This window comes from Streptomyces sp. NPDC091287 (genome assembly GCF_044768525.1).
GTDB lineage: Bacteria > Actinomycetota > Actinomycetes > Streptomycetales > Streptomycetaceae > Streptomyces.
Map to the genome: position 1 here is coordinate 388,042 of NZ_JBIVUV010000005.1, position 52,699 is coordinate 440,740.

The 52,699-nt window shown below is 71.1% G+C and carries 65 protein-coding genes (2 of these 65 running past the window's edge); 53 read left to right on the top strand and 12 right to left on the bottom strand.

Features of this window, described 5'->3' with window-relative positions; all coding sequences use genetic code 11:
- The 25 genes from rplV to truA form a co-directional block, all read left to right on the top strand.
- A protein-coding gene (rplV, locus tag ACIQRW_RS10725) for a 50S ribosomal protein L22 (protein ID WP_026290933.1) crosses the window boundary here: on the top strand, positions 1 to 214 show its 3' portion. The gene continues 134 nt to the left of window position 1, outside the view; only the last 214 of its 348 coding nucleotides appear in the window; the start codon falls outside the window, past its left edge; the stop codon is at positions 212 to 214.
- Positions 214 to 1,053 (top strand): 30S ribosomal protein S3, encoded by an 840-nt coding sequence (gene rpsC / locus ACIQRW_RS10730; protein ID WP_018510593.1) that lies wholly within the window; start codon positions 214 to 216, stop codon positions 1,051 to 1,053. The genes rplV and rpsC overlap by 1 nt, the downstream gene beginning before the upstream one ends.
- 5 nt (positions 1,054 to 1,058) lie before the next feature.
- A complete protein-coding gene (rplP, locus tag ACIQRW_RS10735) occupies positions 1,059 to 1,478 on the top strand; it encodes a 50S ribosomal protein L16 (protein ID WP_003966953.1) in 420 nt (139 codons plus the stop codon).
- A complete protein-coding gene (gene rpmC, locus ACIQRW_RS10740; RefSeq protein ID WP_003966952.1) occupies positions 1,478 to 1,702 on the top strand; it encodes a 50S ribosomal protein L29 in 225 nt (74 codons plus the stop codon). The genes rplP and rpmC overlap by 1 nt, the downstream gene beginning before the upstream one ends.
- Positions 1,702 to 1,986 (top strand): 30S ribosomal protein S17, encoded by a 285-nt coding sequence (gene rpsQ / locus ACIQRW_RS10745; protein WP_073718385.1) that lies wholly within the window; start codon positions 1,702 to 1,704, stop codon positions 1,984 to 1,986. The genes rpmC and rpsQ overlap by 1 nt, the downstream gene beginning before the upstream one ends.
- Before the next feature lie 107 nt (positions 1,987 to 2,093).
- The gene (rplN, locus tag ACIQRW_RS10750; RefSeq protein WP_003966950.1) at positions 2,094 to 2,462 is read left to right on the top strand and encodes a 50S ribosomal protein L14; all 369 of its coding nucleotides are present in this window, start codon (positions 2,094 to 2,096) and stop codon (positions 2,460 to 2,462) included.
- Between the two features lie 2 nt (positions 2,463 to 2,464).
- Entirely contained in the window at positions 2,465 to 2,788 is a 324-nt protein-coding gene (gene rplX, locus ACIQRW_RS10755; protein WP_018960205.1) for a 50S ribosomal protein L24, read from the top strand.
- Positions 2,788 to 3,345 (top strand): 50S ribosomal protein L5, encoded by a 558-nt coding sequence (rplE, locus tag ACIQRW_RS10760; RefSeq protein WP_003966948.1) that lies wholly within the window; start codon positions 2,788 to 2,790, stop codon positions 3,343 to 3,345. Before rplX ends, rplE begins: the two co-directional genes overlap by 1 nt.
- Before the next feature lie 2 nt (positions 3,346 to 3,347).
- Positions 3,348 to 3,533, top strand: coding sequence for a type Z 30S ribosomal protein S14 (locus ACIQRW_RS10765; protein WP_003948630.1), 186 nt, complete (start codon positions 3,348 to 3,350; stop codon positions 3,531 to 3,533).
- Between the two features lie 224 nt (positions 3,534 to 3,757).
- Positions 3,758 to 4,156, top strand: a complete 399-nt coding sequence (rpsH, locus tag ACIQRW_RS10770) for a 30S ribosomal protein S8 (protein ID WP_007446728.1) — start codon at positions 3,758 to 3,760, stop codon at positions 4,154 to 4,156.
- A gap of 21 nt (positions 4,157 to 4,177) precedes the next feature.
- Entirely contained in the window at positions 4,178 to 4,717 is a 540-nt protein-coding gene (gene rplF, locus ACIQRW_RS10775) for a 50S ribosomal protein L6 (protein ID WP_018960206.1), read from the top strand.
- Positions 4,718 to 4,719: 2 nt separating this feature from the next.
- On the top strand, positions 4,720 to 5,103 hold the full coding sequence (rplR, locus tag ACIQRW_RS10780) for a 50S ribosomal protein L18 (protein WP_015610732.1): 384 nt from the start codon (positions 4,720 to 4,722) through the stop codon (positions 5,101 to 5,103).
- Between the two features lie 47 nt (positions 5,104 to 5,150).
- Positions 5,151 to 5,756: a 30S ribosomal protein S5 gene (gene rpsE / locus ACIQRW_RS10785; protein WP_003966944.1), complete on the top strand. Its 606-nt coding sequence runs from the start codon at positions 5,151 to 5,153 to the stop codon at positions 5,754 to 5,756.
- Positions 5,756 to 5,938 carry a 50S ribosomal protein L30 gene (rpmD, locus tag ACIQRW_RS10790; RefSeq protein WP_003966943.1) on the top strand — a complete coding sequence of 61 codons (183 nt, stop codon included), beginning with the start codon at positions 5,756 to 5,758 and terminating at the stop codon, positions 5,936 to 5,938. The genes rpsE and rpmD overlap by 1 nt, the downstream gene beginning before the upstream one ends.
- Before the next feature lies 1 nt (position 5,939).
- Positions 5,940 to 6,395 carry a 50S ribosomal protein L15 gene (gene rplO, locus ACIQRW_RS10795; protein ID WP_003966942.1) on the top strand — a complete coding sequence of 152 codons (456 nt, stop codon included), beginning with the start codon at positions 5,940 to 5,942 and terminating at the stop codon, positions 6,393 to 6,395.
- A gap of 380 nt (positions 6,396 to 6,775) precedes the next feature.
- Positions 6,776 to 8,089 (top strand): preprotein translocase subunit SecY, encoded by a 1,314-nt coding sequence (gene secY / locus ACIQRW_RS10800; RefSeq protein WP_361873354.1) that lies wholly within the window; start codon positions 6,776 to 6,778, stop codon positions 8,087 to 8,089.
- Complete coding sequence (locus tag ACIQRW_RS10805) at positions 8,089 to 8,748, top strand: adenylate kinase (protein WP_403757270.1); 660 nt, start codon at positions 8,089 to 8,091, stop codon at positions 8,746 to 8,748. Before secY ends, ACIQRW_RS10805 begins: the two co-directional genes overlap by 1 nt.
- Before the next feature lie 132 nt (positions 8,749 to 8,880).
- Positions 8,881 to 9,717, top strand: a complete 837-nt coding sequence (gene map, locus ACIQRW_RS10810; protein WP_403757273.1) for a type I methionyl aminopeptidase — start codon at positions 8,881 to 8,883, stop codon at positions 9,715 to 9,717.
- Between the two features lie 173 nt (positions 9,718 to 9,890).
- The gene (gene infA, locus ACIQRW_RS10815) at positions 9,891 to 10,112 is read left to right on the top strand and encodes a translation initiation factor IF-1 (protein ID WP_003956442.1); all 222 of its coding nucleotides are present in this window, start codon (positions 9,891 to 9,893) and stop codon (positions 10,110 to 10,112) included.
- Between the two features lie 59 nt (positions 10,113 to 10,171).
- Complete coding sequence (rpmJ, locus tag ACIQRW_RS10820) at positions 10,172 to 10,285, top strand: 50S ribosomal protein L36 (protein ID WP_003956441.1); 114 nt, start codon at positions 10,172 to 10,174, stop codon at positions 10,283 to 10,285.
- Positions 10,286 to 10,479: 194 nt separating this feature from the next.
- Positions 10,480 to 10,860 (top strand): 30S ribosomal protein S13, encoded by a 381-nt coding sequence (gene rpsM, locus ACIQRW_RS10825; RefSeq protein WP_007446719.1) that lies wholly within the window; start codon positions 10,480 to 10,482, stop codon positions 10,858 to 10,860.
- 104 nt (positions 10,861 to 10,964) lie between these two features.
- On the top strand, positions 10,965 to 11,369 hold the full coding sequence (gene rpsK / locus ACIQRW_RS10830; protein WP_003956432.1) for a 30S ribosomal protein S11: 405 nt from the start codon (positions 10,965 to 10,967) through the stop codon (positions 11,367 to 11,369).
- Positions 11,370 to 11,506: 137 nt separating this feature from the next.
- A complete protein-coding gene (locus ACIQRW_RS10835; protein ID WP_003966937.1) occupies positions 11,507 to 12,529 on the top strand; it encodes a DNA-directed RNA polymerase subunit alpha in 1,023 nt (340 codons plus the stop codon).
- Positions 12,530 to 12,717: 188 nt separating this feature from the next.
- Positions 12,718 to 13,221, top strand: a complete 504-nt coding sequence (gene rplQ, locus ACIQRW_RS10840) for a 50S ribosomal protein L17 (RefSeq protein WP_403757275.1) — start codon at positions 12,718 to 12,720, stop codon at positions 13,219 to 13,221.
- Between the two features lie 93 nt (positions 13,222 to 13,314).
- Positions 13,315 to 14,169, top strand: a complete 855-nt coding sequence (gene truA / locus ACIQRW_RS10845; protein WP_403757278.1) for a tRNA pseudouridine(38-40) synthase TruA — start codon at positions 13,315 to 13,317, stop codon at positions 14,167 to 14,169.
- Positions 14,170 to 14,232: 63 nt separating this feature from the next.
- Here the strand turns inward: truA and ACIQRW_RS10850 are convergent, their stop codons facing one another.
- Positions 14,233 to 15,084: a hypothetical protein gene (locus ACIQRW_RS10850; RefSeq protein ID WP_403757281.1), complete on the bottom strand. Its 852-nt coding sequence runs from the start codon at positions 15,082 to 15,084 to the stop codon at positions 14,233 to 14,235.
- 67 nt (positions 15,085 to 15,151) lie between these two features.
- Between ACIQRW_RS10850 and ACIQRW_RS10855 the strand changes: the two genes are divergently transcribed.
- The 4 genes from ACIQRW_RS10855 (at position 15,152) to glmM (ending at position 19,857) form a co-directional block, all read left to right on the top strand.
- The gene (locus tag ACIQRW_RS10855; protein ID WP_403757284.1) at positions 15,152 to 16,771 is read left to right on the top strand and encodes an ABC-F family ATP-binding cassette domain-containing protein; all 1,620 of its coding nucleotides are present in this window, start codon (positions 15,152 to 15,154) and stop codon (positions 16,769 to 16,771) included.
- A gap of 420 nt (positions 16,772 to 17,191) precedes the next feature.
- Positions 17,192 to 17,635 (top strand): 50S ribosomal protein L13, encoded by a 444-nt coding sequence (rplM, locus tag ACIQRW_RS10860; protein WP_003966932.1) that lies wholly within the window; start codon positions 17,192 to 17,194, stop codon positions 17,633 to 17,635.
- Positions 17,636 to 17,679: 44 nt separating this feature from the next.
- Positions 17,680 to 18,216 carry a 30S ribosomal protein S9 gene (rpsI, locus tag ACIQRW_RS10865; RefSeq protein WP_397919916.1) on the top strand — a complete coding sequence of 179 codons (537 nt, stop codon included), beginning with the start codon at positions 17,680 to 17,682 and terminating at the stop codon, positions 18,214 to 18,216.
- 282 nt (positions 18,217 to 18,498) lie between these two features.
- Positions 18,499 to 19,857 carry a phosphoglucosamine mutase gene (gene glmM / locus ACIQRW_RS10870; protein WP_365551135.1) on the top strand — a complete coding sequence of 453 codons (1,359 nt, stop codon included), beginning with the start codon at positions 18,499 to 18,501 and terminating at the stop codon, positions 19,855 to 19,857.
- Between the two features lie 143 nt (positions 19,858 to 20,000).
- Here glmM and ACIQRW_RS10875 read toward each other — a convergent pair whose 3' ends face one another.
- The 4 genes from ACIQRW_RS10875 to ACIQRW_RS10890 all read right to left on the bottom strand — a co-directional run bounded on the left by ACIQRW_RS10875 (position 20,001) and on the right by ACIQRW_RS10890 (position 22,639).
- Positions 20,001 to 20,966 (bottom strand): DUF389 domain-containing protein, encoded by a 966-nt coding sequence (locus ACIQRW_RS10875; protein WP_403757289.1) that lies wholly within the window; start codon positions 20,964 to 20,966, stop codon positions 20,001 to 20,003.
- Between the two features lie 29 nt (positions 20,967 to 20,995).
- Positions 20,996 to 21,991 (bottom strand): type I pantothenate kinase, encoded by a 996-nt coding sequence (gene coaA / locus ACIQRW_RS10880; RefSeq protein WP_403757292.1) that lies wholly within the window; start codon positions 21,989 to 21,991, stop codon positions 20,996 to 20,998.
- A 120-nt stretch (positions 21,992 to 22,111) separates the two neighbouring features.
- Entirely contained in the window at positions 22,112 to 22,510 is a 399-nt protein-coding gene (locus ACIQRW_RS10885) for a VOC family protein (RefSeq protein WP_007453133.1), read from the bottom strand.
- A 3-nt stretch (positions 22,511 to 22,513) separates the two neighbouring features.
- Positions 22,514 to 22,639 (bottom strand): hypothetical protein, encoded by a 126-nt coding sequence (locus ACIQRW_RS10890; RefSeq protein WP_403757295.1) that lies wholly within the window; start codon positions 22,637 to 22,639, stop codon positions 22,514 to 22,516.
- A gap of 189 nt (positions 22,640 to 22,828) precedes the next feature.
- Between ACIQRW_RS10890 and ACIQRW_RS10895 the strand changes: the two genes are divergently transcribed.
- Both ACIQRW_RS10895 and ACIQRW_RS10900 read left to right on the top strand, forming a co-directional pair.
- Positions 22,829 to 24,292, top strand: a complete 1,464-nt coding sequence (locus ACIQRW_RS10895) for an FAD-dependent oxidoreductase (RefSeq protein ID WP_403757298.1) — start codon at positions 22,829 to 22,831, stop codon at positions 24,290 to 24,292.
- A 388-nt stretch (positions 24,293 to 24,680) separates the two neighbouring features.
- Positions 24,681 to 25,709, top strand: a complete 1,029-nt coding sequence (locus ACIQRW_RS10900) for a hypothetical protein (RefSeq protein WP_403757301.1) — start codon at positions 24,681 to 24,683, stop codon at positions 25,707 to 25,709.
- On the opposite strand, the gene ACIQRW_RS10905 is transcribed toward ACIQRW_RS10900, so the two are convergent.
- Positions 25,710 to 26,246 carry a hypothetical protein gene (locus ACIQRW_RS10905; protein WP_403757304.1) on the bottom strand — a complete coding sequence of 179 codons (537 nt, stop codon included), beginning with the start codon at positions 26,244 to 26,246 and terminating at the stop codon, positions 25,710 to 25,712. It abuts the gene before it with no gap.
- Positions 26,247 to 26,534: 288 nt separating this feature from the next.
- On the opposite strand from ACIQRW_RS10905, the gene ACIQRW_RS10910 reads away from it, so the two are divergent.
- The 4 genes from ACIQRW_RS10910 (at position 26,535) to ACIQRW_RS10925 (ending at position 31,209) form a co-directional block, all read left to right on the top strand.
- The gene (locus ACIQRW_RS10910; RefSeq protein WP_403757307.1) at positions 26,535 to 27,893 is read left to right on the top strand and encodes a BTAD domain-containing putative transcriptional regulator; all 1,359 of its coding nucleotides are present in this window, start codon (positions 26,535 to 26,537) and stop codon (positions 27,891 to 27,893) included.
- Positions 27,894 to 27,992: 99 nt separating this feature from the next.
- Positions 27,993 to 28,343, top strand: coding sequence for a YciI family protein (locus ACIQRW_RS10915; RefSeq protein ID WP_030084361.1), 351 nt, complete (start codon positions 27,993 to 27,995; stop codon positions 28,341 to 28,343).
- 5 nt (positions 28,344 to 28,348) lie between these two features.
- The gene (locus tag ACIQRW_RS10920; protein ID WP_403757310.1) at positions 28,349 to 29,620 is read left to right on the top strand and encodes an RNA polymerase sigma factor; all 1,272 of its coding nucleotides are present in this window, start codon (positions 28,349 to 28,351) and stop codon (positions 29,618 to 29,620) included.
- 233 nt (positions 29,621 to 29,853) lie between these two features.
- On the top strand, positions 29,854 to 31,209 hold the full coding sequence (locus tag ACIQRW_RS10925) for a M14 family metallopeptidase (RefSeq protein WP_403757313.1): 1,356 nt from the start codon (positions 29,854 to 29,856) through the stop codon (positions 31,207 to 31,209).
- 61 nt (positions 31,210 to 31,270) lie between these two features.
- Here ACIQRW_RS10925 and ACIQRW_RS10930 read toward each other — a convergent pair whose 3' ends face one another.
- Both ACIQRW_RS10930 and ACIQRW_RS10935 read right to left on the bottom strand, forming a co-directional pair.
- Entirely contained in the window at positions 31,271 to 31,681 is a 411-nt protein-coding gene (locus tag ACIQRW_RS10930) for a PIN domain-containing protein (protein ID WP_403757315.1), read from the bottom strand.
- A complete protein-coding gene (locus ACIQRW_RS10935; RefSeq protein ID WP_403757318.1) occupies positions 31,678 to 31,899 on the bottom strand; it encodes a type II toxin-antitoxin system VapB family antitoxin in 222 nt (73 codons plus the stop codon). Before ACIQRW_RS10935 ends, ACIQRW_RS10930 begins: the two co-directional genes overlap by 4 nt.
- 90 nt (positions 31,900 to 31,989) lie before the next feature.
- Here ACIQRW_RS10935 and glmS point away from each other — a divergent pair, with 90 nt between their 5' ends.
- From glmS to ACIQRW_RS10975, 8 genes are all read left to right on the top strand, one after another.
- Positions 31,990 to 33,837 carry a glutamine--fructose-6-phosphate transaminase (isomerizing) gene (gene glmS / locus ACIQRW_RS10940; RefSeq protein ID WP_403757321.1) on the top strand — a complete coding sequence of 616 codons (1,848 nt, stop codon included), beginning with the start codon at positions 31,990 to 31,992 and terminating at the stop codon, positions 33,835 to 33,837.
- A gap of 41 nt (positions 33,838 to 33,878) precedes the next feature.
- Entirely contained in the window at positions 33,879 to 34,247 is a 369-nt protein-coding gene (locus tag ACIQRW_RS10945; protein ID WP_030084374.1) for a holo-ACP synthase, read from the top strand.
- Between the two features lie 354 nt (positions 34,248 to 34,601).
- Positions 34,602 to 36,050, top strand: a complete 1,449-nt coding sequence (locus ACIQRW_RS10950) for an NAD(P)H-hydrate dehydratase (protein ID WP_403757324.1) — start codon at positions 34,602 to 34,604, stop codon at positions 36,048 to 36,050.
- 44 nt (positions 36,051 to 36,094) lie between these two features.
- Entirely contained in the window at positions 36,095 to 36,484 is a 390-nt protein-coding gene (locus tag ACIQRW_RS10955; protein ID WP_403757327.1) for a DUF488 domain-containing protein, read from the top strand.
- Between the two features lie 69 nt (positions 36,485 to 36,553).
- The gene (gene alr, locus ACIQRW_RS10960) at positions 36,554 to 37,726 is read left to right on the top strand and encodes an alanine racemase (RefSeq protein ID WP_403757330.1); all 1,173 of its coding nucleotides are present in this window, start codon (positions 36,554 to 36,556) and stop codon (positions 37,724 to 37,726) included.
- Complete coding sequence (locus ACIQRW_RS10965) at positions 37,723 to 38,973, top strand: alpha/beta fold hydrolase (RefSeq protein WP_403757332.1); 1,251 nt, start codon at positions 37,723 to 37,725, stop codon at positions 38,971 to 38,973. The genes alr and ACIQRW_RS10965 overlap by 4 nt, the downstream gene beginning before the upstream one ends.
- Complete coding sequence (gene tsaE / locus ACIQRW_RS10970; RefSeq protein WP_403757335.1) at positions 38,942 to 39,511, top strand: tRNA (adenosine(37)-N6)-threonylcarbamoyltransferase complex ATPase subunit type 1 TsaE; 570 nt, start codon at positions 38,942 to 38,944, stop codon at positions 39,509 to 39,511. Before ACIQRW_RS10965 ends, tsaE begins: the two co-directional genes overlap by 32 nt.
- Positions 39,512 to 39,757: 246 nt before the next feature.
- Positions 39,758 to 39,949, top strand: coding sequence for a hypothetical protein (locus tag ACIQRW_RS10975; protein ID WP_403757338.1), 192 nt, complete (start codon positions 39,758 to 39,760; stop codon positions 39,947 to 39,949).
- A gap of 32 nt (positions 39,950 to 39,981) precedes the next feature.
- On the opposite strand, the gene ACIQRW_RS10980 is transcribed toward ACIQRW_RS10975, so the two are convergent.
- Positions 39,982 to 40,581, bottom strand: a complete 600-nt coding sequence (locus ACIQRW_RS10980; protein WP_403757341.1) for a hypothetical protein — start codon at positions 40,579 to 40,581, stop codon at positions 39,982 to 39,984.
- A gap of 134 nt (positions 40,582 to 40,715) precedes the next feature.
- Between ACIQRW_RS10980 and tsaB the strand changes: the two genes are divergently transcribed.
- Genes tsaB through ACIQRW_RS11000 form a run of 4 tightly spaced genes read left to right on the top strand, consistent with a single transcriptional unit; the run spans position 40,716 to position 43,253 of the window.
- Positions 40,716 to 41,363 (top strand): tRNA (adenosine(37)-N6)-threonylcarbamoyltransferase complex dimerization subunit type 1 TsaB, encoded by a 648-nt coding sequence (gene tsaB / locus ACIQRW_RS10985; RefSeq protein WP_403757469.1) that lies wholly within the window; start codon positions 40,716 to 40,718, stop codon positions 41,361 to 41,363.
- 29 nt (positions 41,364 to 41,392) lie between these two features.
- Positions 41,393 to 41,881 (top strand): ribosomal protein S18-alanine N-acetyltransferase, encoded by a 489-nt coding sequence (gene rimI, locus ACIQRW_RS10990; protein ID WP_403757472.1) that lies wholly within the window; start codon positions 41,393 to 41,395, stop codon positions 41,879 to 41,881.
- Complete coding sequence (gene tsaD, locus ACIQRW_RS10995; RefSeq protein WP_403757475.1) at positions 41,881 to 42,987, top strand: tRNA (adenosine(37)-N6)-threonylcarbamoyltransferase complex transferase subunit TsaD; 1,107 nt, start codon at positions 41,881 to 41,883, stop codon at positions 42,985 to 42,987. Before rimI ends, tsaD begins: the two co-directional genes overlap by 1 nt.
- On the top strand, positions 42,984 to 43,253 hold the full coding sequence (locus ACIQRW_RS11000; protein WP_361334589.1) for a hypothetical protein: 270 nt from the start codon (positions 42,984 to 42,986) through the stop codon (positions 43,251 to 43,253). The genes tsaD and ACIQRW_RS11000 overlap by 4 nt, the downstream gene beginning before the upstream one ends.
- A 52-nt stretch (positions 43,254 to 43,305) precedes the next feature.
- Here the strand turns inward: ACIQRW_RS11000 and ACIQRW_RS11005 are convergent, their stop codons facing one another.
- Complete coding sequence (locus tag ACIQRW_RS11005) at positions 43,306 to 44,067, bottom strand: TetR/AcrR family transcriptional regulator (protein ID WP_403757344.1); 762 nt, start codon at positions 44,065 to 44,067, stop codon at positions 43,306 to 43,308.
- 127 nt (positions 44,068 to 44,194) lie between these two features.
- Here ACIQRW_RS11005 and ACIQRW_RS11010 point away from each other — a divergent pair, with 127 nt between their 5' ends.
- From ACIQRW_RS11010 to ACIQRW_RS11020, 3 genes are all read left to right on the top strand, one after another.
- Positions 44,195 to 45,772, top strand: coding sequence for an MFS transporter (locus tag ACIQRW_RS11010; RefSeq protein ID WP_403757347.1), 1,578 nt, complete (start codon positions 44,195 to 44,197; stop codon positions 45,770 to 45,772).
- 154 nt (positions 45,773 to 45,926) lie between these two features.
- Positions 45,927 to 46,391, top strand: coding sequence for a VOC family protein (locus tag ACIQRW_RS11015; protein WP_403757350.1), 465 nt, complete (start codon positions 45,927 to 45,929; stop codon positions 46,389 to 46,391).
- Between the two features lie 50 nt (positions 46,392 to 46,441).
- Entirely contained in the window at positions 46,442 to 47,092 is a 651-nt protein-coding gene (locus ACIQRW_RS11020; RefSeq protein WP_403757353.1) for a hypothetical protein, read from the top strand.
- Positions 47,093 to 47,101: 9 nt separating this feature from the next.
- Here the strand turns inward: ACIQRW_RS11020 and ACIQRW_RS11025 are convergent, their stop codons facing one another.
- Positions 47,102 to 48,325 carry a methyltransferase domain-containing protein gene (locus ACIQRW_RS11025; RefSeq protein ID WP_403757356.1) on the bottom strand — a complete coding sequence of 408 codons (1,224 nt, stop codon included), beginning with the start codon at positions 48,323 to 48,325 and terminating at the stop codon, positions 47,102 to 47,104.
- 135 nt (positions 48,326 to 48,460) lie between these two features.
- Between ACIQRW_RS11025 and ACIQRW_RS11030 the strand changes: the two genes are divergently transcribed.
- The 3 genes from ACIQRW_RS11030 (at position 48,461) to groL (ending at position 51,698) form a co-directional block, all read left to right on the top strand.
- The gene (locus ACIQRW_RS11030; RefSeq protein WP_403757359.1) at positions 48,461 to 49,384 is read left to right on the top strand and encodes a polysaccharide deacetylase family protein; all 924 of its coding nucleotides are present in this window, start codon (positions 48,461 to 48,463) and stop codon (positions 49,382 to 49,384) included.
- A gap of 281 nt (positions 49,385 to 49,665) precedes the next feature.
- Complete coding sequence (gene groES, locus ACIQRW_RS11035) at positions 49,666 to 49,974, top strand: co-chaperone GroES (protein WP_003966899.1); 309 nt, start codon at positions 49,666 to 49,668, stop codon at positions 49,972 to 49,974.
- Positions 49,975 to 50,072: 98 nt separating this feature from the next.
- A complete protein-coding gene (gene groL, locus ACIQRW_RS11040; RefSeq protein WP_356754836.1) occupies positions 50,073 to 51,698 on the top strand; it encodes a chaperonin GroEL in 1,626 nt (541 codons plus the stop codon).
- 91 nt (positions 51,699 to 51,789) lie between these two features.
- On the opposite strand, the gene ACIQRW_RS11045 is transcribed toward groL, so the two are convergent.
- Positions 51,790 to 52,699: the 3' portion of a hydroxyacid dehydrogenase gene (locus tag ACIQRW_RS11045; RefSeq protein ID WP_403757362.1), read on the bottom strand. 104 nt of this gene lie beyond the right edge of the window; the window shows 910 of its 1,014 coding nt (coding positions 105-1,014); its start codon lies beyond the right edge, outside the window — the gene reads right to left on this strand; the stop codon is at positions 51,790 to 51,792.

A 52,699-nucleotide genomic window follows, 5' to 3' on the forward strand; every position in this document is an offset into this window, starting at 1 on the left:
GCCGGTTGGCAAGGTGCTGGACAGCGCCATCGCCAACGCTGCACACAACTACGACCACCCTGACGCCTCTTCGCTGGTCATCAGCGAGGCGTACGTGGACGAGGGTCCGACCCTGAAGCGGTTCCGTCCGCGTGCTCAGGGCCGTGCCTACCGGATCCGTAAGCGGACCAGCCACATCACCGTGGTCGTCAGCAGCAAGGAAGGAACCCGGTAATGGGCCAGAAGGTAAACCCGCACGGGTTCCGGCTCGGCATCACCACGGACTTCAAGTCCCGCTGGTACGCCGACAAGCTGTACAAGGACTACGTCAAGGAAGACGTCGCCATTCGTCGCATGATGACGAAGGGCATGGAGCGGGCCGGCATCTCGAAGGTCGAGATCGAGCGCACCCGCGACCGCGTCCGCGTTGACATCCACACCGCCCGTCCGGGCATCGTCATCGGTCGCCGTGGCGCCGAGGCCGATCGCATCCGCGGCGAGCTGGAGAAGCTGACCGGCAAGCAGGTCCAGCTGAACATCCTCGAGGTCAAGAACCCCGAGGTGGACGCTCAGCTGGTGGCCCAGGCCGTCGCCGAGCAGCTCTCCTCCCGCGTCTCCTTCCGTCGTGCCATGCGTAAGAGCATGCAGAGCTCGATGAAGGCCGGCGCCAAGGGCATCAAGATCCAGTGCGGCGGTCGCCTCGGCGGCGCCGAGATGTCCCGCTCGGAGTTCTACCGCGAGGGCCGCGTGCCCCTGCACACGCTCCGCGCCAACGTGGACTACGGCTTCTTCGAGGCCAAGACGACCTTCGGCCGCATCGGCGTGAAGGTCTGGATCTACAAGGGCGACGTCAAGAACATCGCCGAGGTTCGCGCCGAGAACGCCGCGGCCCGCGCCGGCAACCGTCCGGCTCGTGGCGGCACCGACCGCCCGGCCGGCCGTGGTGGCGGCCGTGGTGGCGAGCGTGGCGGTCGCGGCCGTAAGCCGCAGCAGTCGCCGGCAGCCGAGGCCCCCAAGGCCGACGCCCCCGCCGCCGCTGCTCCGGCTGCTGAGAGCACCGGAACGGAGGCCTGACCGAAATGCTGATCCCCCGTAGGGTCAAGCACCGCAAGCAGCACCACCCGAAGCGCAGCGGTATGTCCAAGGGTGGCACGCAGGTTGCGTTCGGCGAGTACGGCATCCAGGCGCTGACCCCGGCGTACGTGACGAACCGTCAGATCGAGTCCGCTCGTATCGCGATGACCCGTCACATCAAGCGTGGCGGCAAGGTCTGGATCAACATCTACCCGGACCGTCCCCTGACGAAGAAGCCTGCCGAGACCCGCATGGGTTCCGGTAAGGGTTCTCCCGAGTGGTGGATCGCGAACGTCAAGCCGGGTCGGGTGATGTTCGAGCTGTCCTACCCGAACGAGAAGATTGCTCGTGAGGCGCTCACCCGCGCTGCTCACAAGCTTCCGATGAAGTGCCGGATCGTTCGGCGCGAGGCAGGTGAGTCGTGATGTCGGCCGGTACCAAGGCGTCCGAGCTGCGCGAGCTGGGCGACGAGGAGCTCCTCAACAAGCTCCGCGAAGCCAAGGAAGAGCTGTTCAACCTCCGCTTCCAGGCGGCGACGGGCCAGCTCGAGAACCACGGCCGGCTCAAGTCCGTCCGTAAGGACATCGCCCGGATCTACACCCTGATGCGTGAGCGCGAGCTGGGCATCGAGACGGTGGAGAGCGCCTGATGAGCGAGAAGACTGTGACTGAGACGAACACCGACCGCGGTTTCCGCAAGACCCGTGAGGGTCTGGTCGTCAGCGACAAGATGGACAAGACCGTCGTCGTCGCTGTCGAGGACCGCGTGAAGCACGCGCTGTACGGCAAGGTCATCCGCCGTACGAACAAGCTCAAGGCCCACGACGAGCAGAACGCTGCAGGCGTCGGCGACCGCGTCATCATCATGGAGACGCGTCCGCTGTCCGCCTCGAAGCGCTGGCGCATCGTCGAGATCCTCGAGAAGGCCAAGTAATTCCTGAGGGATTCTCCCCTCAGGTCAGTTCCGCCAGGCTCGGTGGGGTGCCTCCCCGGTAACGGAGAGGCACCCGCCGGGAACCGGCAGACGATCAGGAGATAGACGTGATCCAGCAGGAGTCGCGACTGCGCGTCGCCGACAACACGGGTGCGAAGGAAATTCTCACCATTCGTGTTCTCGGTGGCTCGGGTCGCCGCTACGCGGGTATCGGTGACGTCATCGTCGCCACCGTCAAGGACGCGATCCCCGGTGGCAACGTGAAGAAGGGTGACGTCGTCAAGGCCGTCATCGTTCGCACCGTCAAGGAGCGTCGTCGTCAGGATGGCTCGTACATCCGCTTCGACGAGAACGCCGCCGTCATTCTGAAGAACGACGGCGACCCCCGCGGCACCCGCATCTTCGGCCCGGTGGGCCGGGAGCTGCGCGAGAAGAAGTTCATGAAGATCATCTCGCTCGCGCCGGAGGTGCTGTAAGCATGAAGATCAAGAAGGGCGACCTGGTTCAGGTCATCACCGGTAAGGACAAGGGCAAGCAGGGCAAGGTCATCGTGGCCTATCCCACGCAGGACCGCGTCCTCGTCGAGGGTGTCAACCGGGTCAAGAAGCACACCAAGGCCGGTCAGACGGCTCGCGGTTCGCAGACGGGTGGCATTGTCACCACCGAGGCCCCGATCCACATCAGCAACGTGCAGCTGGTCGTGGAGAAGGACGGCAACAAGGTTGTCACCCGCGTCGGCTACCGCTTTGACGACGAGGGCAACAAGATCCGCGTTGCCAAGCGGACCGGTGAGGACATCTGATGACTGCCACCACTGCGCCGCGTCTCAAGACGCGCTACCGCGAGGAAATCGCCGGCAAGCTGCGTGAGGAGTTCTCCTACGAGAACGTCATGCAGGTTCCCGGTCTGGTCAAGATCGTGGTCAACATGGGTGTGGGCGACGCCGCCCGCGACTCCAAGCTGATCGACGGTGCCGTCAAGGACCTCACCACGATCACCGGCCAGAAGCCGGCCGTCACCAAGGCCCGCAAGTCCATCGCGCAGTTCAAGCTGCGCGAGGGCCAGCCGATCGGCTGCCACGTCACCCTCCGTGGTGACCGGATGTGGGAGTTCCTGGACCGTACGCTGTCGCTCGCGCTTCCGCGTATCCGTGACTTCCGTGGCCTGTCGCCGAAGCAGTTCGACGGCCGTGGCAACTACACCTTCGGTCTCACGGAGCAGGTCATGTTCCACGAGATCGACCAGGACAAGATCGACCGGGTCCGGGGCATGGACATCACCGTGGTCACCACGGCGACCAACGACGACGAGGGTCGTGCCCTCCTTCGTCACCTCGGCTTCCCGTTCAAGGAGAACTGACCGTGGCGAAGAAGGCTCTGATCGCTAAGGCCGCCCGTAAGCCGAAGTTCGGCGTGCGCGGGTACACCCGCTGCCAGCGCTGCGGCCGGCCCCACTCCGTCTACCGCAAGTTCGGCCTGTGCCGCGTGTGCCTTCGTGAGATGGCTCACCGTGGCGAGCTGCCGGGCGTGACCAAGAGCTCCTGGTAACTCCCCTCTGCCCTCGGGCAAAGGGAAGTTCCGGAGACTCTCGGTAAGCATCTGGGTCGGCAGGAGCCCGTCCTTTCATGCCGTAGGCTTGAAGGGTTGGGCGCCTGCCGCCCAAGACCGACTTACTACGCCGTAGGTCCCCGCACCGCACCCGTCCCGCCACTGAGTGGGGAGAGGGATGGCGCATACAGGAAACCCCGGCGAGAGAGGCCGAAGGCCAACTCATGACCATGACTGATCCCATCGCAGACATGCTCACGCGTCTGCGTAACGCGAACTCGGCATATCACGACGATGTCTCGATGCCGCACAGCAAGATCAAGTCGCACATCGCGGAGATCCTCCAGCAGGAGGGCTTCATCACCGGCTGGAAGGTCGAGGACGCCGAGGTCGGCAAGAACCTCGTCCTCGAGCTGAAGTTCGGCCCGAACCGCGAGCGCTCGATCGCCGGCATCAAGCGGATTTCGAAGCCGGGTCTGCGTGTATACGCAAAGTCCACCAACCTGCCGAAGGTTCTCGGCGGCCTGGGCGTGGCGATCATCTCCACGTCCCACGGTCTCCTGACCGGCCAGCAGGCAGGCAAGAAGGGCGTAGGTGGGGAAGTCCTCGCCTACGTCTGGTAGTCGGGAAAGGAAGGAAAGCTCATGTCGCGAATCGGCAAGCTCCCCATCCAGGTTCCCGCCGGTGTGGACGTCACCATCGATGGCCGTACGGTCGCGGTGAAGGGCCCCAAGGGTTCCCTCACGCACACCGTTGCCGCGCCGATCGAGGTCTCCAAGGGTGAGGACGGCGTGCTCAACGTCTCCCGCCCGAACGACGAGCGTCAGAACAAGGCCCTCCACGGCCTGTCCCGCACGCTGGTGGCGAACATGATCACCGGCGTGACCGCGGGTTACTCCAAGGCGCTCGAGATCAGCGGTGTCGGTTACCGCGTCCAGGCGAAGGGCTCCAACCTGGAGTTCGCCCTGGGCTACAGCCACCCGATCCTCATCGAGGCTCCGGATGGCATCACCTTCAAGGTCGAGTCGCCCACGAAGCTCAGCGTCGAGGGCATCGACAAGCAGAAGGTCGGCGAGGTAGCCGCCAACATCCGCAAGCTGCGGAAGCCCGACCCGTACAAGGCCAAGGGCGTCAAGTACGCGGGCGAGGTCATCCGCCGCAAGGTCGGAAAGGCTGGTAAGTAGCCATGGCATACGGTGTGAAGATCGCCAAGGGCGACGCGTACAAGCGTGCCGCTCTCAAGCGCCGCCACATCCGCGTCCGCAAGCACATCTCCGGTTCGCCGGAGCGTCCTCGCTTGGTCGTGACGCGTTCCAACCGCCACATCGTGGCCCAGGTCATCGACGACATCGCGGGCCACACGCTCGCGTCGGCGTCGACCCTGGACACCTCGATCCGTGGTGGCGAGGGTGACAAGAGCGCCCAGGCCCAGCAGGTCGGCGCCCTGGTCGCCGAGCGTGCCAAGGCCGCAGGCGTCGAGGCCGTCGTGTTCGACCGCGGTGGCAACCAGTACGCCGGGCGGATTGCCGCTCTGGCTGACGCCGCCCGTGAAGCCGGGCTGAAGTTCTAAGCCCCGGTTCCTACGCACAGCGTCCGTAACAGAGAGAGGTAATTCCAATGGCTGGACCCCAGCGCCGCGGAAGCGGTGCCGGTGGCGGCGAGCGGCGGGACCGGAAGGGCCGTGACGGTGGCGCCAGCGCCGCCGAGAAGACCGCGTACGTCGAGCGCGTCGTCGCGATCAACCGCGTCGCCAAGGTTGTGAAGGGTGGTCGTCGCTTCAGCTTCACCGCGCTGGTCGTGGTGGGCGATGGTGACGGCACCGTCGGTGTCGGATACGGCAAGGCCAAGGAAGTTCCCGCGGCCATCGCCAAGGGTGTCGAAGAGGCCAAGAAGAACTTCTTCAAGGTCCCGCGCATCCAGGGCACCATCCCTCACCCGATCACGGGCGAGAAGGCTGCGGGCGTCGTCCTGCTCAAGCCGGCGTCCCCCGGTACCGGCGTTATCGCCGGTGGCCCGGTGCGTGCCGTGCTCGAGTGCGCCGGCGTTCACGACATCCTGTCGAAGTCGCTTGGTTCGTCCAACGCGATCAACATCGTGCACGCGACCGTGGCGGCCCTCCAGGGCCTGCAGCGTCCCGAGGAGATCGCGGCCCGCCGCGGTCTGCCCCTCGAGGACGTCGCCCCCGCGGCTCTGCTTCGTGCACGTGCGGGAGCGGGTGCGTAATGGCTCGCCTCAAGATCACGCAGACGAAGTCGTACATCGGCAGCAAGCAGAACCACCGCGACACCCTGCGTTCGCTCGGGCTCAAGCGCCTGAACGACTCGGTTGTCAAGGAGGACCGCCCCGAGTTCCGCGGAATGGTTCACACCGTCCGCCACCTCGTGACGGTTGAGGAGGTTGACTGACATGGCGGAGAACAGCCCGCTGAAGGCCCACAACCTCCGGCCTGCCCCGGGCGCCAAGACCGCCAAGACCCGTGTGGGTCGTGGTGAGGCGTCCAAGGGTAAGACCGCAGGCCGTGGTACCAAGGGTACGAAGGCTCGTTACCAGGTTCCGGAGCGCTTCGAGGGTGGCCAGATGCCCCTCCACATGCGTCTCCCGAAGCTCAAGGGCTTCAAGAACCCGTTCCGCACGGAGTACCAGGTCGTGAACCTGGACAAGCTCGCGACGCTCTACCCCGAGGGTGGAGAGGTCACGGTGGCCGACCTGGTCGCCAAGGGCGCTGTGCGCAACAACCACCTCGTCAAGGTCCTCGGACAGGGCGAGATCTCCGTGGCACTGCAGGTTTCGGTTGACGCCGTCTCCGGCTCCGCCAAGGAGAAGATCACCGCCGCCGGCGGTACGGTCACCGAGCTCGTCTGAGCCACGGGACAGAACTGAGCCTGGCCGGCTGCCTCCTCGGAGGTGGCCGGCCAGGCTTTTCTGCGTTTGTGCCGCTGTACGGGAACCGTAAAGGCTCGGGAAAGGTTGAACGGGTGTCCACCGCACCGGCGGTGGGGGAGCCAAGGGGCGTTCACGTCCCAAATGGTGCGGCTTGGCCGGTCTTTCGCGGCGTGGGCCGGGAAGCGGGCCGTGCACCGGTGTGCGGCGCGTGTTTCCCGCTCAGTCCTGGGCCGGGTAGGGTGGCGCCGTTAATCTTTTGTGGCCTCCTTACGATGTAGGGCTGCCTTGTATCCGATCCCATCCAGTCCCATCCAGACCCGTCGCCTCTGACGCATAGCGCGGGGGTCGCAGGAGGCACCGTGTTCACCGCGTTCGCCCGAGCGTTCAAGACGCCCGACCTGCGCAAGAAGCTGCTCTTCACGCTCGGCATCATCGTGATCTATCGGCTCGGGGCGCATGTCCCGGCCCCTGGCGTCGACTACTCGAAGGTGCAGCAGTGCATCGACCAGGCCGACTCGGGTGGCCTCCTCGGTCTGATGCAGATGTTCAGCGGTGGCGCCCTGCTGCAGATCACCATCTTCGCGCTCGGCATCATGCCGTACATCACGGCGAGCATCATTCTCCAGCTGCTGACCGTCGTGATCCCGCGCCTGGAAGCCCTGAAGAAGGAGGGGCAGTCCGGCACGGCGAAGATCACGCAGTACACGCGTTATCTGACGGTCGCGCTGGCCATCCTCCAGGGCACCGGCCTGGTGGCCACCGCCCGTAGCGGTGCGCTCTTCCAGAACTGTTCCGTGGGCAGCCAGATCGTCGCGGACAAGTCGATCTTCACCACGATCATCATGGTCCTCACGATGACCGCCGGTACGGCCGCCGTCATGTGGCTCGGTGAGCTGATCACCGACCGCGGCATCGGCAACGGCATGTCGATCCTGATGTTCATCTCGATCGCGGCCACGTTCCCCGGCGCCCTGTGGGCCATCAAGGAGAGCGGCAAGCTGGCCGACGGCTGGATCGAGTTCGGCACGGTCATCCTCATCGGCTTCGTGATGGTCGGCCTCGTCGTCTTCGTCGAGCAGGCCCAGCGCCGCATTCCGGTGCAGTACGCGAAGCGCATGATCGGACGCCGGTCCTACGGCGGTACGTCCACGTACATCCCGCTGAAGGTGAACCAGGCGGGTGTGATTCCGGTCATCTTCGCCTCGTCGCTGCTCTACATCCCGGCGCTGATCGTCCAGTTCTCCAACTCGCAGGCGGGCTGGGCGACCTGGATCACGGACAACTTCGTGACCGGTGACCACCCGTACTACATCGCGACGTACTTCGTACTCATCGTGTTCTTCGCCTTCTTCTATGTGGCCATTTCGTTCAACCCCGACGAAGTCGCGGACAACATGAAGAAGTATGGTGGCTTCATCCCGGGTATCCGGGCAGGTCGACCTACTGCCGAGTATCTGAGCTACGTGCTCAACAGGATCACTTGGCCGGGCTCGCTGTATCTGGGCCTGATCGCTCTGGTGCCGACGATGGCGTTGGCAGGCTTCGGCGGGGCTAACCAGAACTTCCCCTTCGGCGGGACGAGCATCCTCATCATCGTGGGTGTGGGTCTGGAAACCGTGAAGCAGATCGAGAGTCAGCTCCAGCAGCGCAATTACGAAGGGTTCCTCCGCTGATGCGAATCGTCCTCGTCGGGCCTCCGGGTGCCGGCAAGGGAACGCAGGCTGCGTACCTTGCTCAGAACCTCTCGATTCCGCACATCGCGACGGGCGACCTCTTCCGCGCCAACATCAGCCAGGGCACCGACCTTGGCAAGCAGGCCCGCGCCTACATGGACGCGGGACAGCTGGTGCCGGACGAGGTCACCATCGGGATGGCCAAGGACCGCATGGCCCAGTCGGACGCCGCCGGCGGCTTCCTGCTGGACGGCTTCCCGCGGAACGTCGGACAGGCCGAAGCCCTTGACGTGATGCTCAAGGACGAGGGCGTAAAGCTGGACGCGGTACTCGATCTCGAGGTTCCCGAGGACGAGGTCGTGAAGCGGATCGCGGGTCGCCGCGTCTGCCGCAACAACAGCGCGCACGTCTTCCACCTGACGTACAACCCGCCGAAGACCGAGGGCGTCTGCGACGCCTGCGGCGGCGAGCTGTACCAGCGGGACGACGACAGCGAGGAGACGGTCCGCACCCGGCTGGAGGTCTACCACACGCAGACCGAGCCGATCATCGACTACTACCGGGCCCAGGGCCTCGTGGTGACCATCTCGGCGCTGGGCAAGGTCGCGGACGTGACCGCGCGCGCCATGGAGGCGCTGAAGGCCTCCGACCAGGGCTGAGCGTCACCACCGCACCACCCGTAGTGCAAGCCGGCCGCGGCGCCTCAGGGCGCCGCGGCCGACTGCTTGCGCCCGTATCGTTGAACACGCCGAGCCGTACCCGTCACCGTCGATGCAGAGAGGCGCCGAGCAATGGTGCAGATCAAGACCCCCGAGCAGATCGCGAAGATGCGCGAGGCGGGCCTGGTGGTCGCTGCCATTCACGCCGCCACCCGCGAGGCGGCCGTTCCGGGGGCCACCACGCACGACCTGGACCAGGTCGCCCGCAAGGTGATCGCCGACCACGGCGCCAAGTCGAACTTCCTCGGCTACGGCGGGTTCCCCGCGACCATCTGCACCTCGGTCAACGAGGTCGTCGTCCACGGCATCCCGGACGAGAAGACGGTCCTGAAGGACGGCGACATCATCTCGATCGACGCCGGCGCGATCGTCGACGGCTGGCACGGCGACGCGGCCTACACCGCCTTCGTGGGCACCGGTCACGCTCCGGAGCTGATCGAGCTCTCCCGGGTGACCGAGGAGTCCATGTGGGCCGGGATCGCCGCGATGAAGGTGAACAACCGCCTCGTCGACATCTCCAAGGCGATCGAGACCTACATCCGCCGCCAGCCCCGCCCGGCGACCGGCAAGTACGGGATCATCGAGGACTTCGGCGGCCACGGCATCGGCACCGAGATGCACATGGACCCGCACCTGCTGAACTACGTCTCCCGCAAGCGCGGCAAGGGCATCAAGCTGGTCCCGGGCGTCTGCCTGGCGATCGAGCCCATGGTCTCGCTCGGCACAGCGCGGACGGAGACCCTGAGCGACGACTGGACGGTCATCACGACGGACGGCACCTGGTCCTCGCACTGGGAGCACTCCATCGCCCTGACCGAGCAGGGCCCGCTGGTCCTGACCGCCCCGGACTGCGGCAGGGCGAAGCTCGCGGAGTACGGGGTCGAGGCGGCTCCCGACCCTCTCGGGTGATGTGACCCCTCGGGGAGGTCTAAGGATCACCCCGGCTGGGCAAACTTGACGGATTCGTCTTTTGGAGTCCGCTGACGTAGACTGACTCGTCGGCTCTCGTGCATCAGTGTGCCCGCATATCAGCACACCGATAATCAAGAGCCGATCAAGGTAGCCGATTCGAAAGGCGAAGCGTGGCCAAGAAGCAAGGTGCCATCGAGATTGAGGGCACCGTGATCGAGTCCCTCCCGAACGCAATGTTCAAGGTGGAGCTCCAGAACGGTCACAAGGTCCTGGCGCACATCAGCGGCAAGATGCGGATGCACTACATCCGCATCCTCCCGGATGACCGGGTCGTGGTGGAGCTCTCTCCGTACGACCTGACGCGTGGCCGGATCGTCTACCGCTACAAGTAGATCTTGCCGGCATCCCGTTTCGGCGGGTGATGGCACTGACCCGGAGAACCTGACATCCCATGAAGGTCAAGCCGAGCGTCAAGAAGATCTGCGACAAGTGCAAGGTGATCCGCCGTCACGGTCGGGTCATGGTCATCTGCGACAACCTGCGCCACAAGCAGCGCCAGGGCTGACGCACGACCGCCTGCATCTCGCAGTTCTTCGCGCGACGCACGTAATTCGTACATACGCAGTGCCCGTCCAAGCCACGGCTGACGACACCTCCGGCGGGGGCCGGGGACCCGGACGTACCATCGCTCCTCGTGAGCGGTCGGCGGTCGGGAGTGGCACTGCGGAAGACCCCCGATCTAACAACTGGAGCCATTGAATGGCACGCGTTTCAGGTGTTGACATCCCGCGCGAAAAGCGCGTGGAGGTTGCCCTCACCTACGTCTTCGGTATCGGGCGCACCCGGTCCAAGGAGATCCTCGCCAGCACCGGCGTGAACCCGGACGCCCGCGTCCGCGACCTTGCCGAGGAAGACCTCGTCAAGATCCGCGAGTACGTGGACGCCAACCTCCGCACCGAGGGTGACCTCCGCCGCGAGGTCCAGGGCGACATTCGCCGCAAGATCGAGATCGGCTGCTACCAGGGCATTCGTCACCGCCGTGGTCTGCCGGTCCACGGTCAGCGCACCAGCACGAACGCGCGTACCCGCAAGGGCCCGCGTCGCGCCATCGCCGGTAAGAAGAAGCCGGGCAAGAAGTAGTCCTCAGCGGACGCACTGCGGACCTCCGGTTCCCCGGAACCCGCAGCATCCAGCGGTCTTCGCTGTAGGACCGATCACCTCCCCTCTCCATCTGGAGTAAAGACATGCCCCCCAAGGGTCGTCAGGGCGCAGCCAAGAAGGTGCGTCGCAAGGAAAAGAAGAACGTCGCTCACGGCCACGCGCACATCAAGAGCACGTTCAACAACACCATCGTCTCGATCACGGACCCCTCGGGCAACGTGATCTCCTGGGCCTCCGCCGGCCACGTCGGCTTCAAGGGCTCGCGCAAGTCCACCCCCTTCGCCGCGCAGATGGCCGCCGAGTCGGCCGCCCGCCGCGCGCAGGAGCACGGCATGCGCAAGGTCGACGTCTTCGTCAAGGGTCCCGGCTCCGGCCGTGAGACCGCGATCCGCTCCCTCCAGGCCACGGGCCTCGAGGTCGGTTCGATCCAGGACGTCACCCCGACGCCGCACAACGGCTGCCGTCCGCCGAAGCGTCGCCGCGTCTGATGCGTCGCGGCCGGTGACGGCCGTGCGTCAGTAGCGTTCGGTCCGGGCGGTACACCTCTTACGGGGCGTACCGCCCGTACCCTTGTTACATCTGTCGGGCATCAAATAGTGGGTGCCCACGACTGAAGGATCACCGCATGCTTATCGCTCAGCGTCCGTCGCTGACCGAAGAGGTCGTCGACGAGTTCCGCTCCCGGTTCGTGATCGAGCCGCTGGAGCCGGGCTTCGGTTACACCCTCGGCAACTCCCTCCGCCGCACCCTCCTCTCCTCGATCCCCGGTGCCGCTGTCACCAGCATCCGGATCGACGGGGTCCTGCACGAGTTCACCACCGTGCCGGGCGTCAAGGAGGACGTCACCGACCTCATCCTCAACATCAAGCAGCTGGTCGTCTCCTCGGAGCACGACGAGCCCGTCGTGATGTACCTGCGCAAGCAGGGCCCGGGTCTGGTCACGGCCGCCGACATCGCGCCCCCGGCCGGTGTCGAGGTGCACAACCCCGACCTCGTTCTCGCCACGCTCAACGGCAAGGGCAAGCTGGAGATGGAGCTGACCGTCGAGCGCGGTCGCGGCTACGTCTCCGCCGTCCAGAACAAGCAGGTCGGCCAGGAGATCGGCCGGATCCCGGTCGACTCCATCTACTCGCCGGTGCTCAAGGTCACGTACAAGGTCGAGGCGACCCGTGTCGAGCAGCGCACCGACTTCGACAAGCTGATCGTCGACGTCGAGACCAAGCAGGCCATGCGTCCCCGTGACGCGATGGCGTCGGCCGGTAAGACCCTGGTCGAGCTGTTCGGTCTGGCGCGCGAGCTCAACATCGACGCCGAGGGCATCGACATGGGCCCGTCCCCCACGGACGCCGCGCTCGCCGCCGATCTCGCCCTGCCGATCGAGGAGCTGGAGCTCACCGTTCGGTCGTACAACTGCCTCAAGCGCGAGGGCATCCACTCCGTGGGTGAGCTCGTGGCCCGCTCCGAGGCGGACCTGCTCGACATCCGCAACTTCGGCGCCAAGTCGATCGACGAGGTCAAGGCGAAGCTGGCCGGTATGGGCCTCGCGCTCAAGGACTCGCCTCCCGGCTTCGACCCGACCGCCGCCGCCGACGCCTTCGGCGCCGACGACGACGCGGACGCCGGTTTCGTGGAGACCGAGCAGTACTGAGCCGCCTCCCGGCTGGGGGTACCCGGTTTTGAGGGTGCCCCCGGGCCGGGGCTGAGGACTTGTCCTCAATCGCCGGACGGGCTGAAACACCGGCCCGAACGGCTGCTTTTACTTCTGTGAGGCGTCCGCCTCGCGGGAACTGACACCGGTACCTGATACGGCCGGTGCAGCACACAAGGAGAATCACCATGCCGCGTCCCGCAAAGGGTGCCCGTCTGGGCGGCAGCGCCGCGCACGAGCGTCTGCTCCTCGCCAACCTGGCGAAGTCGCTGTTCGAGCACGGCCGCATCACGACGACCGAGGCGAAGGCCCGTCGCCTGCGTCCGGTCGCCGAGCGCCTCGTCACCAAGGCGAAGAAGGGCGACATCCACAACCGTCGCCTGGTGCTCCAGACGATCACGGACAAGAGCATCGTCCACACGCTCTTCACCGAGATCGCTCCCCGATACGAGAACCGCCCCGGTGGCTACACCCGTATCACCAAGATCGGCAACCGTCGTGGCGACAACGCCCCGATGGCGGTCATCGAGCTGGTCGAGGCGCTGACCGTGGCCCAGCAGGCCACCGGTGAGGCCGAGGCCGCGACGAAGCGTGCGGTCAAGGAAGACGCCCTCAAGAAGGACGAGGCCCCCGCGGCCGAGTCCGCCGAGGACGCCAAGCCGGCCGACGACGCGGAGTCGAAGGACGCCTGAGCGTTCTGAGACAGACCACGGGACGGGCCCGCATCACCCTTCGGGGCGGTGCGGGCCCGTTCTGCTGACCAGGGGAGTGGAGAGGATGACGCGGTGAGTGACGAGGCGGAGCCCGGTTTCGTACGGGTGCGGCTGGACCTGGCCTACGACGGCAAGGACTTCTCCGGCTGGGCGAAGCAGACCAGCCGGCGCACGGTGCAGGGCGAGATCGAGGCCGCGCTGCGGACCGTGACCCGCTCCGCCGTGAGTTACGACCTGACGGTGGCCGGCCGGACGGATGCCGGGGTGCACGCGCGCGGCCAGGTGGCCCACGTGGACCTGCCCGAGGCGGTGTGGGCCGAGCACGAGGAGAAGCTGCTGCGACGGCTGGCGGGCCGGCTGCCGCTGGATGTACGGATCTGGCGCGCGGCCCCCGCACCTGCCGGGTTCAACGCCCGGTTCTCCGCGCTGTGGCGGCGGTACGCGTACCGGGTGGGGGACCGGCCCGGTGGCGTCGACCCGCTGACCCGGGGTCATGTGCTGTGGCACGACCGGCCGTTGGACGTGGATGCGATGAACGAGGCGGCCGCGTTGATGGTGGGGGAGCACGACTTCGCCGCGTACTGCAAGAAGCGTGAGGGCGCGACGACCATCCGTACGCTCCAGAAGTTGAGTTGGGTACGCGATCCGGCGTCCGGGGTGCTGACCGCGACCGTGCAGGCGGACGCGTTCTGCCACAACATGGTGCGGGCGCTGATCGGGGCGGCGCTGTTCGTCGGCGACGGGCGGCGGCCGGCCGGCTGGCCCGCCGAGGTGCTCGCCGCGAAGGTGCGCGACCCCGGGGTGCACGTGGTGCGCCCGCACGGGCTGACGTTGGAGGAAGTGGCCTACCCGGCCGACGAGTTGCTGGCGGCCCGTGCCGTGGAGGCGCGGAACGTGCGGACGTTGCCGGGGGCGGGCTGCTGCTGACCTTGCTCCGGCGGGAACTCCCGTTCGCTGGAACGGGAGTTCGGCGCCGAGAGTGTCGGCCCGTCAGCCGTTGGGGGCGGCGGCGGCCTGGGAGGCCTGGAGCTGGCCCCGGCGGTGGATCTGGCGGAAGGTGAAGTTCGTCAGGTCCTTGTTGACCGCGTAGACGTCCTTGTCGGCGGTGGTGACCCGCTTGCCGTTCAGGAAGCCGCCGACGGTGAAGTAGGCGTAGCGGCCGTAGGAGTTGGCGGTGCGCAGGCAGACCGTGCCGCCCCGGCAGAAGGTGTCGACGCCGCCGCCGCTGAGGGAGGCGATGCCGCCCGAGCTCTGGTCGACGGCCTTCTTCGCGCGGGCCTCCGTCCCGAAGACGGCGATGCCGACGGTGACCGCCACCCCGTCCTTGCGGTAGGTGGCCCGGATGAGCTGCCCACAGCCGTTGTTCGTGAGGACCGAGCCGAGGGCGCCCTGGGTGCCCGTCGCGCACTTCGCGGAGTTGCTCGTCGCGCCCTTGAGGTGGACGCGGTCGCCCATGGTGAGCTTCTTGCCGGGGAAGAACCCGTCCACGGTGATCGGCGCCTTGTCCTTCTTGGCGCTGGAGATGTAGTCCTTGGGGTCCGGCGGGGGCGGCGGTGCGACCGAGGAGAACGAGGGCGCGGGCGCCGAGGTGTCCTCGGGGAGGTCGGCGGGTGCGGGCAACTGGCTCGCGTTCTTGTCCGCCTTGCCCGTGCCGCCGCCGTTCGACGTGACCACGGCCGTGGTCACGATCGCGCCTATCGCCACGGTGGCCAGCGCGCCACCGCCGATCATCATCAGCCTCTTCCGGCGGGCGCGCGCCGCGGATTCCTCCGCCAGCGCCGCCCAGTCCGGAGTCCCGTCGCCCCCGGGCCCCCAGGAGGCCCCCCCTTGCCCAAAGCTCATGGGCGCAGTTTAGGGGGTGATGTAAACCGGTTGGGCCAGGAGTTCGCGGACCGTGACAATGCTGTGTATGGGACATCTCGAAGCAGGCCACCTGGAGTACTACCTACCGGACGGGCGGGTGCTGCTCGGCGACGCCTCGTTCCGGGTGGCCGACGGGGCCGTCGTCGCGCTCGTCGGGGCGAACGGGGCGGGCAAGACGACCTTGCTGCGGCTGCTCGCCGGTGAGCTCCAGCCGCACGGCGGCACGGTGTCGGTGAGCGGCGGGCTCGGCGTGATGCCGCAGTTCGTGGGCTCGGTGCGGGACGAGCGGACGGTGCGGGACCTGTTGGTCTCCGTGGCCCAGCCTCGGATCAGGGAGGCCGCCAAGGCCGTCGACGCGGCCGAGGAACGCATTCTCACCGTCGACGACGAGGCCGCGCAGATGGCGTACGCGCAGGCGCTGAGCGACTGGGCGGAGGCGCGGGGCTACGAGGCCGAGACGGTCTGGGACATGTGCACCATGGCCGCGCTGGGCGTCCCGTACGAGAAGGCGCAGTGGCGCGAGGTCCGCACGCTCAGCGGCGGTGAGCAGAAGCGGCTGGTCCTGGAGGCGCTGCTGCGCGGGCCCGACGAGGTCCTGCTGCTCGACGAACCGGACAACTATCTGGACGTGCCGGGCAAGCGGTGGCTGGAGGGGAAGCTGAAGGAGACCCGTAAGACGGTTCTCTTCGTCTCCCACGACCGGGAGCTGCTGTCCCGTGCCGCCGAGAAGATCGTCAGCGTCGAGCCGAGCCCGGCGGGCAGCGACGTCTGGGTGCACGGCGGCGGCTTCGCCACGTACCACGACGCGCGCAAGGAGCGCTTCGCCCGGTTCGAGGAGCTGCTGCGGCGCTGGCAGGAGGAGCACGCCCGGCTGAAGGCGCTCGTCCTGCGGATGCGGCAGCAGGCGGCGAACAGCCCCGACATGGCGAACCGCTACCACGCGATGCAGACGCGCTTCAAGAAGTTCGAGGAGGCCGGGCCGCCGCCGGAGCCGCCGCGCGAGCAGGACATCAGGATGCGGCTGCGCGGGGGGCGGACCGGGGTGCGGGCGGTGACCTGCAAGGGCCTGGAGCTGACCGGGCTGATGAAGCCGTTCGACCTGGAGATCTATTACGGGGAGCGGGTCGCGGTCCTCGGCTCCAACGGGTCGGGCAAGTCGCACTTCCTGCGGCTGCTGGCGGGGGAGCCGGTGGCGCACACGGGGGAGTGGAAACTCGGGGCGCGGGTCGTGCCCGGGCACTTCGCCCAGACGCACGCGCATCCGGAGCTGCTCGGCAAGACGCTGGTGGAGATCCTCTGGTCCGAGCACGCCAAGGACCGGGGCGGGGCGATGTCGGTGCTGCGGCGGTACGAGCTGGAGCGGCAGGGGGACCAGCCGTTCGAGAAGCTGTCCGGCGGGCAGCAGGCGCGGTTCCAGATCCTGCTCCTGGAGCTGGCCGGCACGACGGCGCTGCTGCTGGACGAGCCCACGGACAACCTGGACCTGGAGTCGGCGGAGGCGTTGCAGGACGGTCTTGAGGTGTACGACGGCACGGTGATGGCCGTCACGCACGACCGGTGGTTCGCGAAGTCCTTCGACCGGTATCTGGTCTTCGGGTCGGACGGGGTCGTGCGGGAGACGGCGGAGCCGGTGTGGGACGAGCGGAGGGTTCAGCGGGTGCGGTGACCTTGGCGGTCGGCGGCGGGGTGGGGTGCGGTGCGCAGGGGTGGCGGGGTGCGGTGCGTTGGCCGTGCGGCGCCGTTGCGGGGGCGCTGCCCCCGGGCCCCCGCGCCTCAAACGCCGGCGGGGCTGAAACGGTCGCCTCAAGCGCCGGCGGGGCTGAAACGGTCGCCTCAAGCGTCGGCGGGGCCGGGGTGGTGCGGCGGGGGCGTTTTGACCCGGGTGGGGGGTCACCGGTAGGGTCTCGGTTTGTTATACGTATTGGCTTCGTCGTTCTCACGCGAAGGGCCTTACGTAGGTTCCCTGGAGCAGTTACCAGTGGCTCGCATACGGGCAGCGTCCCGGCATTGTGAGCCCCAGCTGCATGATCGCTTCAGAGGTGCCGTGTGTCTGGATCCCATCCACTGAAGAAGCGAAGGCTGCGAAGTGCGTACGTACAGCCCCAAGCCCGGCGATGTCACGCGCCAGTGGCACATCATTGACGCTCAGGACATCGTCCTGGGCCGTCTGGCCACCACGGCTGCGAACCTCCTCCGAGGCAAGCACAAGGCGATCTACGCCCCCCACATGGACATGGGCGACTTCGTCATCATCATCAACGCCGACAAGGTTCACCTGTCCGGCAACAAGAAGACCCAGAAGATGGCGTACCGCCACTCCGGCTTCCCGGGCGGTCTCCGTTCGGTGCGCTACGACGAGCTGCTCGCGAAGAACCCCGAGAAGGCCGTCGAGAAGGCCATCAAGGGCATGATCCCCAAGAACACCCTGGGCCGTCAGATGCTCTCGAAGCTCAAGGTCTACGCGGGCGACCAGCACCCGCACGCTGCTCAGCAGCCGGTCCCGTTCGAGATCACCCAGGTCGCGCAGTAGTACCGGCCACCCCCTAAGACATACAGAAAGATCTGAGGAGAATCGTGGCCGAGACCACTGTTGAGACGACCGCCGACGACACGGCGGGCACCGAGGGCGAGGAGACCTTCGCCGAGGTGACCACCTTCGAGTCCGAGGTCCCCGTCGAGGGTGAGTACACCTCCGAGTCGCTCGCGGGCCGCTTCGGCGACCCGCAGCCCGCGGCCGGCCTTGGCCGTCGCAAGAACGCCATCGCCCGCGTCCGGATCATCCCGGGCACCGGCAAGTGGAAGATCAACGGTCGCACCCTTGAGGACTACTTCCCCAACAAGGTGCACCAGCAGGAAGTCAACGAGCCCTTCAAGGTTCTCGAGCTCGACGGTCGCTACGACGTCGTGGCCCGCATCTCGGGTGGCGGTGTCTCCGGTCAGGCCGGCGCCCTGCGCCTCGGTGTGGCCCGCTCGCTGAACGAGGCGGACGTGGACAACAACCGCGCCATTCTGAAGAAGAACGGCTTCCTCTCCCGCGACGACCGTGCGGTCGAGCGCAAGAAGGCCGGTCTCAAGAAGGCCCGTAAGGCCCCGCAGTACAGCAAGCGCTAAATATCGCCTGCTCGACTGTCACGTTCGCCCCGGCGGCACACTCCGTGCTGCTGGGGCGTTCGTTTATCGGCGCTCGCGGGCGTATAACGGCATAAGACGTTCATCGGCCCGGGCGGAAGCGCGGCCCGGTGAGCGCCGTCGCATATCCGCCAGGTCGGTCGCGCCATGCCGCCCGACGTGCCTTTTTGCGCTTTTTCCTTGCTTTCGTTGTTTGGTTGCTCAGTTCGTTTCGTTTGCTGTGCAGTGGTTGTTTGTGGTTTCGGAGCACTTCGGAGGACACCAGTGGGACGACTCTTCGGTACGGACGGAGTACGCGGTGTCGCCAACGCCGATCTGACGGCCGAGCTCGCGCTCGGCCTCTCGGTCGCGGCGGCGCACGTACTCGCCGAGGCGGGCACCTTCGCGGGCCATCGCCCGACCGCCGTGGTCGGACGTGATCCGCGAGCCTCCGGAGAGTTCCTGGAGGCCGCCGTCGTGGCGGGCCTGGCCAGCGCCGGTGTGGACGTGCTGCGCGTCGGTGTCCTTCCGACGCCCGCCGTGGCCTACCTCACCGGCTCGCTCGGCGCGGACATCGGCGTGATGCTCTCCGCCAGTCACAACGCGATGCCCGACAACGGCGTCAAGTTCTTCGCGCGCGGCGGCCACAAGCTCGCCGACGAGCTGGAGGACCGGATCGAGACGGTCTACGAGCAGCACCGCACCGGTGAGCCGTGGAGCCGCCCGACCGGCGCCGGCGTCGGCCGGGTCACCGACTACACGGAGGGCTTCGACCGGTACGTCGCCCACCTCATCGGCGTCCTGCCCAACCGGCTCGACGGGCTCAAGGTCGTCCTGGACGAGGCGCACGGCGCCGCCGCCCGGGTCTCGCCCGAGGCGTTCGCGCGGGCCGGGGCCGAAGTCGTCACCATCGGGGCGGACCCGGACGGCCTGAACATCAACGACGGCTGCGGCTCCACCCACCTGGAGCTGCTGCGCGCCGCCGTCGTCGAGCACGGGGCCGACCTCGGCATCGCGCACGACGGCGACGCCGACCGCTGCCTCGCCGTGGACGCGGCGGGCGAGGAGGTCGACGGCGACCAGATCCTCGCCGTGCTGGCCCTCGCGATGCGGGACGCCGGTCAGCTGCGCAAGGACACCGTTGTCGGCACCGTGATGTCGAACCTCGGCTTCAAGCTGGCCATGGAGCGCGAGGGCATCCGGCTCGTCCAGACGGCGGTCGGCGACCGGTACGTCCTGGAGTCGATGAAGGCCGAGGGTTTCGCGCTCGGCGGTGAGCAGTCCGGGCACGTCATCGTCCTGGACCACGCCACGACCGGCGACGGCACGCTGACCGGCCTGATGCTGGCGGCCCGCGTCGCCGCCACGGGCCGGGGCCTCGCCGAGCTGGCCGGGGTCATGCAGCGCCTGCCGCAGGTCCTGATCAACGTCCCCGACGTCGACAAGACCCGGGTCAACACCTCGTCCGAGCTGGCCACCGCGGTCGTCGAGGCGGAGCGCGAGCTGGGCGAGACCGGGCGCGTACTGCTGCGTCAGTCGGGGACGGAGCCGCTGGTGCGGGTCATGGTCGAGGCCGCCGATATCGAGCAGGCGCGGGCCGTCGCGGGCCGGCTGGCCGATGTGGTGAAGTCCGCGCTGGGCTGAGCCGCCGGTCCCGGCCCCGCGCACGGGTCGCCCGCGTACGGGTTGCCCGCGTACGGGGCACGTGCGTACGGGTCGCCCGCGTAAGGGTCGCCCGCGTACGGGTTGCCCGCGCACGGGGCACGCGCAGGGCACGTGCGTACGGGTCACGCGCGTACGGAAGCCCCCGGTGTATCCGCCGGGGGCTTCCGCGCGCGCCGGAACCTCAGCAGGCCCTTCTGGAGCAGCAGCGTCAGCGTGCCCGCGAGGATGATCCCGCCGAGGTTGGCGAGCAGCTGCTGCCCGGAGCCGATGGTCTGCTGGTAGTCGGAGTAGCTGAACGCGACGGCCGCGTTGGCGGCGGCCGGGACGGTCGTCACCGAGATCGCCACCCCGATCAGCGCCCCGGACTTCGCGGAGGTGAGCGAGAGCGTCCCAGCGATGCCCGCGAGGAACGCCACCACGAACGACATCCAGTCCGGGTGCCAGATGAACCCGGTGTTGGGCCGGGGCTTGTCGATCATCCCGCTGTTGAAGAGGCCGAAGGCGTCCATCAGCCAGGCGAAGCCCGCGGTGATCAGCATCGCCAGGGCGAACCCGCCGATCAGCGCCCACAGCGACCGCGCCACCAGGCGCGGGGCGCGTTGCACCAGGGCCGTGGAGATCCCGGCCAGTGGCCCGAACTCCGGGCCGACCGCCATCGCGCCCACGATCAGCACCGCGTTGTCGAGTATCACCCCGCAGGCGGCGAGCATCGTGGCGAGGGCGAGGAAGGAGACGTAGGTGATGGAGAACGTCGACTCCTCGTGCGTCGCCTCAGTCAGCTCCTCCCACAGCACCGCGTCGGCGCCGTCGCCCGGGGCCTCCTCCTCCGCCCGGTCGGCGTGGTCGGAGAGCGTCAGCTCCATGTTCTCCATGGTGATCGACCCGGACCGGTCGATGCCGAGCCGGCGCAGCGCACCGATCAGCTCGTCGCCGGCCTCGCGCGCCACGTCGCACATCACCACGTCGCCGGCGGGGGAGCGGGCGGCGCCCGGCAGGACCACCAGATGGGCGGTGCCGACGGTCGACTCCAGCAGGGCGACGACCTCGTCCGTGGTGTCGGCGGGCACGATCAGACGCAGGTGCAGCACGCGGCGGCCGCCCTTCCGGGACGCAGGGATCAGAGCTTGCGCAGGGACAGCTTCTGGACCTTGTGGTCCGGACCCTTGCGGAGCACCAGGGTGGCACGGCCGCGCGTCGGAGCGACGTTCTCCAGCAGATTCGGCTTGTTGATGGTCCGCCACATGGTGCGCGCGTAGTCCAGCGCCTCCTCCTCGGAGACCTGGGTGTACTTGCGGAAGTACGAGGACGGGTCCTGGAACGCGGTGGCGCGCAGCTTGCGGAAACGGTTCAGGTACCAGGTCTCGATGTCCTCGGCGCGTGCGTCCACGTACACGCTGAAGTCGAAGTAGTCGGCGAGCCCGACTCTGGTGCGGCCGTCGCTGCCGGGCAGCGCGGGCTGGAGGACGTTGAGGCCCTCGACGATGAGGATGTCGGGGCGGCGCACGGTGAGCCGCTCGTCGGGGACGATGTCGTAGATCAGGTGCGAGTAGACGGGTGCGGTCACCTCGTCCTTGCCCGCCTTGATGTCGGCGACGAAGCGGGTCAGGGCGCGCCGGTCGTAGGACTCCGGGAACCCTTTGCGGGAGGTCAGCCCCCGCGCCTTGAGCTCCTTCATCGGCAGCAGGAACCCGTCCGTGGTCACCAGCTCGACGCGGGGGTGCTCGGGCCAGCGGGCCAGCAGCGCCTGGAGGATACGGGCGCTGGTGGACTTGCCGACGGCGACACTGCCCGCGACCCCTATGACGAACGGGGTGCCGCGCTGCGCCCCGTGCCCGTTCCCGGCGTCCCCGAGGAAGGTGTTCAGCGCGCCGCGCAGCCCGGAGGTGGCCTGGACGTACAGGTTGAGCAGCCGGGAGAGCGGCAGATAGACGTCCCGCACCTCGTCCAGGTCGATGACGTCCCCGAGCCCCCGCAGCCGCTCCACCTCGTCGGCGGTCAGCGGCAGCGGGGTCTTGTCCCGCAGCGCGCTCCACTCGTCGCGCGAGAGGTCGACGTAGGGGGTCGGCGCATGCTCGGTGCGACGGTGGGGGCTCCGTGCGGGTGAGGTGATCACCTGTTCATTGTTGCGGGAGTTTTAACGGAGTGGGGGGTGGGCTCGGTCACGTGGGTGGCGGGGCGGTGCGGGGGGCCGGGGGTGGCCCGCCCGTCCGTTCCGTGTGCGGGCCCGCCCCCCTCAGGCGTCCTGCGGGTACCAGCGCAGCTCGACCGTGTTGCCGTCCGGGTCGAGTACGTAGACCGAGGTGGCCGAGCCCCGGGCCCCGAAGCGGGGGACCGGGCCCTCTTTCACCGTGAACACGCCGGAGTCGATGACCTCCTGCCAGTCGAGCGGGTCGACGACGAGGCAGATGTGGTCCACGTTCGACTCGCCGCGTGGGCGGTCCAGCAGGTCGATGATCGTGGTCGGGCTGACCCGGACCGAGGGGAAGGGCACCTTGCCCGCCCGCCACTCCTCGACCCGTACGGGCTCCAGGCCCAGGGGCCCGCAGTAGAACGCGATGGCCCGCTCGACATCCCCGACGTTGAGGACGAGGTGGTCGAAGGCCTTGACCCGCACGGTCGGCGGTACGGACATGGCTCAGGCCTCCGGTGTGTAGGTGACGAAGTCCGCCCGGGCTGCCCGGGCCGCCGGGCCGAAGCCGAGACGCGGGCCGTCTTCGGTGTTGCAGCTGCTCCTGAACCAGGTCGGCTCGGTGCTGTTCATGTCTCTCCCAGCAGTTGTTCGATGAACTCCCGTGAGAGTAGAGGGTGGCTCCTCCCCGCCGTTACCGCTTGACCGCGCTTTGACTGCGCTCTGCAAAGGTCTGGGCATGGCTGACATCACATCAGACCCTGTGGACGTGGGCGGTGCCCTGCCCCGGGCCGGGTACGTGATCCTGACCGCGAGAACCCCGTGACCAGGCCGGCGGCACCTCGGCCGCGTCCCGGTGACAGCGAACCCGGCTCCGCACTGCCGCCGCCCGCCTGGGACAGGGCCGTGGTCCTGGGCGGCGGCTACGCGGGCCTGCTGGCCGCCCGCGTCCTGACCGGGCACTTCCGCCACGTCACCGTCATCGAACGCGACCCGCCCCCCGCGCCCGGTGAGCCCGCGACCCGCCCCGGCGTCCCGCAGGCCCACCACCCCCACGCCCTGCTGGCCCGCGGCGCCGAACATCTGGAGGCGCTCTTCCCCGGGCTCCGCGAAGAACTCGCCGCCCGCGGCTGCCCGGTCGAGGACTTCGCCTCGGCCACCCGCATGCTGTTCCCCACCGGCTGGGCGCCCCGCACCCCGGTCGGCTTCGACGTCCAACTGGTGGCGCGCACCGCCCTGGAACAGGTGCTGCGCGAAAGGGTCACCGCCCTGCCGTCGGTCGCCTTCCGCTACGGCCTGCACGCCGAAGCGATCCTCCTGGACCAACAACCGGGCGGCGTGGGTGTGACGGTCCGTCCGCGCGACGGCGAGGCGCGGGACGAGGTGGTCCAGGCGGACCTGGTCGTCGACGCCACCGGCCGCGCGACCCGCCTGCCGCGCTGGCTCGCGGACGCCGGCTACCCCCTCCCCGACACCCTGGTGGTCGACGGAAAGGTCACCTACGCCTCGCGCTTCTACACCTTCCGACCGGACCCGGGCCAGGACTGGTTCGCCTCCTACCAGCCCACCCTCGCCCCGCACTCACCGCGAGGGGGCGTCGCGGCCCGCATCGGCCCCGACCTGTGGCAGCTCGGCCTGATCGGTGCGGGCGGCCAGGCCCCACCCGCCGACGAGGACGGCTTCCGCGCGTACGCCGCAGCCCTCGACAACCCCGACTTCGCCCACATCATCGACAACGGCACACCGCAGGGCCCCGTCAGGCAGACCCGCTCCACCGTCAACCGCTGGCACCGCTACGACCGTCTGCCCCGCTGGCCCGGACGCCTCATAGCCCTCGGCGACAGCATCTGCGCGCTCAACCCCGTCTACGCACAGGGAATGACGGTCGCCGCCCGGCAGGCCACACTCCTCGACACCCTCCTCACCCGCCACGCGCACACGGCCCGCACCAAGGGCACGCCCGGCGCACTGGATCGGCTGGGTCCGGCCTTCCAGCGAGGGGCCGCCGCCCTCGCCCGTGGCCCGTGGCTCCTCAACACCTCCGCCGACCGGGCCTGGCAGCCCGCCACCGCGCCCCTGGGCACGCGCATCGCCACCCGCTACCTCGCAGCCGTCACCGCGCGCCTGCCCCACCACCCCGCCCTGTTCCTGCGCTTCGCCCGCAGCCTGCACATGCTCGACGGCCCCACCACTCTGGCCACCCCCCGGGCCCTCGCCCAGCTCGCCTCCCTCCCGTCCCTCCCGCGCCACGAAGCCGTCTGCACCTGCCCGGCAGGCAGCCGGTAGACCGGATCGTGACTGCCGCGACCCGGTGGAGCGCGATGCGGTGGACCGGGACGCGGCCGACCGTGACGTGGCGGACCGCGTCGCGGTCGGCCGCGACGTAAAAGCTTTTGAGTACTTGCTTTTAAGTACTGGGGAAATAACCCAACCCGACCCAACCCGCCCTGACCGGCCTGTGGCTGCGGACGCGAGGGCGGACGCGGGCGCGGGCACGTAAGCGTGCGAGGGCGTCGTCACTCACATGGGTGAAGTGTGCCAACCGGGCTGGATTTATGACCTGTTGGCGGGCATATGCTCACGCTGACCACCACCCCAGACATGAGACGGCCCCCGGCCGGGACTGGCATCCCGACCGAGGACCTGACCACCAAGAAGGAAAGCCCCCTTCCCGATGGATACCCAGCAGGTTAGCGCGCCCTCGCGCACCCCGTCCTCCGGTGTTGTACACATCAACATCCGGCTCACCGACGGCTACTCGATCATCTCCAACCGGCTCTCCCAGCACCGGGGCATGTCCCTGCTGGCCATCGGCCTCGGCACCCACATCCAGTCGCTGCCCGCCGGGAGCCCCATCGGCGTCAAGGCCCTTGCCGCGATCTTCCCGGAGAGCGAGGCGCGCATCGCCGCCGGGCTGCGGGAGTTGGAGCATCACGGTTTCCTGCGCCGCGCCCGCGAGCGCGTCCAGGGCGGGCGGGTGGCCACGCGTACGGAGTCGTACAACCACCCGGAGGCGGCGGCCCGGCGGGCGGGTGCCGCGGCTGCGGCTTCGGCGACTCCATGCCCCGCCCCGGCTCCTGCCCCGGCTCCAGCCCCGGCTCCCGTACCTGCCCTGGCTCCCTCCCCCGCTCCCGTCCCCGTCCCCGCTCCGGAGCCGCCCGTACGGGAGGCGGAGCCCGCGCCCGCACCCGTACCAGCACCTGGGCTCGTACCCGTACCCGTACCTGTAACGGTGGCGGAGCCCGTGCCCGTGCCCCGGCTCGTGCCGTCGCCCACCGCGCCCAAGCCGCCGCCCCCGCCGTTGCCCTTCCCTCGCAGGCCCAGCGCCCCGTTGTTCGACGAGGCCGCCCGCCTGCTCGCGGGGCTCCAGGCCTCCGCGCCCCTGTTCGTCCTCTCCGAGGCGGACGTGGAGCGGCTCACCCCCGGAGTCGCCGCCTGGCTGGAGCGGGGAGTGCGGCCGGACGCCGTGCGGGTCGCGCTCACCGATGATCCGCCCATGCCCCTCCGGCACCCGGCGAAGCTGGTGCGGCACCGGCTCGTCGCGCTGCTCCCGCCGCCTCCGCCCGCTGCCGTGCCCGTCGTCCCCCTCCAGAACTGCGACGCCTGCGACCGGGCCTTCCGGTCGTCCGTGCCGGGGTGCTGCGGAGGGTGCCGCGACGTCCGCGCGTACGCCGACGACTTGCCGTGTCTGCTCGGCGCGTGATCAGCCGATGCGGTCGCAGATGCTGTCCGTCGCGACCACCGGACCCGTCACGGTCTTGGCTCCCGTCGCGCTGATGCCGATTGTGTAGACGCCGTCGACGACATACATCCCCCGCGCGAGGTTGCCGTCCCCGACGCCCACCAGCACCGGGCCCACCACGCGCCAGGACTGGGCCCCGGAGGCGTACACGTCGACCAGGGCCGAGCCGCTCACGTCGGCGTCGTAGTGCGCCCCGGTCTCCTTGTTCGTCACCCGGACCACGAGGTCGCCCTTGTACGCGCTCCGCGTGACGCCCTCGGCGGGCGGGGGCAGTTCGCGCCGTACGACCTCGTCCACGATCGGCTCGCCGTGGATGGGGAACGCGCACCGTTCGCCCGCCGCGACGTCCCAGGGGGCCGAGGGGGCCGGCTGCCAGCCGGATCCCTGCGGAGCGGGGGTGGTCGGGGCGGCCGCCGCCGCGGGGGCCGTACCGAGGGCCACGACGGCCACGCAGGCCGCGACGAGAGCGACGGGAACGACGGGAACGATGCTGCGCATGAGAACTCCCCATAGGTCGGAGGTCGGGATCGCCTGGCTCCGAAGCATGCGCCGGGTCGCTCACCAAAGGCTCACCACCACCATGTCGCTGCGGCCGGCGCCGCCTGGTTGACGAACCTGCTCGACAGCGCGCGCAGCCGTTGCGGCGTCAGCCCCCGCCCGGAGGGCGGACGACGACACTTCGCGGACACTCCCTGGGGCCTCTCGTTCGGATCATGTCGGGCTCGCGGTGATCGTCGAGCGTCGGAGGGGTGGCCCCGGGGGCCGGGACGGCTGGATGCTTTCCCGATGGAATTCCAGTTGCTCGGGCCCTTCGTCGTCCTCCACCGGGGGCGCCCCGTGCTCGCGGGGCTGCGCCGTCAGGAGCGGTGTCTGCTGGCCGTCCTCGCCCTGGAGGCGGGCCGGGCCGTTCCGACCGGCAGGCTCATCGACCTGCTCTGGAACGGCGAGGCCCCGGCCGGGGCCCGGTCCACCGTGCACACGTACATCGGCAGGCTGCGCGCCACCCTCGGCCCCGACGGCGTACAGCTGGAGACGCGGAACGACGGCTACCTCCTCCGCCCCGGCGGCCACGAGATCGACGTCCGCGCCTTCGAGGACGCTGTGCGAGACGCCTCGGCGGCCGTGGACGACGAGGAGCGGGTGCTCCGCTACGACCGGGCGCTGGAGCTGTGGCGGGGGGAACCGCTCGCGGACGTCGCGGACGAGGCCCTGCGCGACCGGATCGGCCGGCCGCTTGCCGCGCTGCGGCTGTCGGCGGCGGAGGAGCGGGCCCGGCTCCTCCTCTCGCTGGGGCGGCACGAGCGGGTGGCCGCCGAGCTGCCCGCGCTCGCCGAGGAGCACCCCGAGCGCGAACGCCTCGTCGCGGACAGCATGGTCGCCCTGCACCGCAGCGGCCGGTCGGCGGACGCGCTCGGGCTCTACCGGGCCACGCGCGACGCCCTGCGGTCCGCCTTCGGCGCCGAGCCCGGGCGGGACCTGCGGACCCTGTACGACCGGGTACGCCGGGACGACCCCGACCTGCGGCGGCCCGCGCCACCCACGTACGCCGTACGGGTGCGGGGGGAGTGGCTGCCGTGGAACACCAGCGGGGACCCCGCCCTGGAGTTCTGCAACACCTACGCCGGGTGGGGCGGCGAGCGACTGCCCGGCTCCGAATGGCTGCGCGGCTACCGCTCGCTCGCGATCTGGGCCGGGCACCTGGACCTCCTCGACGACCGTACGGTCACCCGGCTGCTGCGGAGGGCGAAGGAGCGGCCCGAGGAGGCGAGCGCCGCACTCGCCGGCGCGCGGGAGTTCCGGAGCGCGTTGTACAGCTGTCTCACGGAGGAGCGGGGCCGGGGCGACGACGGGGCGTTCGCCCGGGTCGCCGATGTGGTCCAGGAGGCCATGCGCCACGCGGTCTTCGTGCGGAGCGACGACGGCCTCGGGCGCTGGAGCCCGCACCCGGATTCCGGGCCCTTGCTCCCGCTGTACGCCGTGGCCCAGCGCGCCGCGGACCTGCTCGCCGACCCCCGCCGCCTCACCGTCCGCGTCTGCCCGGGGAAGGGCTGCGGGTGGCTCTTCCTCGACGCGGGCGGGCGACGCCGCTGGTGCAGCCTGGGGGTCTGCGGGCGGGCGGGGGCGGGTGCCGATGACCCGTCGTGAAAAAGGTGCGGGCGGTGTGTCGATCCGGACCGGTCCCGTTCGTCGTCATGGTGTAAGCAGCCCTGAGGGCTGGGACCACACAGGCGACAGGAGCCGATCATGAAGTACATGCTGCTGATCCACAGCGGGGCCGTCGACGAGCAGGGCGGCGCGCCCGAGTGCACCGTCGAGGACTGGATGGCCTACGACAAGGCCGTACGCGACGCGGGAATCCACGTATCCGGGGAGTCGCTGGCCGACCTGGTGACCGCGACCACCGTGCGGGTCTCACCGACGGGGGAGCGGACCGTGACGGACGGGCCGTTCGCCGAGACGCGGGAGCTGCTGGGCGGGTTCCTCGTGATCGACGTGCCCGACCTCGACGCCGCCCTCGACTGGGCCGCACGCTGTCCCGGCTCGCGCGACGGCGGCTCGGTCGTCGTCCGGCCGGTCGCGGACTTCGGGGCCTGAGAGCCGTGCCGGGCGAGGGCGTTCCCCCGGGGGAGGGCCGCGTGGCCGCCGAGGCCGTCGAGGCGGTGTTCCGGGAGGAGCGCGGGCTGCTGCTCGCCTCCCTCGTCCGTCGGTTCGGCGACCTCGACCTGGCCGAGGAGGTGACGTCCGAGGCGATCGAGGCGGCCCTGCGGCACTGGCCCGCCGAGGGCGTCCCCGCCCGGCCCGGGGCCTGGCTGCTGACGACGGCGCGGCGGCGGGCGGTGGACCGGCTGCGGCGCGACCAGGCGTACGCGGCCCGGCTCGCCGTCCTCCAGGCCGACGCGGAACGGGCCGAGGCCGCCGCCCCCGCGGCCGACACCGCCGCGGTCGGTGAACTTCCCGACGACCGGCTCCAGTTGTTCTTCACCTGCGCCCACCCCGCCCTCGCCGCCGAGGACCGCACCGCACTGACCCTGCGGTGCCTCGCGGGGCTCACCACACCGGAGGTGGCGCGGGCGTTCCTCGTGCCGACGGCGACCATGGCCCAGCGCATCGTGCGGGCCAAGAAGAAGATCCGCGAGGCCCGGATCCCGTTCCGGGTGCCCGGCCCCGACGAACTGCCCGAGCGGCTGCCCGGAGTCCTCCAGGTCGTCTACTCGGTCTTCACGGAGGGGTACGCGGCCAGCTCGGGGCCCCGTCTCCAGCGGCTCGACCTGGCCGAGGAGGCGATCCGGCTGGCCCGGATACTGCACCGGCTGCTGCCCGCCGAGCGGGAGAGCGCCGGGCTCCTCGCGCTGCTGCTCCTCGTCCACGCCCGGCGCGACGCGCGGACCGGGCCGGAGGGCGAGCCGGTGCTCCTGGCGGACCAGGACCGGGGGCGCTGGGACCGGCCGATGATCGAGGAGGGCCGTGCCCTGGTCGTCCGGGCGCTGACCGGCGGGCCGGCCGGACCGTACGGGGTGCAGGCCGCCATCGCCGCCCTGCACGACGAGGCGGCGGACGTGGCGGCCACGGACTGGCCGCAGATCGTGGCCCTGTACGACGTGCTCCTCACGCTCACCCCGTCCCCCGTGGTGGCGTTGAACCGCGCCGTGGCGGTGGCGATGCGGGACGGGCCGGGCGCCGGTCTCGCGCTGCTCGACGCGTTGGCGGGGGAGCCCCGGCTGCGGGGGTACCCGCCGTACGTCGTGGCGCGGGGGGACCTGCTCAGCCGGCTGGGGCGGGACGGGGAGGCCGCTGAGGCGTACCGGGAGGCGCTGGCGCTCGCGGGCACCGAGCCGGAGCGGGCCGCGTTGCGCCGGAAGCTGGGGGAGTAGGGGAGTAGGGGAGTAGGGGAGTGGAAGGAGTAGGGGAGTGGAAGGAGTAGGGGAGTAGGGGGAGTTCGCGGGGGTCGAGGAGCGGCGGGCGGCCGTTCGCGGTCCCCCTGCCGCAGGAGCACCACGCCCGCCGATGGCCGGAACGACCATCTTGACCCGCGCATGACATGAGTTCATCCTGTGCCCGTCGCACAGCTCCACCCCCCACCCCGACGGACCCAGGAGATGCCAGCATGCGACTCGTCACCGCACGGAGATCCCGGCCGACGAAGGCCCGACGCAACGCCGCCCTGACCGTTCTGCTCGCCCTCGCCCTCGCGGCCCCCGCCACCACCGTGGCGACCGCCGGGAACGCTGCGCCGAACGCGGCCGTCGCCGCGGACGAGCGGACACTCCAGTACGAGATATCCGGGCGCACCACCCCTGCCGCCCGCACCGACATCGCCCGCGCGGGCGTCTCGATCGACGAGGTCCACGACCACGGCGTCGTGATCACCGCGGACGCCGCCCAGGCCCGGAAGCTCCGGGCGCGCGGCCACGTACTGGCGGCCTTGCCCGCCCCGGACGCCGCGCCGCGCGCGGCGGACGGTGTGAGCGCCCTCGACTTCCCGCCCGCCGACTCCCGCTACCACAACTACGCCGAGATGAACGCGGCGATCGACGCCCGCATCGCCGCGAACCCCTCGATCATGAGCAAGCGCGTCATCGGCAAGACCTACCAGGGCCGCGACGTCATCGCGGTCAAGGTCAGCGACAACGTCGCCGCCGACGAGGCCGAGCCCGAGGTCCTGTTCACCGCCCACCAGCACGCCCGCGAGCACCTGACCGTCGAGATGGCGCTCTACCTGCTCCGCGAACTGGGCCAGGGCTACGGGTCCGACTCCCGGATCAAGCAGGCCGTCGACGGCCGGGAGCTGTGGATCGTGCCGGACATGAACCCGGACGGCGGCGAGTACGACATCGCCTCCGGCTCCTACCGCAGCTGGCGCAAGAACCGGCAGCCCAACTCCGGCTCCAGCGCCGTCGGCACCGACCTCAACCGCAACTGGGCCTACAAGTGGGGCTGCTGCGGCGGCTCCTCCTCCAGCCCCTCGTCCGAGACCTATCGGGGGGCGGCCGCCGAGTCCGCGCCCGAGACGAAGGTCGTGGCGGACTTCGTGCGCGGCCGGGTGATCGGCGGGAAGCAGCAGATCACGGCGGCCATCGACTTCCACACGTACAGCGAACTGGTGCTGTGGCCCTTCGGCTACACGTACAACGACACCGCCCCCGGCATGACCGCCGACGACCGCAACGCGTTCGCGGCGGTGGGCCGGAAGATGGCGGCGAGCAACGGGTACACCGCCGAGCAGTCCAGTGACCTCTACATCACCGACGGGTCGATCGACGACTGGCTGTGGGGCTCGCAGAAGATCTTCGGCTACACCTTCGAGATGTACCCGCGCTCGGCGTCCGGTGGCGGCTTCTACCCGCCCGACGAGGTCATCGAGCGCGAGACCTCCCGCAATCGGGACGCGGTGCTCCAGCTGATCGAGAACGCGGACTGCATGTACCGGTCGATCGGCAAGGAGGCGCAGTACTGCTCCTGACGGACTGAACCCGCTCCGGTGCGGGCCCGTGCGGAACTCCGCACGGGCCCGCACCGGAGCTTCAGGCCACGTCGTGAACGCTGTGTTCGCCCAGATCGGGAGCGTGCCGGGCGACCGTGCGGTAGTCGAGGTCGTCATGGAGGACCGTCAGGCCGTGGTGGGCCGCCGTGGCGGCGGTGACGAGGTCCACGGCGGAGGCGCCGCGGTGCTGCCCGGCGCGTGCCATGCGGTGCTGGACCGAGGCGACCCAGCGTCCCGCGCTCTTCGGCACGGAGACGTCCGGGTAGAGGTCGGTGAACATCTCCACGATCTCGTCGTACTCGCGTGCGCTCCGGGCGCCGTGCAGGAACTCCGCTCGCTGCGGATAGCAGGAGGCGATCGTCCCGGCCTCGATCGCCTCGGACCACGCCGACTGCAGAGAGGCGTCGGAGAGCAGCCGGACGAGGCCCGAGGTGTCGAGCAGGTAGATCACCGGCCGTCCTTCTCCGCCCGATGCCGCCGCTCGGCGTCCTCGACCGCGCCCCAGTCGCGAGCGCGCTCGAAGTGGCGGCCGATCCGCGCCGCACGCTCGTGCTGCTCCGCGTAGAAGCGCAGGGCGAGGTTGACGGTCTCCTTCTTCGTCCGGGCCTTGGACAGGGCCATCGCCCGCTCCAAGGCTTCATCGTCTATGTCGATCTGGGTCACTGACATGTCCGACCGCCCTCTGTGTGGGTCATGTACAAGAAGTTGTATGTGGCCAACATTCCTCTCGCGAGGCGCTTCCGGCCTTAGGGTGCCGCTATGTGCGGAATCGTGGGTTATGTCGGTGGGCAGTCGGCGCAGGACGTCGTCGTCGCAGGACTCAAGCGCCTCGAATACCGGGGCTACGACTCGGCGGGCGTCGCCGTTCTCGCGGACGGCGGGCTCGCCGCCGCGAAGAAGGCGGGCAAGCTCGTCAATCTGGAGAAGGAGCTCGCTGCCCGGCCGCTGCCGGCCGGGCGGACCGGTATCGGGCACACCCGCTGGGCGACGCACGGAGCGCCCACCGACACCAACGCCCACCCGCATCTGGACAACGCGGGCCGGGTCGCCGTCGTGCACAACGGGATCATCGAGAACTTCGCGGCCCTGCGCCGTGAGCTGACCGGACGCGGCCACGCCCTGGAGTCGGAGACGGACACCGAGGTCGTCTCGCATCTGCTGGCCGAGGCGTTCTCGGCCGGAGGAGACCTCGCGGAGGCGATGCGCCAGGTGTGCCGGCGGCTGGAAGGGGCGTTCACCCTGGTCGCCGTGCACGCGGACCAGCCGGACGTGGTGGTCGGCGCCCGGCGCAACTCACCGCTCGTCGTGGGCGTGGGGCAGGACGAGTGGTTCCTCGCCTCGGACGTCGCCGCCTTCATCGCGCACACCCGGTCCGCCGTCGAGCTGGGCCAGGACCAGGTCGTCGAGCTGAGCCGCGAGGGCGTCGTCGTCACCGGGTTCGACGGGGAGCTCGCCCAGGTGCGCGAGTACCACGTCGACTGGGACGCGTCCGCCGCGGAGAAGGGCGGCTACGCCTCCTTCATGCTCAAGGAGATCGCCGACCAGCCCCAGGCCGTCGCCGACACCCTCCTCGGCCGGGTCGACGGGGAGGGCGCGCTCCACCTCGACGAGGTACGCATCACGGCCGCGGATCTGCGCGAGGTCGACAAGGTCGTCATCGTCGCCTGCGGAACCGCCTTCCACGCCGGAATGATCGCCAAGTACGCCATCGAGCACTGGACCCGGCTGCCCTGCGAGACCGAACTCGCCAGCGAGTTCCGCTACCGGGACCCGATCCTGGACCAGCGCACCCTCGTCGTCGCCATCTCCCAGTCCGGCGAGACCATGGACACCCTGATGGCGCTGCGGCACGCCCGCGAACAGGGCGCGAAGGTGCTCGCCATCTGCAACACCAACGGCTCGACGATCCCGCGCGAGTCCGACGCCGTCCTCTACACCCACGCCGGGCCCGAGGTCGCCGTCGCCTCCACCAAGGCCTTCCTCACCCAGCTCGTCGCCTGCTACCTCGTGGCGCTCTACCTCGGCCAGGTGCGCGGCACCAAATGGGGCGACGAGATCCGTACGGTGGTGCGCCAGCTCTCCGCGATCTCCGGCGAGGTCGACCGGGTCCTGGAGACGATGGAACCCGTGCGCGAGCTGGCCCGGTCCCTCGCCCACCACGACACCGTGCTGTTCGTCGGCCGGCACGTCGGTTACCCGGTCGCCCTCGAAGGCGCGCTCAAGCTCAAGGAACTCGCCTACATGCACGCCGAGGGTTTCGCGGCCGGCGAGCTGAAGCACGGGCCGATCGCGCTCATCGAGGAGGGCCTCCCGGTCGTCGTCATCGTGCCGTCACCGCGCGGCCGTTCGGTCCTCCACGACAAGATCGTGTCCAACATCCAGGAGATCCGGGCCCGGGGCGCGCGCACCATCGTCGTCGCCGAGGAGGGCGACGAGGCCGTCGTCCCGTACGCCGACCACCTCATCACGGTCCCCGCAACGCCTACGCTGCTTCAGCCGCTGGTCGCCACCGTGCCGCTCCAGGTCTTCGCCTGCGAGCTCGCGACGGCCCGCGGCAACGAAGTGGACCAGCCGCGCAACCTGGCGAAGTCCGTGACCGTGGAGTGACCCGGGACGCGCCCGGGTGACGAGGTGACAAGGGTGGGTTCGTGATCATTGGGGTCGGCATCGACGTGGCCGAGATCGAGCGCTTCGGCGCGGCGCTGGAGCGTACGCCCCAGTTGGCCGACCGGCTCTTCGTCGGAAGTGAGCTGACGCTGCCCAGCGGCGAGCGGCGCGGAATCGCCTCGCTCGCCGCCCGGTTCGCCGCGAAGGAGGCCCTGGCCAAGGCGCTCGGCGCACCCGGCGGGCTGCTCTGGAGCGACGCGGAGGTCTGGGTCGAGGAGAGCGGGCAGCCCCGGCTGCGGGTACGCGGCACGGTCGCGGCCCGCGCCGCCGAACTGGGCGTACGGGGCTGGCACGTCTCGCTCAGCCACGACGCGGGGGTGGCGTCGGCGGTGGTCATCGCGGAGGGGTGACCCCCGCCGGGCCATGCAGGCCACAGGTGCCCCCCGCCGGGCCATGCAGGCCACAGGTGCCCCCCGCCCGGCCATACAGGCCGCAGGGGGTGGCACCCACCGGGCCCTCCAGGCCACGGGGCGCCTTCCGCCGGGCCATCCAGGCCGCAGGTGCCCCCCGCCCGGCCATACAGGCCGCAGGGGGTGGCACCCACCGGGCCCTCCAGGCCACGGGGCGCCTTCCGCCGGGCCATCCGGCCGCAGGCGCCCCCGCCCAGCCGAACAGGCCACAGGGGTGACCCCCGCCCGGCCGAACAAGCCGCCACGGCCTCGCGGGGGTGGCGTCGGCCCGTGTGATCGCGGAGGGTTGGACCCATGCGACGTGCCTACAGCGTGGAGACCGTACGGGCCGCCGAGGCCGCCCTCATGCAACGGCTGCCGGAGGGCGCCCTGATGCAGCGCGCCGCCGCCGGGCTCGCCGTGGCCTGCGGCGATCTGCTGCGGCGCAACGGCCGGGTGTACGGGTCCCGGGTCCTGCTCCTGGTCGGCAGCGGCGACAACGGCGGCGACGCGCTGTACGCGGGCGCCCGCCTGGCCCGCCGGGGCGCGGGCGTCCGGGCCCTGCTGCTCGCCCCCGACCGGGCCCACCCCGGCGGCCTCGCCGCGCTGCTGGCGGCCGGGGGACAGGTCGTCGACGGGCCGGACGGGCTCGGCGTGCTCGACCTCGTCGTGGACGGCATCACCGGCATCGGCGGGCGCGGCGGGCTGCGCGAGGACGCCACCGCGCTGCTGCACACGGTGACCCGGGACCGTACCCCGGTCCTCTCCGTCGACCTGCCGAGCGGAGTGGAGGCCGACACCGGGGAGGTGCACGGCGACGCGGTCCGTGCGGACGCGACGGTCACCTTCGGCACCTACAAGCCCGGCCTCCTGATCGACCCGGCCGCCGAACACGCCGGGGCCCTGCGGCTGGTCGACATCGGGCTCGGCCCGGAACTGCCCGAGCCGCCGGACCTGGAGGCCCTCCAGTACGCGGACGTCGCCGCGCTGCTGCCGGTACCGGGCCCGGAGAGCGACAAGTACCGGCGCGGGGTCGTCGGCGTCGTCGCCGGGTCCGAGCGCTACCCGGGCGCGGCGGTCCTGGCGGTCGCGGGCGCGCTGCGCGGCGGGGCCGGGGCCGTGCGGTACGTCGGACCGGGCGCGGACGCGGTGATCGCCCGCTTCCCCGAGGCGCTGGTGCACACCGGGCCGCCGTCGAAGGCCGGACGCGTGCAGGCCTGGGTGGTCGGGCCCGGGCTCGGCGACGGGCGGAGCGCGGAGGCGGCCGTCGCCGACGTGCTGGCCGCCGACGTCCCCGTGCTCGTCGACGCGGACGGGCTGCGGCTGCTGGACGCGGAGACCGTGCGGACCCGGACCGCCCCGACCGTCCTGACCCCGCACGCGGGGGAGGCCGCGGCCCTGCTCTCCACGGCCCGCGAGGAGGTCGAGGCCGGGCGGCTCGCCGCGGTGCGCGAACTGGCCGCCCGCTACCGCGCCACCGTGCTCCTCAAGGGCTCCACGACCCTGATCGCGGAGGCCCGCGACACGCCTGTACGGGTCAACCCGACCGGCACGTCCTGGCTCGCCACGGCGGGCAGCGGCGACGTGCTCTCCGGTCTCACGGGGTCCCTGCTCGCGGCCGGACTCGCCCCGCGCGACGCCGCGTCCGTGGGCGCGTATCTGCACGGGCTCGCCGCCCGGCACGGCTCGGACGGGGCCCCGGTCTGCGCGCAGGACGTCGCGGACGGCATCCAGGCCGCCTGGCGCGACGTGCGGGCGGGCTGAGCCGGGGAGAGGGTGGAGGCCCGGGACAGGAAGGGCGGCCGGACATGGCGAGCGGCAGCGAACCCGTACGCGTACGCAGGGTCTACGACCCGCCGGAGGACGGCGACGGCACCCGGGTCCTCGTCGACCGGCTCTGGCCCCGGGGCGTCTCCAAGGAGCGGGCCGCGATCGACGTATGGCTGAAGGACGTCACCCCCTCGGACGAGCTGCGCTCCTGGTACCACCAGGACCGCTCCGGCGCGCGCCACGACGCCTTCGTCGAGCGCTACCGCACCGAACTGGACGACCCGGCGCACACGGAGGCCGTCGAGCGGCTCGTCGGCCTGATGCGCGAGGGCGGACCCGTCACCCTGATCACCGCCGTCAAGGACGTGGACGACAGCCATGTCCCGGTCCTGGTCGACCACCTGACCCACGTGATGAAACGTACGTAACGTTCATAAGGCTGGATATCGGCGTGCACTGCCGGTGAGGCGGCCGACGCCTCTGAGAGACTGGGCGCGATGAACGAGACAGCGTCCCTGAGAGCCCGTGCCGAGATCGACCTCGCCGCGCTGCGCGCCAACGTGCGCGTCCTGCGCGAGCGCGCGGCCGGGGCGCAGCTCATGGCCGTGGTGAAGTCCGACGGTTACGGGCACGGGGCCGTGCCCTGCGCGCGGGCCGCCCGCGAGGCCGGGGCCACCTGGCTGGGGACCGCGACCCCGCAGGAGGCCCTCGCCCTGCGCGCGGCCGGACTCGACGGCCGGATCATGTGCTGGCTGTGGACGCCCGGGGGCCCCTGGCGCGAGGCGATCGAGGCCGACATCGACGTGTCGGTCAGCGGCATGTGGGCGCTGACCGAGGTCGTCGGGGCCGCCGACGCGGCCGGCCGGCCGGCCAGGATCCAGCTCAAGGCCGACACCGGCCTCGGCCGCAGCGGCTGCCAGCCCGCCGACTGGCCCGAGCTGGTCACCGCGGCGCTGGCCGCCGAGCGGGCCGGACGGGTGAAGGTCACCGGCCTCTGGTCCCACTTCGCCTGCGCCGACGAGCCGGGCCACCCCTCGATCGCCGCCCAGCTCGGCGTCTACCGCGACATGGTGGCGTACGCCGAGAAGGAGGGCGTGGAGCCCGAGGTGCGGCACATGGCCAACTCCCCGGCCACGCTCACGATCCCCGAGGCGCACTTCGACCTCGTGCGGACCGGCATCGCGATGTACGGCATCTCGCCCGCCCCCGAGCTGGGCACGCCCGCGGACTTCGGGCTGCGGCCCGTGATGACCCTCGCCGCGTCCGTCGCCCTGGTCAAGGACGCCCCGGCCGGACACGGCGTCAGCTACGGCCACCACTACACGACGTCAGCCGAGACGACCCTCGGCCTGATCCCCGTCGGCTACGCGGACGGCGTCCCGCGCCACGCGTCGGGCACGGGCCCCGTCCTGGTCGGCGGGAAGGTGCGCACGGTCGCGGGCCGGGTCGCCATGGACCAGTTCGTCGTCGACCTCGGCGGCGACCGGCCGGAACCGGGCGCGGAAGCGGTGCTGTTCGGCCCGGGCGACCGGGGCGAGCCGACCGCGCAGGACTGGGCGGAGGCCGCCGGCACCATCGCGTACGAGATCGTCACCCGCATCGGCTCCCGGGTGCCGAGGGTGTATGTGAACGGGACGGCCGACGACCTGGCCGGGGGCGTGTCGCGGTGAGCGGGAGCAGCGCGGGGGCCGCCGCGGACGCGACCGCCGCCGTGACCGCCGCCACGGCGGCCGGCTGGCGCCGGGCCGGGATCGCCGGGGCCGCCATAGGGGTGCTCGCCGCCGGTGCGGCCGCCGGGGTCGCCGTCGAGCGGCTCACCGTCGGGCGCGGCATGCGCAAGAAGGCCCGCCTCGCGCTGGACGCCACCGGGCCCTACGGCTCGCTGCGCGGCACGCCGGGCCGGGCCGCCGCCGACGACGGCACCGAGCTGTACTACGAGATCGACGAGGTGGAGGACGAGGCGCCCGACGTTTCCGATGGAAACGCCACCGGCACCCGTCGCCGCCGGCTCTTCGGGCGCAAGGCCCCCGCCCCGGTCACCGTCGTCTTCAGCCACGGCTACTGCCTCGGCCAGGACTCCTGGCACTTCCAGCGGGCCGCCCTGCGCGGCCTCGTGCGCGCCGTCTACTGGGACCAGCGCAGCCACGGCCGCTCCGGGCGCGGCCGGGCCCAGGCGGACGGGGTGCCGGCCGGCATCGACCAGCTCGGCCGCGACCTGAAGGCGGTCATCGACGCGGCGGCCTCCGAGGGCCCGCTGGTGCTGGTCGGGCACTCCATGGGCGGCATGACGATGATGGCGCTGGCCGACCAGTACCCGGCCCTGATCCGCGACCGGGTCGCCGCCGTCGCCCTGGTCGGCACCTCCAGCGGCAAGCTCGGCGAGGTCAACTTCGGGCTGCCGGTGGCGGGTGTGAACGCGGTGCGCCGGGTGCTGCCCGGAGTGCTGAAGGCGCTCGGCTCGCAGACGGAGCTGGTGGAGAAGGGGCGGCGGGCCACCGCGGACCTCTTCGCCGGGCTGATCAAGCGGTACTCGTTCGGTTCGCGGGACGTGGACCCGGCGGTCGCCCGGTTCGCGGAACGGCTGATCGAGTCCACCCCGATCGATGTGGTCGCCGAGTTCTACCCGGCCTTCACCGAGCACGACAAGAGCGGCGCGCTGCCCGCGTTCCGGGACGTGCCCGTGCTGATCCTGGCCGGGGACAAGGACCTCGTCACCCCCAGCTCGCACAGCGAGGCCATCGCCGACGTGCTGCCCGACGCCGAGCTGGTGATCGTGCCGGACGCCGGGCACCTGGTGATGCTGGAGCACCCGGAGACGGTCACCGACCGGCTGGCCGACCTGCTCGTACGCAGCGGCACGGTGCCGGGCGCTAACGTTGGCGGACATGGAAGCACCGCACAGCACCCCGGCCGCTGAGACCGTTCCGGAGACAGCGGGGACGACCTCTCCCCAACCCGCCGGGGCCGTACCCGAGGCCGTGACGGTGACGCTCACCGTCACCTCCCCCGAACAGATGCAGGACCTGGGCCGCCGGCTCGCCCGGGTGCTGGCCCCCGGCGACCTGGTCATGCTCACCGGGGAGCTGGGCGCCGGAAAGACGACGCTGACGCGGGGTCTCGGCGAGGGCCTCGGCGTGCGCGGCGCGGTCACCTCGCCCACCTTCGTCATCGCCCGCGTCCACCCCTCGCTGACCGGGGGCCCCGCCCTGGTCCACGTCGACGCGTACCGCCTGGGCGGCGGGCTCGACGAGATGGAGGACCTGGACCTCGACGTGTCGCTGCCGGAGTCCGTGGTGGTCGTGGAGTGGGGCGACGGCAAGGTCGAGGAGCTGGCCGACGACCGGCTGCGGGTCCTCATCGACCGCGCGACGGGCGACACCGACGACGAGCGGCGCGAGGTGACCCTGGTCGGCATCGGGACGCGCTGGGCGGGGCTGCGGGCCGATCTGTCGTAACGCGGCCGGTTCTCCGACGCCGCCCGTCCTCCGACACCGGCCGTCTTCCCGCACCGCCCGCCCTCCGACACCGGCCGTCTTCCTACACCGCCCGCCCTCCGACTCCGCCGCCGTCCTTCACGAGACCTTCCCGACAGTGCGTCGGTAAACTGTTGCGCGGGGGACCGTGGTCGTGGTCACATGGGTACGAGACGTGGTTAGGTCTACCTAACCACGCCCTCCATCGGAGCACCAAGGAGGCAATCCATGCCGACGCCCGAGCGCGCGGCGCAGCCGCGACCGACTCCGTCCGCCCTGTCGATGAAGGACCTGCTGGCCTCGTGCGCCGCGGCCACCGCGGTCTCCACCCCGCCGAGCGAGGCGCCGGATCCATCCGACGCGGCGGACCGGGACGGGGAGAGCGTCCACGGGAACGCCGTCCGGGAGCGGGCGGCGTAGGACGCCTCTCCGGCACCGTGAGACCCCTGGCGCTACGGGACGACGACGACCTTCGCGCCGACCGTCGCGAAGGTCCACATGGCGTTGCCGTCCGCGCGCTTCATCCGGACGCCGCCGGTCTTCGACGTCGGGTCCGGGCTGGCCATCGAGCCGTCCTGCGCCGCGCTGAAGCCGATCGCCACCTCGTCCACGTTCGCGAAGCGGACCACGTGCTCGATCGGGACGCCGTCCGAGCCCTGGACCGTGCCCGAACGCGAGGTGACCTTGTAAACCCCGGGCGGCGGGCTGACGGGGCTCGGCATCACGGTGAAGGTGCGGATCGCCTCGTTGTCCTCGTCGACCAGCCACACCCGGCGGTCCTTCAGCGCGTACACGACGCGCTCGCCCTTGCCGGACGCCGCCGGGACCGCCAGCGGGTCGGCCTTGGGCTTCGGCTTGGCGGAGGGCGGCTGGGCCGAGGCCGAGGCGGCGGGCTTCTTGCCGGGCGTGGACGCCACCGAGGCGGGGGCGTTCGCCGAGGCCTGGTAGGCGAGGAAGGCGACCGCGGCGACCGCCGCCGCAGTGAGCCCGGCCACGATTCCCGAGCTTCCCCTAGCCACCGTGAAATCCCCTTTCGACTGCCGTTGCCGCATGTCGTACAAGCGTTTACGTCGTACCCGCGGATACCCGGTGACGGTAGCAGCAGGGACGGGGCGGGCCGGGACGCCGTACGGACGCCGTAACGCCGTCGGCGGAGCCGTAGGCTGTTTGCGTGCTCTTGCTCGCCATGGATACCGCCACGCCCGCCGTCACCGTCGCCCTGCACGACGGCACGTCCGTCATCGCCTCCTCGGGGCAGGTCGACGCCCGCAGGCACGGGGAGCTGCTGCTCCCCGCCGTCGACCGGGTCCTCGCCGAGGCCGGGACGGAACTCGACGCCGTGACGGCCGTGGTCGTGGGCGTCGGCCCCGGCCCGTACACCGGCCTGCGGGTCGGCCTGGTCACCGCCGCCACCTTCGGCTCCGCCCTCTCCGTGCCGGTCCACGGACTGTGCACCCTGGACGGACTCGCGTACGCCGCCGGACTGGAGGGCCTTCAGGGGCCGTTCGCCGTGGCGACCGACGCGCGCCGCAAGGAGGTCTACTGGGCGCGGTACGAGGACGCCCGCACCCGTTCGGGCGAACCCGCCGTCGACCGGCCCGCCGACATCGCCGGGGCGCTGGCCGGGCTCCCCGTGGTCGGCGCGGGCGCGGTGCTCTACCCGGACGCCTTCCCGGACGCGCGCGGCCCCGAGCACGTCGCCGCCGGGGCGCTCGCCGGACTCGCCGCCGAACGCCTCGCCGCCGGACAGGAGCTCCTGGAGCCCCGGCCGCTCTATCTGCGCAGGCCCGACGCGCAGGTTCCGAAGAACTACAAGGTGGTCACCCCCACGTGAGTACCGCCACCGCCGCCGTACTGCGCGAGATGCGCTGGTGGGACATCGCGCCGGTGCTCGACCTCGAACACGCGCTGTTCCCGGACGACGCCTGGTCGCCCGGCATGTTCTGGTCCGAGCTGGCCCACGCCCGCGGCCCCGGCGCCACCCGCCACTACGTCGTCGCCGAGGACCCCGCCACCGGGCGGATCGTCGGCTACGCCGGGCTCGCCGCCCTCGGCGACCTGGCCGACGTCCAGACGATCGCGGTCAGCCGCGAGGCGTGGGGCACCGGCCTCGGCTCCGAACTCCTCGCCGACCTGCTGAAGGCCGCCACCGACTTCGAGTGCGCCACGGTCCTCCTGGAGGTCCGGGTCGACAACACCCGGGCGCAGAAGCTGTACGAGCGCTTCGGCTTCGAACCGATCGGCTTCCGGCGCGGCTACTACCAGCCGGGGAACATCGACGCCCTGGTCATGCGCCTGACCATGCAAGAGCAAGCAGTGCACGAGCACGCATCAGAGACCGGGACTGAATGATGGCTGTCGACGAACCCCTCGTACTCGGCATCGAGACCTCCTGCGACGAGACCGGCGTGGGCATCGTGCGCGGTACGACCCTGCTCGCGGACGCCGTCGCCTCCAGCGTCGACACCCACGCCCGCTTCGGCGGCGTCGTCCCGGAGATCGCCTCCCGCGCCCACCTGGAGGCGATGGTCCCCACCATCGAACGGGCCCTGAAGGAGGCCGGGATCAGCGCCCGCGACCTCGACGGGATCGCCGTCACCGCCGGCCCCGGGCTCGCCGGAGCGCTGCTCGTCGGCGTCTCGGCCGCGAAGGCGTACGCGTACGCGCTCGGCAAGCCGCTCTACGGGGTCAACCACCTCGCCTCGCACATCTGCGTCGACCAGCTGGAGCACGGCCCGCTGCCCGAACCGACGATGGCGCTGCTGGTCAGCGGCGGCCACTCCTCGCTCCTGCTGGCCCCCGACATCACCAGCGACGTCCGGCCGCTCGGCGCGACGATCGACGACGCGGCGGGCGAGGCGTTCGACAAGATCGCCCGGGTGCTGAACCTCGGCTTCCCCGGCGGCCCGGTCATCGACCGGCTCGCGAAGGAGGGCGACCCGGCCTCGATCGCGTTCCCGCGCGGCCTGACCGGCCCGCGCGACGCCCCGTACGACTTCTCCTTCTCCGGGCTCAAGACCTCCGTCGCCCGCTGGATCGAGGCGAAGCGCGCGGCGGGCGAGGAGGTGCCGGTCCGGGACGTGGCGGCGTCCTTCCAGGAGGCCGTGGTGGACGTGCTCACCCGCAAGGCGGTCCGGGCCTGCAAGGACGAGGGCGTCGACCACCTGATGATCGGCGGCGGCGTCGCGGCCAACTCCCGGCTGCGCGCCCTGGCCCAGGAACGCTGCGAGCGGGCCGGCGTCCGGCTGCGGGTGCCGCGCCCCGGGCTCTGCACCGACAACGGAGCGATGGTCGCGGCGCTCGGCGCGGAGATGGTCGCCCGCAACCGCCGCCCCTCCGACCTGGAGCTGTCGGCCGACTCCTCGCTGCCGGTCACGGAGCCGCATGTGCCGGGGGCCCACCATGAGCACACGCATGATCACGTGCACGAGATCAGCAAGGACAACCTCTACTCATGAGCGCCGGGACCATCGTCCTGATGTGGGAGGCCCGCGCCGCCGAGGGCCGCGGCGGCGAACTCCTGGAGTGGGCGCGGGCACGGGCCGCCGAGCTGGCCCGTGAACCCCACCGCAGCGAACTGCTGCGCGCCCCGCAGGACCGGGTGCTGGTGATGACGTGGTGGAGGGGCGCCTCGTACGGCGACGACCTCCCCGAACTCCCCGAGCCCGACGCCGCCCTGATCACCCGCCCGGTGCACCGGTGGCGCTTCGAGGCGGTGGGCTGAACGCGCCGGGGCCGGGCGGGGGGCGCCGCGGCCTTGCGCCCCGGCAGCCCGGTCAGGCCTTCGCGCCCCGCGTCCCGCGCCTGAGCAGGCCGTCCACGATCGCGTCGAGCTCCTCGACGGTCTCGTAGTCGGCGGCGTACTCCCGCCAGCGGTCCTTGACCTCGGTGAGCCGGGGCAGCTCCGCCGTGTCCTTCTCGGTGACCATCTCGGGGAAGAACTCCCGGCGCGACGGGTTCTCCGCCCGGCGGGCCGCCGCCCTGCGGAAGACCAGGTCCCCGTAGACGTAACTCCAGATCGTCCGGTACGCCCGCACCGAGCGGGCCGGGGAGAGGCCGCAGGCGAGCGCGCAGTCGATGATCTCCTCCACCATCCACAGCGCGTTGCGGTCGGTCAGCTCGCCCAGCGCCAGGATGTCCAGCACCCAGGGGATCCGGCCGATGATGTCGTGCATGTGCGCGGCCACCGCCACCAGCCGCTCGCGCGGGTCCTCGGGCAGCTCCGGGCGCGGGAACGCCGCCGCCGTGCCGGACAGGGTGAGCATCAGCAGCTCGTCCTTGTCCTGCACGTAGTGGTAGAGCGCCATGGGTGTGCTGCCCAGCTCCTTCGCCACCCGCCGCATGGACAGGGCGGCCACGCCCTCCTCCTCGACGATGCGGCGCGCGGTGGCGACCATCACCTCCGGGTCCAGCCGACGGGGCCGCCCCACGGGCCGTCCCACGGGCCGTCCCGTGGGCTGCCCGGCCGCGCCCGGTTTGCCGCCCGACGCCGGATTTTTCATCTTCTTCGTCTTCTCGGTCTTCTCGGTGCCTGACACCTGGGCATTCTCTCCTTCCGGGGCCTTGCTCCGGTCCGCCGCGGGACCCTCCCGGTGCTCCGGCATCTAATTTCTATACGTGTATGTTAATTCCTGGTCGAGGGAAGCGCGAAGGGAAGGGGACGTCATGGGCGGCGCGGGGAAGAGCGGGGCGGGAAGAGATCTTGAGGGCGCGGCGGCGGGAGCGCCGGGCGCGGGGACTGCCGGGGGCGCGGGGGAGCGGCACGCGCGGTGGCTGCTGGTGGTGGCGCTCACGGTGCAGTTCCTGGTGTCGCTGGACATGTCCGTGGTGAACGTCGCGCTGCCCGACATCCGCAGCGACCTCGGCTTCGACGGGGGCGGGCTGCTGTGGGTGGTGAACGCCTACGCCCTCGCCTTCGGCGGGCTCCTCATGCTCGGCGGTCGGCTCGCCGATCTGGCCGGTCCCCGCCGGGTCCTGACGGCGGGCCTGGTGCTCTTCGGCCTCGCCAGCCTGGCCGGCGGGCTCGCCTGGTCGCCCGGGTCGCTGGTGGCGGCGCGGGCCGTCCAGGGCGTCGGCGCGGCGGCCCTCGCCCCGGTGGCGTTCGCCCTGATCACCCTCGCCTTCCCGGCCGGGCCCGCCCGGTCCCGGGCGCTCGGGCTGTGGGGCATGGCGGGCGCGGCGGGCGCCGCGGTCGGGGTGCTGGCGGGCGGGGTGCTCACCGACGCGACGGGCTGGCGGTCCGTGATGCTGGTCAACGTGCCGATCGTCGCCTTCGCACTGGCCGCCGCCGCGCGCACCGGACCCGTCGGCGGGGGACGCCGGGCCGGGGCACGGCTGGACGTGGCCGGGGCGCTGCTGGTCACGGCCGGGACGACGCTGCTGGTCCTCGGCCTGGTGCGGACCTCGGATCACGGCTGGGGCTCGACGACCACGCTCGCCTCCCTCGGCGTCGCGGTGACCCTGCTGGCCGCCTTCGTCGCCGTCGAACTGCGGACCGAGTCCCCGCTGCTGAGGCCCGGCCTGCTGAGGGGGCGGCCGGTGCTGACCGCGAACCTGTTCTGTCTGCTGCTGGCCTCGGCCCAGTTCGGCGCGTTCTACTTCGTCTCGCTCTACATGCAGCTGGTCCTCGGGTTCGGGCCGACGGCCGCCGGATTGGCGTTCCTGCCGTTCTGCGTGGGCGTCGTCGCCGGCTCGGTCCTCGCCCCCCGGGCGGTCGCCGCGCTCGGCATCCGGCGGCTGATGGCGGTGGGCGCGACGCTGGCGGCGCTGGGCATGGCCTGGTTCGCGGCGACCGCCACGGTCGACGGCGGCTTCCTCGTCTCCATCCTCGGCCCGTCGCTGGTCTGCTCCTTCGGCATAGGGCTCTGCTTCGTCCCGCTCGGCACGGCCGCGACGACCGACGTGGCCCCCGGCGAGACCGGCATGGCCTCCGGGCTGCTCAACAGCTCGCGGCAGGTCGGCGGCTCGCTCGGCCTCGCGGTGCTGGTCACCGTCGCCGCGCAGATCACCGGCGGCTCCACCGGGCTCACCGAGCTGTCCTCGGGGTACGCGGCCGCGTTCTGGGCCGCCGCGGGACTCCTGGCGGCGGCCGCGCTGGCGGCGTACGTCCTGCTGCCGGCGGAGCGGAAGGCCCTCACCGGGCCGACGGGCGCCGGGCGGGACCGCGCCGGGCGGGAGGGCGCCGAGCGGGAGGGCGCCGAGCGGGACCGCGCCGAGCGGGAGGGCGACGCCGCTTCCCGCTGAGCCCGTGCCGACCCTGCTTCCCGCTGAGCCCGCGCGGGTGGCGGCGGCGGTGCCGGGGCGTGTCCGATGAGTCCGAGCGGCGGACCGGGTCTACCTTCCACGACGTCCGGACCGGCCGGCCCGGACGTGTGGACGGCCCGACGAGGAGAAGATCATGCAGAAGATCACCCCCTGTCTCTGGTACGACGGCAAGGCCAAGGAGGCGGCCGAGCACTACGTCGCGATCTTCGGCGGGGACTCCCGCATCCTGGACGTCACCCACTACGGCGAGTCCGCCCCGGGCGAGACGGGTTCCGTGCTCACCGTCGAGTTCCGGCTCGCGGGCCAGGACTACCTGGGGCTCAACGGCGGCCCGCAGTTCCCCTTCACCGAGGCGATCTCGCTCTCCGTGGACTGCGCCGACCAGGCCGAGGTGGACCGGTTCTGGGACGCGCTCTCCGAGGGCGGCGAGGAGGGCCGGTGCGGCTGGCTCAAGGACAGGTTCGGGGTCTCCTGGCAGATCGTGCCGAACGAGCTGCCGCGCCTGCTGGCCGACCCGGACCCGGCGAAGGCGGACCGGACCATGAAGGCGATGCTCGGCATGGGCAAGCTGGACATCCAGGCACTGCGCGACGCCTGAGCCGCCGGGCCCGCCCGGACCACGGGACCGCTCCCGATAGTGTCTGGTCCATGTCACGCCGCCCCTCCCTGCCCCCGCCCCCGCCTCCCGTGGAGATCCGGACCTGGCCGGACCGCGAGGCGATGCTCGCCGACCGGGAGCTGATCCTGCGCGCGCTGGTGGGGATGCACCTGGGGCCGGGGCGGCTCGGTGTGCTGGTGATGTGGGCCGGGCTCGCCGCGTTCGGCTGGCTGCTCGTGGGGTCCGGACTCGTCATGTTCGAGCAGGCGTCGGCGGACTTCTTCAGCGGGATCGCCGGAGTCCTGTCCCTGCTCCTCGGGGCCGGGGCGCTGATACCGGCGCTCGTCCTCGCCTCCCTCTACGTCGCCCGGGACCGGGAGATCCGCGCGCTGCTCGTGGAGTGGGGCGCGCTGGACCGGGAGCCGGAGCGCGACCGGGAGTTGCGGCTGCCCGGGATGAGCCTGGTCTGGCTGCTGCTGTCGTTCGTCCTGGCGGCGGGCGGGCTGGCGCTCTGCGTGATCGGCCCGGCGAGCGCCCGGCCGGGCGACGACACGTACGGCATGGTCGCCCTGATCATGGGCCTCGGCATGGTCGCCTGGCTCACCGGACTCATCGGCGCCGTCAAGGCGTTGACGCACCGCCGCTGGGTGCTGCGTGTCCTGACGGCCCCTGCCCCGCTGGACGCCCCGGCCCACCGCTGACGCCCCGGTTCATTCCAGCGGATGCCCGATCAGCATGGTCGGAGCCCCCGCCACCCGGGTCAGGAACACCGTCGCCGAGTGAGGACCGCTCAGCTTCATCCGGCGACGCAGCTCCTCCGGCTCGACCGCCGAGCCGCGCTTCTTGACGGTCAGTACGCCGACCTCCCGCTCCCGCAGCAGCGCCTTCAGCTTCTTCATGTTGAACGGCAGCCGGTCGGTGATCTCGTACCCGGAGACGTACGGGGAGGAGTAGCGCGTGTCGCTCGTGACGTACGCGATCGTCTCGTCCACCAGCCGCCCGCCGCACCGCTCGACGATGTCGGCGACCAGATGCGCCCGGATCACCGCGCCGTCCGGCTCGTACAGATAGCGCCCGACCGGGCCAACGGGCGGGGCGGGAAGGGGGGCCGGGGCGGTCAGGGTCGCCCCGGAGGGCAGCAGCGTGGCCCGGAACGCGCCGGGCGCGAAGCCCTCCCCGTACCAGAGCACCGCCTCCTTCACATCGCCGCCGTCCGAGATCCACTCGGCCTCAGCCTCGGGGCCGATCGCCTCGTGCGGGACGCCCGGGGCGATCTTCAGCGCCGCCCTCGGGGCCTTCAGCGCGGCGGCCGCCGCCCAGGACAGCGGCGGTGAGTACGCCTCCGGATCGAAGATGCGGCCGCGTCCGCCCCGCCGGGCCGGGTCCACGAACACCGCGTCGTACGGGGCGGTGTCGATCTCCGTGACATCGGCGCACCGCACCTCGATCAGCTCCTCCAGGCCGAGCGCCTCCGCGTTGGCGCGGGCCACTTCGGCGGTCAACGGGTCGCGGTCCACGGCCAGGACGGAGATCCCGGCGCGGGCCAGGGCGAGGGCGTCGCCGCCGATGCCGCAGCACAGGTCGGCCACGCTCCGCACGCCGAGCCCGGCGAACCGGGCGGCGCGGTGGGCGGCGACCGAGGTGCGGGTGGCCTGCTCGACCCCGTTGGGCGTGAAGTACATCCGGTAGGCGTCCTCGGCCCCGAACTTGGCCACCGCCCGCTGCCGCAGCCGGGCCTGGCCCAGGGCCGCCGAGACCAGCTCCGCCGCGTGCGTGCGGCGCAGCCGGGTCGCGGCGGCCAGCTCGTCGGCGGGGTCGTGGTCGCGCAGCTCGGCCAGCAGCTGCTCGCCCTCGGGGGTGCGCAGCGCCGCGAAGGCGGCGCGGGCGGGGTCGTCGTCCGGGGCGGAGGGGGTCGTTGCGTTCACCCGGTCCATTGTGGCCGCTGCGCCGGCGCTGTGGGCCGGCCGGGGGACGGCGCCGGTCCGCTCGCGGTGTCGGGGCGGGAGGCGGGCCGACGGCTGGCAGGATGCGGCGCCATGCAGCTAGTACGACAAAACGAAAAATCAGCCATGAAGTGGCACAGGTCGGGCACCGTCGTGCTGGCGGCCCTGCTGGCCGCCGCCGTCGCCTCCGGGTGCGCGGCGGAGACGGGCGGCGGTGGCACGGCAGCTCCCGGCGGACCCGCGAAGCCCGCCGCCGGCCAGCCGGGCGAGGCCGCTCCGAAGGCCGGACCCGCCCGTGCCATGGACACCTACGCCGAGGCGCTCAGGAAGAAGCAGGCGGCGCGGGCCGTCGCCGCGAAGAAGTGGGGACTGGCCAAGACCCCGCTCGCGGCCCCCGAGCCGCCGAAGGTGAAGCCGCGCATCACCACCCGCGAGGGCTTCGAGGTCCGGGACGACGCCGGGCTGCCGCCCGTCTTCACCACCGTTCCGACCAAGGAGAAGATCGTCTTCCTGACGATGGACGACGGGGCGGAGAAGGACCCCGAGCTGCTGCGGATGATGACCGAACTGTCCATCCCGTACAGCGCGTTCCTCAGTGACTACGTCACCAACGACGACTACGGCTACTTCAAGAAGATGCAGAAGCGCGGCGTGACGATCAGCAACCACACGCTCAACCACCGCTATCTGCCCGGCCTCTCCGCCGGTGAGCAGGAGCGGGAGATCTGCGGCCAGCAGGAGAAGATCCTCAAGCACTACGGGAAGCGGCCCACCCTCTTCCGCCCGCCCTACGGCAACTACAACCGCGACACCCTCGTCGTCGCCAAGTCCTGCGGGATCACCGCCGTGCCCCTGTGGTCCTCCGAGGCCTTCCCCGACCACATGGAATGGCGCGAGTGGGACCGGGACCTGCACCCCGGCGACATCGTCCTCACCCACTTCCGGGGCAAGGAGGACTGGAAGGGCTCGATGCCCGACATGATCCGCCGGGTCATGAAGACCGTCACCGACAAGGGATACGCGGTGGCGAAGCTGGAGGACTACGTCTGACCGGTCTGCCCCGCCGCGCGGAACGCACGGCTCCGCCCCCACGTTGTCCGGACGGTGACCCGACAGAGCCCCGATCGAGACGGCGCGAGGGTGGTGAATTGGCACTCCGCTTGACCGAGTGCTAATCGCGGTCATAGTCTCGGTGCTGGCACTCCCCCCTGGAGAGTGCCAGCAGCACTCTGCGCGACAGGGCAGGTCCGGCACCCGCGACGACGGGCCGGTCAGGTCGCCGCCCACAGACTGTTAAACCCCGTGAGATCTCCGAAGGGGGAGACCGGATCGTGTCGACCACCAGCTCCAAGGTTGCGATCAAGCCGCTCGAGGACCGCATTGTGGTCCAGCCGCTCGACGCCGAGCAGACCACGGCTTCCGGCCTGGTCATTCCGGACACCGCGAAGGAGAAGCCCCAGGAGGGCGTCGTCCTCGCTGTGGGCCCGGGCCGCTTCGAGAACGGCGAGCGGCTTCCGCTCGACGTCAAGACCGGCGACGTCGTCCTGTACAGCAAGTACGGCGGCACCGAGGTGAAGTACAACGGCGAGGAGTACCTCGTCCTCTCGGCCCGCGACGTTCTCGCGATCGTCGAGAAGTAATTCACCCACGTTTGCTTGTGTTCTGCGCCCCTGGCCCCCTGCGAAATAACTAGCCGGGCGGCGAGGGGCGCAGTTCATTTTGAGAGGGAACACAGCCCATGGCGAAGATTCTGAAGTTCGACGAGGACGCCCGTCGCGCCCTTGAGCGCGGCGTCAACAAGCTTGCCGACACGGTCAAGGTGACGATCGGCCCCAAGGGCCGCAACGTCGTCATCGACAAGAAGTTCGGCGCTCCCACCATCACCAACGACGGTGTCACCATCGCGCGTGAGGTCGAGCTCGACGACCCGTACGAGAACCTCGGCGCCCAGCTCGTCAAGGAGGTGGCGACCAAGACCAACGACGTAGCGGGTGACGGCACCACCACCGCGACCGTGCTGGCCCAGGCGCTCGTCCGCGAGGGCCTGCGCAACGTCGCCGCCGGCGCCTCCCCGGCCGCCCTGAAGAAGGGCATCGACGCCGCGGTCAAGGCCGTGTCCGAGGAGCTCCTCGCGACCGCCCGCCCGATCGACGACAAGTCCGACATCGCCGCCGTGGCCGCGCTCTCCGCGCAGGACACCCAGGTCGGCGAGCTCATCGCGGACGCGATGGACAAGGTCGGCAAGGACGGTGTCATCACCGTCGAGGAGTCCAACACCTTCGGTCTGGACCTGGAGTTCACCGAGGGCATGGCCTTCGACAAGGGCTACCTGTCCCCGTACATGGTGTCCGACCAGGAGCGTATGGAGGCCGTCCTCGACGACCCGTACATCCTGATCCACCAGGGCAAGATCGGCTCCATCCAGGAGCTGCTCCCGCTCCTGGAGAAGGTCATCCAGGCCGGCGCGTCCAAGCCGCTCCTGATCATCGCCGAGGACGTCGAGGGCGAGGCGCTCTCCACCCTCGTCGTCAACAAGATCCGTGGCACCTTCAACGCCGTCGCGGTGAAGGCCCCGGGCTTCGGCGACCGCCGCAAGGCCATGCTCGGTGACATCGCCACCCTCACCGGTGCGACCGTCATCGCCGAGGAGGTCGGCCTCAAGCTCGACGGCGCCGGTCTCGACGTGCTGGGCACCGCCCGCCGCGTCACCGTCTCCAAGGACGACACGACCATCGTCGACGGCGGGGGCAACTCCGAGGACGTCAAGGGCCGCGTCAACCAGATCAAGGCCGAGATCGAGTCCACGGACTCCGACTGGGACCGCGAGAAGCTCCAGGAGCGCCTCGCGAAGCTGGCCGGCGGCGTGTGCGTCATCCGTGTCGGCGCCGCCACCGAGGTGGAGCTCAAGGAGAAGAAGCACCGCCTTGAGGACGCCATCTCGGCGACCCGCGCCGCTGTCGAGGAGGGCATCGTCTCCGGCGGTGGCTCCGCCCTCGTCCACGCGGTGAAGGTCCTGGAGGGCAACCTCGGCAAGACCGGCGACGAGGCCACCGGTGTCGCGGTCGTCCGCCGCGCCGCGGTCGAGCCGCTGCGCTGGATCGCCGAGAACGCCGGCCTGGAGGGTTACGTCATCACCTCCAAGGTCTCCGAGCTCGACAAGGGCCAGGGCTTCAACGCCGCCACCGGCGAGTACGGCGACCTGGTCAAGGCCGGCGTCATCGACCCGGTCAAGGTCACCCGCTCCGCCCTGGAGAACGCCGCGTCCATCGCGTCGCTGCTGCTCACGACCGAGACCCTGGTCGTCGAGAAGCCGGCCGAGGACGAGGGCGACGCCGGTCACGGCGGCCACGGCCACTCCCACTAGTACGACCCGCACCGCTCGGTACGCCGTTCGGTACGCCCGAGGCCCGGCACCCCCGTCGTGGGGGCGCCGGGCCTCGGTGCGTTCCGGGCGGTCACGCCATGCGTGCCAGGTCCTCCGGCGTCACCGGGTCCGCGAACGGCAGCCCGCTCGCGTACCTGGCCACCTCGTCCAGCGCGAAGTCCGCCATGCGGTGGATCTCGTCGCCCAGGGAACCCGCCACATGCGGCGTCAGCAGCACGTTCGGCAGGTCGTACAGCGGCGAATCGGCGGGCGGCACCTCAGGCTCCGTCACGTCCAGCACCGCGTTCAGCCGCCCCGACACCAGCTCGGGCAGCAGCGCGTCGCCGTCGATCAGCGAACCCCGCGAGGTGTTGATCAGCGTCGCCCCGTCCGGCATGGCCGCCAGCTGCGCCGCGCCGATCATGTGCCGGGTGGCGGGCAGTTGGGGCGCGTGGACGGAGACGATCCGGCTCCGGGCGCAGAGCTCGTCCAGGCCCACCTTCTCCGCGCCCAGCCGCGCCGCCGTCCCCGCGTCCACGTACGGGTCGAAGAGAAGCACGTCCAGATCGAACGGGCGCAGCAGCTCGATCACCCGGCGGCCGATCCGCGAAGCGCCCACGATGCCCACGCACCGCCGGTAGTTGCCGTGCCCCGCCAACTCCGCGCGCCAGTCGTGCGGGGCGCGCAGCTCCCGGTAGCGGCGGGCGGCGGGAGCCACGTTCTTGCCCGCGAGGAGGATCGCGGCCAGCGTGTACTCCGCGACCGGCAGCGCGTTCGCCCCGGCCGCCGAGGTGACCCGCAGGCCGCGCTCCCAACAGGCCGGGGTGATGTGGTGCTTGACGCTCCCGGCCGCGTGCACCACGGCGCGCAGCCGGGGGGCGGCGGCGAGGACGCCGGCGGTGAGCGGGGGCGCGCCCCAGCAGGTGATGAGCAGCTCCGCCCCGGCGAGCGCACGTGCGACCTCGGGCGTCGGGTCGGTCAGCCGGTGGGCGACCAGACCG

What these genes read in the sequence shown, in the direction of transcription:
- rpsC (WP_018510593.1), top strand. Translation starts at nt 214, where the DNA reads ATGGGCCAGAAGGTAAACCCGCACGGGTTCCGGCTCGGCATCACCACG.
- rplP (WP_003966953.1), top strand. Translation starts at nt 1,059, where the DNA reads ATGCTGATCCCCCGTAGGGTCAAGCACCGCAAGCAGCACCACCCGAAG.
- rpmC (WP_003966952.1), top strand. Translation starts at nt 1,478, where the DNA reads ATGTCGGCCGGTACCAAGGCGTCCGAGCTGCGCGAGCTGGGCGACGAG.
- rpsQ (WP_073718385.1), top strand. Translation starts at nt 1,702, where the DNA reads ATGAGCGAGAAGACTGTGACTGAGACGAACACCGACCGCGGTTTCCGC.
- rplX (WP_018960205.1), top strand. Translation starts at nt 2,465, where the DNA reads ATGAAGATCAAGAAGGGCGACCTGGTTCAGGTCATCACCGGTAAGGAC.
- rplE (WP_003966948.1), top strand. Translation starts at nt 2,788, where the DNA reads ATGACTGCCACCACTGCGCCGCGTCTCAAGACGCGCTACCGCGAGGAA.
- rpsH (WP_007446728.1), top strand. Translation starts at nt 3,758, where the DNA reads ATGACCATGACTGATCCCATCGCAGACATGCTCACGCGTCTGCGTAAC.
- rplF (WP_018960206.1), top strand. Translation starts at nt 4,178, where the DNA reads ATGTCGCGAATCGGCAAGCTCCCCATCCAGGTTCCCGCCGGTGTGGAC.
- rplR (WP_015610732.1), top strand. Translation starts at nt 4,720, where the DNA reads ATGGCATACGGTGTGAAGATCGCCAAGGGCGACGCGTACAAGCGTGCC.
- rpsE (WP_003966944.1), top strand. Translation starts at nt 5,151, where the DNA reads ATGGCTGGACCCCAGCGCCGCGGAAGCGGTGCCGGTGGCGGCGAGCGG.
- rpmD (WP_003966943.1), top strand. Translation starts at nt 5,756, where the DNA reads ATGGCTCGCCTCAAGATCACGCAGACGAAGTCGTACATCGGCAGCAAG.
- rplO (WP_003966942.1), top strand. Translation starts at nt 5,940, where the DNA reads ATGGCGGAGAACAGCCCGCTGAAGGCCCACAACCTCCGGCCTGCCCCG.
- ACIQRW_RS10805 (WP_403757270.1), top strand. Translation starts at nt 8,089, where the DNA reads ATGCGAATCGTCCTCGTCGGGCCTCCGGGTGCCGGCAAGGGAACGCAG.
- map (WP_403757273.1), top strand. Translation starts at nt 8,881, where the DNA reads ATGGTGCAGATCAAGACCCCCGAGCAGATCGCGAAGATGCGCGAGGCG.
- rpmJ (WP_003956441.1), top strand. Translation starts at nt 10,172, where the DNA reads ATGAAGGTCAAGCCGAGCGTCAAGAAGATCTGCGACAAGTGCAAGGTG.
- rpsM (WP_007446719.1), top strand. Translation starts at nt 10,480, where the DNA reads ATGGCACGCGTTTCAGGTGTTGACATCCCGCGCGAAAAGCGCGTGGAG.
- rpsK (WP_003956432.1), top strand. Translation starts at nt 10,965, where the DNA reads ATGCCCCCCAAGGGTCGTCAGGGCGCAGCCAAGAAGGTGCGTCGCAAG.
- ACIQRW_RS10835 (WP_003966937.1), top strand. Translation starts at nt 11,507, where the DNA reads ATGCTTATCGCTCAGCGTCCGTCGCTGACCGAAGAGGTCGTCGACGAG.
- rplQ (WP_403757275.1), top strand. Translation starts at nt 12,718, where the DNA reads ATGCCGCGTCCCGCAAAGGGTGCCCGTCTGGGCGGCAGCGCCGCGCAC.
- ACIQRW_RS10850 (WP_403757281.1), bottom strand. Translation starts at nt 15,084, where the DNA reads ATGAGCTTTGGGCAAGGGGGGGCCTCCTGGGGGCCCGGGGGCGACGGG.
- ACIQRW_RS10855 (WP_403757284.1), top strand. Translation starts at nt 15,152, where the DNA reads ATGGGACATCTCGAAGCAGGCCACCTGGAGTACTACCTACCGGACGGG.
- ACIQRW_RS10885 (WP_007453133.1), bottom strand. Translation starts at nt 22,510, where the DNA reads ATGTCCGTACCGCCGACCGTGCGGGTCAAGGCCTTCGACCACCTCGTC.
- ACIQRW_RS10890 (WP_403757295.1), bottom strand. Translation starts at nt 22,639, where the DNA reads ATGAACAGCACCGAGCCGACCTGGTTCAGGAGCAGCTGCAACACCGAA.
- ACIQRW_RS10900 (WP_403757301.1), top strand. Translation starts at nt 24,681, where the DNA reads ATGGATACCCAGCAGGTTAGCGCGCCCTCGCGCACCCCGTCCTCCGGT.
- ACIQRW_RS10905 (WP_403757304.1), bottom strand. Translation starts at nt 26,246, where the DNA reads ATGCGCAGCATCGTTCCCGTCGTTCCCGTCGCTCTCGTCGCGGCCTGC.
- ACIQRW_RS10910 (WP_403757307.1), top strand. Translation starts at nt 26,535, where the DNA reads ATGGAATTCCAGTTGCTCGGGCCCTTCGTCGTCCTCCACCGGGGGCGC.
- ACIQRW_RS10915 (WP_030084361.1), top strand. Translation starts at nt 27,993, where the DNA reads ATGAAGTACATGCTGCTGATCCACAGCGGGGCCGTCGACGAGCAGGGC.
- ACIQRW_RS10925 (WP_403757313.1), top strand. Translation starts at nt 29,854, where the DNA reads ATGCGACTCGTCACCGCACGGAGATCCCGGCCGACGAAGGCCCGACGC.
- ACIQRW_RS10935 (WP_403757318.1), bottom strand. Translation starts at nt 31,899, where the DNA reads ATGTCAGTGACCCAGATCGACATAGACGATGAAGCCTTGGAGCGGGCG.
- glmS (WP_403757321.1), top strand. Translation starts at nt 31,990, where the DNA reads ATGTGCGGAATCGTGGGTTATGTCGGTGGGCAGTCGGCGCAGGACGTC.
- ACIQRW_RS10950 (WP_403757324.1), top strand. Translation starts at nt 34,602, where the DNA reads ATGCGACGTGCCTACAGCGTGGAGACCGTACGGGCCGCCGAGGCCGCC.
- ACIQRW_RS10955 (WP_403757327.1), top strand. Translation starts at nt 36,095, where the DNA reads ATGGCGAGCGGCAGCGAACCCGTACGCGTACGCAGGGTCTACGACCCG.
- alr (WP_403757330.1), top strand. Translation starts at nt 36,554, where the DNA reads ATGAACGAGACAGCGTCCCTGAGAGCCCGTGCCGAGATCGACCTCGCC.
- tsaE (WP_403757335.1), top strand. Translation starts at nt 38,942, where the DNA reads ATGGAAGCACCGCACAGCACCCCGGCCGCTGAGACCGTTCCGGAGACA.
- ACIQRW_RS10975 (WP_403757338.1), top strand. Translation starts at nt 39,758, where the DNA reads ATGCCGACGCCCGAGCGCGCGGCGCAGCCGCGACCGACTCCGTCCGCC.
- ACIQRW_RS10980 (WP_403757341.1), bottom strand. Translation starts at nt 40,581, where the DNA reads ATGCGGCAACGGCAGTCGAAAGGGGATTTCACGGTGGCTAGGGGAAGC.
- tsaB (WP_403757469.1), top strand. Translation starts at nt 40,716, where the DNA reads ATGGATACCGCCACGCCCGCCGTCACCGTCGCCCTGCACGACGGCACG.
- rimI (WP_403757472.1), top strand. Translation starts at nt 41,393, where the DNA reads ATGCGCTGGTGGGACATCGCGCCGGTGCTCGACCTCGAACACGCGCTG.
- tsaD (WP_403757475.1), top strand. Translation starts at nt 41,881, where the DNA reads ATGGCTGTCGACGAACCCCTCGTACTCGGCATCGAGACCTCCTGCGAC.
- ACIQRW_RS11000 (WP_361334589.1), top strand. Translation starts at nt 42,984, where the DNA reads ATGAGCGCCGGGACCATCGTCCTGATGTGGGAGGCCCGCGCCGCCGAG.
- ACIQRW_RS11010 (WP_403757347.1), top strand. Translation starts at nt 44,195, where the DNA reads ATGGGCGGCGCGGGGAAGAGCGGGGCGGGAAGAGATCTTGAGGGCGCG.
- ACIQRW_RS11015 (WP_403757350.1), top strand. Translation starts at nt 45,927, where the DNA reads ATGCAGAAGATCACCCCCTGTCTCTGGTACGACGGCAAGGCCAAGGAG.
- ACIQRW_RS11020 (WP_403757353.1), top strand. Translation starts at nt 46,442, where the DNA reads ATGTCACGCCGCCCCTCCCTGCCCCCGCCCCCGCCTCCCGTGGAGATC.
- ACIQRW_RS11025 (WP_403757356.1), bottom strand. Translation starts at nt 48,325, where the DNA reads ATGGACCGGGTGAACGCAACGACCCCCTCCGCCCCGGACGACGACCCC.
- ACIQRW_RS11030 (WP_403757359.1), top strand. Translation starts at nt 48,461, where the DNA reads ATGAAGTGGCACAGGTCGGGCACCGTCGTGCTGGCGGCCCTGCTGGCC.
- groL (WP_356754836.1), top strand. Translation starts at nt 50,073, where the DNA reads ATGGCGAAGATTCTGAAGTTCGACGAGGACGCCCGTCGCGCCCTTGAG.